The 57,443-nt window shown below is 61.1% G+C and carries 50 protein-coding genes, 1 pseudogene and 1 riboswitch (2 of these 52 running past the window's edge); of the genes and pseudogenes, 19 read left to right on the top strand and 32 right to left on the bottom strand.

The features are described from left to right. The 9 genes and pseudogenes from HDE80_RS19115 to HDE80_RS19080 all read right to left on the bottom strand — a co-directional run. Window positions 1-1,863 carry the 5' portion of a TonB-dependent receptor gene (locus tag HDE80_RS19115; protein WP_184673525.1) on the bottom strand. The gene continues 1,380 nt to the left of window position 1, outside the view, so the window shows 1,863 of its 3,243 coding nt (coding positions 1-1,863); the start codon lies at window positions 1,861-1,863; its stop codon lies beyond the left edge, outside the window. 180 nt (window positions 1,864-2,043) lie between these two features. Then, on the bottom strand, window positions 2,044-3,006 hold the full coding sequence (locus HDE80_RS19110) for a FecR domain-containing protein (RefSeq protein WP_184600273.1): 963 nt from the start codon (window positions 3,004-3,006) through the stop codon (window positions 2,044-2,046). Next, a complete protein-coding gene (locus tag HDE80_RS19105; RefSeq protein ID WP_184600274.1) occupies window positions 3,003-3,521 on the bottom strand; it encodes a sigma-70 family RNA polymerase sigma factor in 519 nt (172 codons plus the stop codon). Before HDE80_RS19105 ends, HDE80_RS19110 begins: the two co-directional genes overlap by 4 nt. A gap of 171 nt (window positions 3,522-3,692) precedes the next feature. After that, window positions 3,693-3,801, bottom strand: a pseudogene (locus tag HDE80_RS22280) (IS3 family transposase); the annotation flags it as partial. Between the two features lie 110 nt (window positions 3,802-3,911). Then, window positions 3,912-5,768, bottom strand: a complete 1,857-nt coding sequence (locus HDE80_RS19100; RefSeq protein WP_184673523.1) for an aspartyl protease family protein — start codon at window positions 5,766-5,768, stop codon at window positions 3,912-3,914. A 158-nt stretch (window positions 5,769-5,926) separates the two neighbouring features. Then, window positions 5,927-6,628, bottom strand: a complete 702-nt coding sequence (locus tag HDE80_RS19095; RefSeq protein ID WP_184673521.1) for an AraC family transcriptional regulator — start codon at window positions 6,626-6,628, stop codon at window positions 5,927-5,929. Window positions 6,629-6,841: 213 nt separating this feature from the next. Continuing rightward, complete coding sequence (locus tag HDE80_RS19090) at window positions 6,842-7,459, bottom strand: hypothetical protein (protein ID WP_184673519.1); 618 nt, start codon at window positions 7,457-7,459, stop codon at window positions 6,842-6,844. 138 nt (window positions 7,460-7,597) lie between these two features. After that, entirely contained in the window at window positions 7,598-8,422 is an 825-nt protein-coding gene (gene queF, locus HDE80_RS19085) for an NADPH-dependent 7-cyano-7-deazaguanine reductase QueF (RefSeq protein ID WP_184673517.1), read from the bottom strand. A 68-nt stretch (window positions 8,423-8,490) separates the two neighbouring features. Continuing rightward, window positions 8,491-9,498, bottom strand: a complete 1,008-nt coding sequence (locus HDE80_RS19080; protein WP_184673515.1) for an aldo/keto reductase — start codon at window positions 9,496-9,498, stop codon at window positions 8,491-8,493. A 160-nt stretch (window positions 9,499-9,658) separates the two neighbouring features. Here HDE80_RS19080 and HDE80_RS19075 point away from each other — a divergent pair, with 160 nt between their 5' ends. After that, on the top strand, window positions 9,659-10,555 hold the full coding sequence (locus HDE80_RS19075) for a LysR family transcriptional regulator (protein WP_184673513.1): 897 nt from the start codon (window positions 9,659-9,661) through the stop codon (window positions 10,553-10,555). A gap of 53 nt (window positions 10,556-10,608) precedes the next feature. Here HDE80_RS19075 and HDE80_RS19070 read toward each other — a convergent pair whose 3' ends face one another. Beyond that, complete coding sequence (locus HDE80_RS19070) at window positions 10,609-11,361, bottom strand: glutathione S-transferase family protein (protein WP_184673511.1); 753 nt, start codon at window positions 11,359-11,361, stop codon at window positions 10,609-10,611. Window positions 11,362-11,434: 73 nt separating this feature from the next. Further along, the gene (locus HDE80_RS19065) at window positions 11,435-11,824 is read right to left on the bottom strand and encodes an acyl-CoA thioesterase (RefSeq protein WP_184600282.1); all 390 of its coding nucleotides are present in this window, start codon (window positions 11,822-11,824) and stop codon (window positions 11,435-11,437) included. A gap of 247 nt (window positions 11,825-12,071) precedes the next feature. Here HDE80_RS19065 and HDE80_RS19060 point away from each other — a divergent pair, with 247 nt between their 5' ends. After that, window positions 12,072-14,372, top strand: coding sequence for a S9 family peptidase (locus HDE80_RS19060; protein ID WP_255483977.1), 2,301 nt, complete (start codon window positions 12,072-12,074; stop codon window positions 14,370-14,372). A 201-nt stretch (window positions 14,373-14,573) separates the two neighbouring features. On the opposite strand, the gene HDE80_RS19055 is transcribed toward HDE80_RS19060, so the two are convergent. From HDE80_RS19055 to glnK, 6 genes are all read right to left on the bottom strand, one after another. Beyond that, window positions 14,574-17,819 carry a TonB-dependent receptor gene (locus HDE80_RS19055; RefSeq protein ID WP_184673507.1) on the bottom strand — a complete coding sequence of 1,082 codons (3,246 nt, stop codon included), beginning with the start codon at window positions 17,817-17,819 and terminating at the stop codon, window positions 14,574-14,576. A 437-nt stretch (window positions 17,820-18,256) separates the two neighbouring features. After that, window positions 18,257-20,104, bottom strand: a complete 1,848-nt coding sequence (locus HDE80_RS19050) for a M56 family metallopeptidase (protein ID WP_184673505.1) — start codon at window positions 20,102-20,104, stop codon at window positions 18,257-18,259. Between the two features lies 1 nt (window position 20,105). Beyond that, window positions 20,106-20,492, bottom strand: a complete 387-nt coding sequence (locus HDE80_RS19045; RefSeq protein ID WP_184673503.1) for a BlaI/MecI/CopY family transcriptional regulator — start codon at window positions 20,490-20,492, stop codon at window positions 20,106-20,108. Window positions 20,493-20,606: 114 nt separating this feature from the next. Next, window positions 20,607-21,632, bottom strand: coding sequence for a ribonucleotide-diphosphate reductase subunit beta (locus HDE80_RS19040; RefSeq protein WP_184673501.1), 1,026 nt, complete (start codon window positions 21,630-21,632; stop codon window positions 20,607-20,609). 81 nt (window positions 21,633-21,713) lie between these two features. Then, on the bottom strand, window positions 21,714-24,248 hold the full coding sequence (locus HDE80_RS19035) for a ribonucleoside-diphosphate reductase subunit alpha (RefSeq protein WP_184673499.1): 2,535 nt from the start codon (window positions 24,246-24,248) through the stop codon (window positions 21,714-21,716). Window positions 24,249-24,399: 151 nt separating this feature from the next. Next, window positions 24,400-24,615, bottom strand: a riboswitch (cobalamin riboswitch). Window positions 24,616-24,776: 161 nt separating this feature from the next. Then, window positions 24,777-25,115: a P-II family nitrogen regulator gene (glnK, locus tag HDE80_RS19030; RefSeq protein ID WP_184673497.1), complete on the bottom strand. Its 339-nt coding sequence runs from the start codon at window positions 25,113-25,115 to the stop codon at window positions 24,777-24,779. Window positions 25,116-25,332: 217 nt separating this feature from the next. On the opposite strand from glnK, the gene HDE80_RS19025 reads away from it, so the two are divergent. The 5 genes from HDE80_RS19025 (at window position 25,333) to HDE80_RS19005 (ending at window position 32,879) form a co-directional block, all read left to right on the top strand. Next, the gene (locus HDE80_RS19025; protein ID WP_184601070.1) at window positions 25,333-25,590 is read left to right on the top strand and encodes an accessory factor UbiK family protein; all 258 of its coding nucleotides are present in this window, start codon (window positions 25,333-25,335) and stop codon (window positions 25,588-25,590) included. 162 nt (window positions 25,591-25,752) lie between these two features. Beyond that, the gene (locus tag HDE80_RS19020) at window positions 25,753-27,252 is read left to right on the top strand and encodes a YifB family Mg chelatase-like AAA ATPase (RefSeq protein WP_184673495.1); all 1,500 of its coding nucleotides are present in this window, start codon (window positions 25,753-25,755) and stop codon (window positions 27,250-27,252) included. Window positions 27,253-27,347: 95 nt separating this feature from the next. After that, window positions 27,348-29,147: a sodium:proton antiporter gene (locus HDE80_RS19015; protein ID WP_184673493.1), complete on the top strand. Its 1,800-nt coding sequence runs from the start codon at window positions 27,348-27,350 to the stop codon at window positions 29,145-29,147. A 501-nt stretch (window positions 29,148-29,648) separates the two neighbouring features. Further along, entirely contained in the window at window positions 29,649-31,112 is a 1,464-nt protein-coding gene (locus tag HDE80_RS19010) for a collagen-like triple helix repeat-containing protein (RefSeq protein ID WP_184673491.1), read from the top strand. A 90-nt stretch (window positions 31,113-31,202) separates the two neighbouring features. Next, complete coding sequence (locus HDE80_RS19005; protein WP_184673489.1) at window positions 31,203-32,879, top strand: ShlB/FhaC/HecB family hemolysin secretion/activation protein; 1,677 nt, start codon at window positions 31,203-31,205, stop codon at window positions 32,877-32,879. A gap of 96 nt (window positions 32,880-32,975) precedes the next feature. On the opposite strand, the gene aceA is transcribed toward HDE80_RS19005, so the two are convergent. Further along, a complete protein-coding gene (gene aceA / locus HDE80_RS19000) occupies window positions 32,976-34,265 on the bottom strand; it encodes an isocitrate lyase (protein ID WP_184673487.1) in 1,290 nt (429 codons plus the stop codon). 34 nt (window positions 34,266-34,299) lie between these two features. Continuing rightward, on the bottom strand, window positions 34,300-35,895 hold the full coding sequence (gene aceB, locus HDE80_RS18995) for a malate synthase A (protein WP_184673485.1): 1,596 nt from the start codon (window positions 35,893-35,895) through the stop codon (window positions 34,300-34,302). Between the two features lie 172 nt (window positions 35,896-36,067). Between aceB and HDE80_RS18990 the strand changes: the two genes are divergently transcribed. Further along, complete coding sequence (locus HDE80_RS18990; RefSeq protein WP_255483976.1) at window positions 36,068-37,057, top strand: LysR family transcriptional regulator; 990 nt, start codon at window positions 36,068-36,070, stop codon at window positions 37,055-37,057. An 18-nt stretch (window positions 37,058-37,075) separates the two neighbouring features. On the opposite strand, the gene HDE80_RS18985 is transcribed toward HDE80_RS18990, so the two are convergent. The 7 genes from HDE80_RS18985 to HDE80_RS18955 all read right to left on the bottom strand — a co-directional run bounded on the left by HDE80_RS18985 (window position 37,076) and on the right by HDE80_RS18955 (window position 42,019). Next, entirely contained in the window at window positions 37,076-37,672 is a 597-nt protein-coding gene (locus HDE80_RS18985; RefSeq protein ID WP_184673481.1) for a 1-acyl-sn-glycerol-3-phosphate acyltransferase, read from the bottom strand. Beyond that, the gene (gene arfB, locus HDE80_RS18980) at window positions 37,669-38,091 is read right to left on the bottom strand and encodes an alternative ribosome rescue aminoacyl-tRNA hydrolase ArfB (RefSeq protein WP_184673479.1); all 423 of its coding nucleotides are present in this window, start codon (window positions 38,089-38,091) and stop codon (window positions 37,669-37,671) included. The genes HDE80_RS18985 and arfB overlap by 4 nt, the downstream gene beginning before the upstream one ends. A 9-nt stretch (window positions 38,092-38,100) precedes the next feature. Next, window positions 38,101-38,871: a pseudouridine synthase gene (locus tag HDE80_RS18975; protein ID WP_184673477.1), complete on the bottom strand. Its 771-nt coding sequence runs from the start codon at window positions 38,869-38,871 to the stop codon at window positions 38,101-38,103. A gap of 9 nt (window positions 38,872-38,880) precedes the next feature. Beyond that, window positions 38,881-40,530, bottom strand: a complete 1,650-nt coding sequence (gene ubiB / locus HDE80_RS18970) for a ubiquinone biosynthesis regulatory protein kinase UbiB (protein ID WP_184673475.1) — start codon at window positions 40,528-40,530, stop codon at window positions 38,881-38,883. Continuing rightward, entirely contained in the window at window positions 40,527-41,192 is a 666-nt protein-coding gene (locus HDE80_RS18965) for an SCP2 sterol-binding domain-containing protein (protein ID WP_184673473.1), read from the bottom strand. The genes ubiB and HDE80_RS18965 overlap by 4 nt, the downstream gene beginning before the upstream one ends. Window positions 41,193-41,266: 74 nt before the next feature. After that, the gene (trmL, locus tag HDE80_RS18960) at window positions 41,267-41,737 is read right to left on the bottom strand and encodes a tRNA (uridine(34)/cytosine(34)/5-carboxymethylaminomethyluridine(34)-2'-O)-methyltransferase TrmL (RefSeq protein ID WP_184673471.1); all 471 of its coding nucleotides are present in this window, start codon (window positions 41,735-41,737) and stop codon (window positions 41,267-41,269) included. Between the two features lie 78 nt (window positions 41,738-41,815). Continuing rightward, a complete protein-coding gene (locus HDE80_RS18955; protein ID WP_184600303.1) occupies window positions 41,816-42,019 on the bottom strand; it encodes a hypothetical protein in 204 nt (67 codons plus the stop codon). A 379-nt stretch (window positions 42,020-42,398) separates the two neighbouring features. Between HDE80_RS18955 and HDE80_RS18950 the strand changes: the two genes are divergently transcribed. Further along, the gene (locus HDE80_RS18950; RefSeq protein ID WP_184673469.1) at window positions 42,399-42,812 is read left to right on the top strand and encodes a DUF4156 domain-containing protein; all 414 of its coding nucleotides are present in this window, start codon (window positions 42,399-42,401) and stop codon (window positions 42,810-42,812) included. 96 nt (window positions 42,813-42,908) lie between these two features. Beyond that, a complete protein-coding gene (gene pssA, locus HDE80_RS18945; protein WP_184673467.1) occupies window positions 42,909-44,309 on the top strand; it encodes a CDP-diacylglycerol--serine O-phosphatidyltransferase in 1,401 nt (466 codons plus the stop codon). A 16-nt stretch (window positions 44,310-44,325) separates the two neighbouring features. On the opposite strand, the gene HDE80_RS18940 is transcribed toward pssA, so the two are convergent. Both HDE80_RS18940 and HDE80_RS18935 read right to left on the bottom strand, forming a co-directional pair. Beyond that, a complete protein-coding gene (locus HDE80_RS18940) occupies window positions 44,326-44,934 on the bottom strand; it encodes a GNAT family N-acetyltransferase (RefSeq protein ID WP_184673466.1) in 609 nt (202 codons plus the stop codon). A gap of 63 nt (window positions 44,935-44,997) precedes the next feature. Beyond that, entirely contained in the window at window positions 44,998-45,204 is a 207-nt protein-coding gene (locus HDE80_RS18935) for a DUF465 domain-containing protein (RefSeq protein WP_184600307.1), read from the bottom strand. Window positions 45,205-45,329: 125 nt separating this feature from the next. Between HDE80_RS18935 and ttcA the strand changes: the two genes are divergently transcribed. The 7 genes from ttcA to HDE80_RS18900 all read left to right on the top strand — a co-directional run bounded on the left by ttcA (window position 45,330) and on the right by HDE80_RS18900 (window position 51,821). Next, window positions 45,330-46,190, top strand: coding sequence for a tRNA 2-thiocytidine(32) synthetase TtcA (gene ttcA / locus HDE80_RS18930; RefSeq protein ID WP_184673464.1), 861 nt, complete (start codon window positions 45,330-45,332; stop codon window positions 46,188-46,190). Window positions 46,191-46,262: 72 nt separating this feature from the next. Beyond that, window positions 46,263-47,465, top strand: coding sequence for an amino acid aminotransferase (locus HDE80_RS18925; protein WP_184673462.1), 1,203 nt, complete (start codon window positions 46,263-46,265; stop codon window positions 47,463-47,465). A 94-nt stretch (window positions 47,466-47,559) separates the two neighbouring features. After that, window positions 47,560-48,477: a recombination-associated protein RdgC gene (locus tag HDE80_RS18920; RefSeq protein WP_184673460.1), complete on the top strand. Its 918-nt coding sequence runs from the start codon at window positions 47,560-47,562 to the stop codon at window positions 48,475-48,477. 314 nt (window positions 48,478-48,791) lie between these two features. Continuing rightward, window positions 48,792-49,562 (top strand): SprT family zinc-dependent metalloprotease, encoded by a 771-nt coding sequence (locus HDE80_RS18915; RefSeq protein WP_184600311.1) that lies wholly within the window; start codon window positions 48,792-48,794, stop codon window positions 49,560-49,562. A 113-nt stretch (window positions 49,563-49,675) separates the two neighbouring features. Then, complete coding sequence (locus HDE80_RS18910; protein WP_184600312.1) at window positions 49,676-50,308, top strand: VOC family protein; 633 nt, start codon at window positions 49,676-49,678, stop codon at window positions 50,306-50,308. 117 nt (window positions 50,309-50,425) lie between these two features. Then, entirely contained in the window at window positions 50,426-51,004 is a 579-nt protein-coding gene (locus HDE80_RS18905; protein ID WP_184673458.1) for an isoprenylcysteine carboxylmethyltransferase family protein, read from the top strand. 91 nt (window positions 51,005-51,095) lie between these two features. Next, entirely contained in the window at window positions 51,096-51,821 is a 726-nt protein-coding gene (locus HDE80_RS18900; protein WP_184673456.1) for a hypothetical protein, read from the top strand. Between the two features lie 136 nt (window positions 51,822-51,957). Here the strand turns inward: HDE80_RS18900 and HDE80_RS18895 are convergent, their stop codons facing one another. From HDE80_RS18895 to HDE80_RS18880, 4 genes are all read right to left on the bottom strand, one after another. Further along, window positions 51,958-52,545 carry a sterol desaturase family protein gene (locus HDE80_RS18895; RefSeq protein WP_184673454.1) on the bottom strand — a complete coding sequence of 196 codons (588 nt, stop codon included), beginning with the start codon at window positions 52,543-52,545 and terminating at the stop codon, window positions 51,958-51,960. Window positions 52,546-52,718: 173 nt separating this feature from the next. After that, window positions 52,719-53,714 (bottom strand): alpha/beta hydrolase, encoded by a 996-nt coding sequence (locus tag HDE80_RS18890; RefSeq protein WP_255483960.1) that lies wholly within the window; start codon window positions 53,712-53,714, stop codon window positions 52,719-52,721. A 77-nt stretch (window positions 53,715-53,791) separates the two neighbouring features. Then, window positions 53,792-55,648 (bottom strand): M1 family metallopeptidase, encoded by a 1,857-nt coding sequence (locus HDE80_RS18885; RefSeq protein ID WP_184673452.1) that lies wholly within the window; start codon window positions 55,646-55,648, stop codon window positions 53,792-53,794. Window positions 55,649-55,740: 92 nt separating this feature from the next. Continuing rightward, window positions 55,741-56,343: a glutathione S-transferase family protein gene (locus tag HDE80_RS18880; protein ID WP_184673450.1), complete on the bottom strand. Its 603-nt coding sequence runs from the start codon at window positions 56,341-56,343 to the stop codon at window positions 55,741-55,743. A gap of 321 nt (window positions 56,344-56,664) precedes the next feature. Between HDE80_RS18880 and HDE80_RS18875 the strand changes: the two genes are divergently transcribed. Then, on the top strand, window positions 56,665-57,357 hold the full coding sequence (locus HDE80_RS18875) for a DUF2239 family protein (protein ID WP_184673448.1): 693 nt from the start codon (window positions 56,665-56,667) through the stop codon (window positions 57,355-57,357). Beyond that, on the top strand, window positions 57,354-57,443 hold the 5' portion of the coding sequence (locus HDE80_RS18870; RefSeq protein WP_184673446.1) for a DUF2239 family protein. It continues 318 nt past the right edge of the window; only the first 90 of its 408 coding nucleotides appear in the window; it begins with the start codon at window positions 57,354-57,356; its stop codon lies beyond the right edge, outside the window. The genes HDE80_RS18875 and HDE80_RS18870 overlap by 4 nt, the downstream gene beginning before the upstream one ends.

Genomic DNA, 57,443 nt, shown 5'->3' with positions numbered 1-57,443 from the left:
GCCGACCGCAAAGGTCAGGTCGCCGCCGGGCAGCTTGTAGAGGTCGCCGCTGAGGTCGACCTGCGGACCTTTCTCCTGGCTGCCGTAATGGTCGTCGGTATCAGCCTCGAGATACTTGAACATCGCCGGCGTGATGCCACCGGGGCCGGCCAGCACGTTCAACGGCACGCAGCCGGCAATCACCTTACCCGGCGTGCCGCAGACCACATTGCCGCTGGCATTCATGAACGACGGACCGAGGGCATTCTGCAGGTTTGCCAACCACAGATTGCCTGTAGCGTAGATATTGCCCTCGAATTTGGTGTCGTAGTAGCTGGCGTCCCAGTTGAACAGATGGTCGCCGATAGCGAAGTTGCCTTCCAGTCCAAAACTGTAGCGATAGTTCTTGACCTTGTTGATGGTATAGCGCGGCAACTCGACCAGAGCTCGCTGATAGTCGATGTCCTGGGGCGTCTGTCCGGGAGCGTTATAAGGGTTGTAGTAGCTGTTCTGCGAAAGCGCGTAGTCACCATTGTAGGTCGACAACGGATACCCACCCAGCAAGGCGGTATTGCCCTGTTCGTTGTAGTCCAGGTTGAAGTTGGCGGTGAGGTTGTTGAGCAGGTCGTAATGCCCCTGAAGAAACAGGTTCTTCATATTGGTGGCACTCTGCAGGTTGCTCAGCGATTGCAGGTTGTAGGTGTCGCCCGGATTGGTAACGTTGCCATTGGGGCCTGAGGTCGGCAGCACCTGCGTATGGTAGTCGTTGATGTTCAGTGGATTGCCACCGGCATTGAGGATCAGCGGGGACCCTGATGCCGTGTTGAGGATCTGTCCGTACGGACCAACAGTCGCCCAGCCGCTGAGCGGATGCAGATTGGTCAACGGATAGGCACTGAACGGGCGACTGTCACCGTTGAGGGCGTCTTGATTCTGGTATTGCGCGGAGAACAGGATCGAGCCGCGCTCGCTGGTCTTGCCGAAGGTCATGCCGTATTGCTCTTGGTCACCGTCGTGGTGGGGCATGTACTGGCCGTCGTAACTGTCGAACTGGATGCCGTCGAAATTTTTCTTGGTGATGATATTGACCACGCCCGCGATGGCGTCCGAACCGTAGATCGCTGAAGCGCCGTCGGCCAGCACATCGATATGGTCGATGATCGAGCTCGGAATGGTATCCAGATTGGTAAAACCGTCGTAGGACGTACCCCAGCGCTTGCCATCCACCAGGATCAGCGTGCGCACCGCGCTCAAGCCGCGCAGATTGATGAAGGTGCCGCCGGCATCCACGCCGGCATCCAAAGGATCGGATTTGCTGATGTCAGGTACATTGGCCGCCGTGAGGTTCTGCAGGAACTGGCCGACTGTGGCGAAACCCTGGCGCTGGATGTCCTGTGCCGTGATGGTGACCACCGGTTGTGCCATTTCCACATCCACGCTGCGGATCAACGAGCCGGTGACTTGCACGGCCTGCAGGTTCTTGGTTTGCAGCGGGCTGTTTTGGGTCGAAGCCTGTGGCGCGGCGGCGGCCGTGCCAGCCGGAATGGCTGCGGGCTGAACGCTCAGCGTTCCATTGCTTTTTATCGAGGGCTCAAGCCCAGTGCCCACGAGCGCTTCATGCAACGCCTGCTCGCGCGTAAAGACGCCCTGTACCCCGCGCGAACTCTTGTTGGCGACAAGCTGGGGATCAAAGACGATCGCAGCACCGGATGCTTGCGCGAGCTTCACCAGCACATCGGCCAGCGGCCCCGCAGCCACGTTGTAGCTTTGTTGGACTTGAGCCGTCGAGTCCGATTGTGCATACACGGACATCGCCGGCAGCATGGCCCCCATGATCGCGAGTACCAGTAACGGTCTCGCCGCCGGAAAAGGTTTTCCCTTCATAGCCCCACCCCTTAGCGTTTTCTGGAAATCGACCGCTGGCCCACCAGCAATGGGTCGATTCATTTGATTGCAGATACACCCCCAAAGGGCACGCAATGCACCCTTCTATTGGCTATGTGCAACGAGAACGGAAAAATGACGGCCGCTGCGAAAAAAATCGCCCGAGCTTGGCAGTGGCAGCTACCGTGCGGAAACGATGACCCAGTAAGGGGTATACCGCTGGATTTCAATCGGCATGATGGATGCCAGAGAGTTGAGCGCCCGATCGGTATCGTCGAGAGGAAGCGCGGCGCTGACGCGCATGGAGGCTACTGCCGGGTCCACTCGGATAATGCCGCGACGATAGGGGCGCAGCGCATCGATGACATGGGTCAGTGGTTCGTCAAGCGCGACGTAGTAACCATTGACCCAGGCCATTGCACCATCCTGGGTTTTGCTCGGCGTCTCGATGGAGTGCGAAGTGAACATCGCCCGCTCACCCGCATGCACCTGACAGGTAGCTCCTGAATGGGTCCGAATCTCCACCTTCGAACTCGCCACCGCGACCTCCGCTCCGTCTGGCAGCAGGCGAACCTGGAACTCGGTACCGAGCGCACGAACGCCGCCATAGAGAGTGTCGATGACAAAGGGCCGTTGTCCGTCATGCGCCACGTCGGCTATCAACATACCGGCCCGCAGCCGCACAAGACGTTCGTGACTATCAAAGGCAATGTCAGCCGCACTGCGTGCATTGAGGGTAATGAGTGACTGATCGGGTAACCGATAAGAATGGCGTTCCCCAGTGGCTGTGCGGAAGTCGGCACTGAGGTTCAGTCCCGAGGCTCCACGATGCACCAACCACCCGGCGCCGGCGGTCATACCGGCGAGCACGGCCATATTGCGAAGCAGCTTGCGTCGACTCGTGGATTTCTCGAGTTTCTGTAGAAGCGTATCGGTCTCGATACCCATTTGCCGTGGCACGTCGAAGTATTTGGCTGCTTGCATCAACTTCGATATCGCCTCGGCATGGCGAGGATCCGCACGTTGCCATGCGTCGTACCGCGCCCGATCACTATGGGTCAAATCGCCTTCTTCCAGTCGCAGCATCCATTCGACGGCTTGATTGAGGATAAAGTCCGATGACGATCGAGTGTGTGCGTTCATGTCGAGACGGCAGCAACACAGTGGCGCAGCCCTTTGGCAACGACGCGCCGTACCTGGCTGGGTGAGAGCCCGATCAGATCGCCGATTTCCTCGTAGCCAAGACGGTCCAGCTTATAAAGAAGAAACACACGTCGTTCTTTACATGACAGCCCGTCAAGAACCTTGTCGATCAACATCACCGCTTCCACGAGAAGGGCCTGCTCTTCCGCCGAATGACAAGTGTCTCGTCCCCGGAGTGCGAGCGCCTCCAGGCAGGCATGCTCAAGATCTCTTCTTCGCCAGATGCCGAACAGCACCCGCCGCGAAATCGTGGTGAGCAACGCGCGAGGTTCAATGATCGTCTCAGGATGGGGTAGTGCAACCACCTGGGCAAACGTCTCGGCGGTTACATCCTCGGCACCAAAGGCATCGCCCATGCGACGCTGCAGCGTACGGCGAAGCCACTGATAGTGCGCCAGGAAAATACGTTCGAGGATCTGGCTTCGCGTATCAAGAACAGTTGCGTTGTTGGTCATGTTTCTGCAGATCCGGGAGCAATTTCGAGCCAAATATCATTGACGACTGCTATCGGTGTGTATTCCACCGTCCCCACGATACAACCGGAAACACTCAGCAACTAGCCCCTAAATACCGAATAAACCTTTGATATGCGTGGTATCCATTCCGCTTTACATCATCATCAATGTTCCGTGGCGGCGCTGCCGATGCGCCGGGGCCAGGATGCGTTTGCGCAGTGAGGCGCTGTGTTCAGTCGCCGGGGTATAGCGAAGTGCGTTGGCACTCATGTCCGACGGCGACTTCATGTGACCTTTGGTCATGGATGCAGCGAGTTCATGCATCGCCGGTTGTCATGGAGACCAAAGCCTGCTCCAACGACGCAGAACCAGCGGTGTGCCATCGCGACATCATCGAATCAGGTCGCGCAGTGTAAGTCGGGTGTCGTGTGCAGCCCCTTTCCGACTGAAGATCACGTCCAGTGTTGTGCCTGATGCACTGTTGCGTAGCGTCTTGCGCAGGTCGTACAGCTTGATGGCGGTGACCGGCTTGCCATCGACCGCGGTGATGATGTCACCGACGCGCAGGCCGGCGACCGCCGCGGGCGTCCCGTTGCCCACGTCGACGATCTCGAAACCCTGCGCGACCTGATTGATCCACATGCCGGAGCGATCGAACGTGTCCAGATCGTCGATCTTGCCTTCAATCGGTTTCAGATACATCAGCTGGTGGTCGTAGTCGAAAGTCACCACGAAGCGCTTGAGCACGCCGCCACCCACGTTATTGGGGAACGCATCGACACCGCCCGCGCCACCCTTGTCCAGGCTGAATTCGGTCAACGGAGAAGCAATCGTCAGACCATCGAGCTTCAGGTTGTTGCCATGGAACACGAAGCCACGTGTAGGGCCGCCGACACCCCAGCCGGTCAGCGCCTCGACACCGTCCTTCTCGCGTTCGCGCAGATGATTTTTCTCGGCGAACGGACGGGTCAGCGACAGCGCGGTTCGCGCGCCGGTGTCGATACCGAAGCGGCCTGGAATACCGTCGTATGAGCCCAGCACCTCGGGGAACTGATGGTAAAAGCGAAAGCGTACCGGTGTACCGGCATCTTTCGGATCGAAGTGTTGTTTGTCGATAAAGGTGATCTGGTGTTTGCCATAGTCAATGCGCGTGATGAAACGCGCAAAGAATTCATAGCCGATCATGCCTTGCTCATCGATGCCTTCGGCCGCGTTGGAAAACTGCAGAACGGTAACGGTTTGCCGAGTGAGCGTGGCGGCACCGACCGAGATCGACTCGACTCTTGCCAGGCCACTCTGCGCCACCTTGTCGCCGGCGCCGCCAGCGGTCTGGCTGCCTTGCGTTTTCACACCCAGCTTCTTCGCGGTTTCCGGCGTCAGGATGTCGTGGCCACCGGTGTCGACAATAAAGGTCAGCGGTTTGCTGCCATTGATCGATGCTTGGACATAGATGTGGTTGTTGATCAGTTGAAACGGCACCGTGGTTTCGCTGACATTGCCGGCTAACGAGCTATCGTGCAGCGCCGTCGCTGGTCTGGCGTAGGCGGCAAGGGCACGCGCAGGTTCAAAACGAGCGGACGTCAAGGTCATTGTCTGGCGGTTGGCCGTGCCGCTACCGTCATCGATCACGAGGGTATGTGCGATGGGAACGCCGTCGACATCGGCATAGTTGGTATAGAACGTGGTGATCGTCTGGAGGCTCTGTGACTCCACCGTGCGCGCCAATCGGTGGGTGTCGGCATCGAACCATGCATCGAAGGATTTGCCATCTCGCGGCGTCACGGTGAGCACATCGAACGTTTCATGGTTCGTCGTCGTGCGTCCACCACTGCTGATGTGGGTGCCGCCGCGGTCGCTACGCCACCACAGGTTGCTGTCGCGATAGGCCTCGTTGATCGCCAGTTGCAGCACATCGCCGCCGGCCTGGTCGGTCGATATACCAGAGGGTTCTTTTTCCCAGGCCCGCGTACCGTCAAAGCCGTTGGCACCGCTGCTCGGGCCGATCTGATAGCTGTCGACGAAAGCACCATGCTGAAAGTCGATCAGCGATGACGTTGTGCCGGTGAGGCCCTGACCGACGTAAGCGAAGTGGCTGTCGAGGGTGATTTTCCCGCTCCAGGCATCGCCGCCCATCGCCGCACGGTTGGCGGCAAGAATGGTATTGACGTCACTGGCGGCGCGGGCGGGCGCGATACCCGCGATGCTGATGCCGACACTGAGAATGCTTGCGATGAAAATGTGGCGCATGAGATACCTGCAGCTGGCGAATGGAGGATCTGGTGCGTGCGCTCAGCCACTACCTGGCTGTCGGCGCCTGCTGACCATGCCGAAAGACTAGACGCGTGGTCCCGTCCCGTCTTGAATCCAGTTGACCCAACCCGGTTGAGCGGATGCTCTCCGGCGGCTTATCCGAGCATGGGGTTGGGTAACGGCAACCCCGTCTGACGCCAGTGGCTCGGCGCGAAGCCCGTAAGCGCCGCGACGGCCCGGCTCATATGCGCCTGGTCGGCAAAACCTAGTGATACGGCGATGTCGCAAAGCGGCTGCCGGGACTCGCAGATGCGCTGCACGGCAGCGCGTGTGCGCGAACGGGCGCGGAACGATTTTGGCGAGCTGCCGTACGCGCGCTGGAAGCCACGGCTGACCGATTCAGGCCGCAATCCGGTGTCTTCCGCCCACCGCCGCAACGACAAATGGACATCCTGCCGAAGTTGCTCCGCGAGCAAGTCGGGCCAGTCCTGATGTCGTTGTTCCGACGGCTGCAGGGTTTCGACCAGCAACAGCCATGCATCCTGCGGTGAGCGTCGGGCCAGGCGCAGCAGTCGGTCGGGATCAGCCGCACTTCCAAACAGGGCGATGCTGTCGTTGGTCGCCACCGGCAGGATCAGTACTTCGGCGCCGCGTCGTGAAAAACAGTCGAGATGGGACTCGTAAGCGCGATGGATCAGTACATCACCCGCAACCACCGTGCGGCGCCCCTCATCGCCGGCTTCCGTGTAACCGCCGCTCAGCACCACGGTGGCAAACGCGCCATCGTGGCAATGTCGGTCAAGCCGCTGACAGGCGTCGTGGCACTGATGGCCGATGGGCGCTTTTGCAAATGACATCGAACAGAGAGGCATGCTTCATATTACGTCTTGATCGTGATGACAACGCTTGTCGTATCGAGTTTGCCATTACATCGTTGCCAGAGCGATCGCGTCTGGGCATCGCCTTCGTGCAACTGCGAGTGAGTCGTGATGGCGGCTTGTCCTGCGGAATTTGAGCAAAAAAAAGCGCCCTGATGGGCGCTTTTTCACTCGCGACAGATCGTGGCCCAATCAGCGTTTGCTGATTTGGAAATCCTGGTCGGCGACGGTCTTGCCATCCAGCGAGATCTCGACCTTGTACTTGCCTTCCGGCCACAGGTCCGGGTTCTGTACCTTGAAGGTGGTGATGGCCGGGCCATCAGTGGCGATTGACTGGGTGATGTTACTCACCACGATGCCCTGGCCTTCCAGGTAGCTCCACTTGGCGTTGAGCTTGGCACCGTTGCTGCTGCCTTCGGTGGCGACGCTGGCGTAGATGGTCTTGTCCGTTACCGCAAAACTGGTACTGGCCTTGGTCACTTGGCGCTCGCTATTGACGGCATCGCCCAGCGTCAGCTTGGAAAAGCTCAGCGGCGTGCTGGCCGCTGCCGGAGTGGTGGCGGGTGCAGCCGCAACGGTCGCGGCGTTGGCCGGCGCACTGGCAGCGGTGCTGCTGGTAGCCGGTGTCGCTGCCGGCTTTACGGCGGTGCTGGCGGCAGCAGGAGCCGCCGTAGCTGCCGGCGCGGGTGCTATCGTACTCGCCGCTGCGGGTGCTGGCGCGGGCGCTTCGCTTTTGCCGCAGGCGCTGAGCAGGAGCATGCTGGCGAATGTGGCGCTGAACAGCACGGCGGAACGCGGTGAAAGTGACATGGTGTGGCTCCAGGGTTGATAACGTGGTGGCTAGCGGGCCATGGTGACGGGCTCAGCGTTGCCAGTCCAGATGCTTTGATCCAATTGAAGAGATTAGCGGTGCCGATATGAAGCGCCGATTACCGGAGGGCCTTGGCGCTACTGGCGGGCACTGCGTGAATTGGCTGGGTTCAGCGCCGTGCTGCTGCGAAACGGATTGATGTCCAGGCCGCCGCGCCGTGTGTAGCGGGCGTAAACGCTGAGCTGTTCGGGGCTGCAGCGTGCCATCACGTCGACGTAGATGCGCTCCACGCACTGTTCGTGAAATTCGTTGTGATTGCGGAATGAGACCAGATAGCGCAGCAATCCGGCGTGATCGATCGGTGCGCCGCGGTAGGCAATCTGCACGCTGCCCCAGTCCGGCTGGCCGGTGACCGGGCAGTTGGAGCGCAGCAGGTGTGAGACTACGGCTTCCTCGATCGTGGTGGCGTCAGCATCGATCTGCAAGAAGCCGGCCTCGGGTGGCCCGTAGTGATCGATGTTGATGGACTGGTCATCGAGCAGATGGCCGTCCAGATCGGCGAGCGTGTGCGCCATGGTGCTGACGTCGCTGAGCCGTACTTCGATGCCGGACCCGGCAGCTTCAGATAGGTCACGTTTCAGCGTGGCGGTCAGTGCATCGACGTCGCTGATGCGCTCCTGCGCAAAACCGTTCAAGTACAGCTTGAACGACTTCGACTCGATGATGCTGGGCGAGGTGGCGGGTACGCGGAACTCGGCCATCGCCACTACCGGCTTGCCGCGCGCGTCGAGCCACGACAGTTCGTAGGCATTCCAGATATCGACGCCGTGGAAGGGCAGCGTGTCGCCGACGCCGATCTCTGCGCGCTTGCCGGCGCGCGGTATCGGAAACAGCAGGCTGGGATCGTAGCGGTCGGCGTAGACGGTGCTCTGGCCGAGCGGAGACTGTTCGGGTGTACTCATGCCGCCCAGTTTAACGGCTTTGCCCGCGGCACCTGATGGCGCCGCGGGCAAGGTGATCGATTAGCGATTTATACATTCACCATATGCATCATCGACTCGACGTAGCGACTGCCGACGGCGGCGTCGAGCGGGAATATCGCATCGATAGCCTTGAGCTCATTCGCATCGAGCTGCACGTCCAGCGCGCCGAGGTTCTCGTCCAATCGCTGGCGCTGCTTGGTGCCGGGAATGGCGACGATATCCTCGCCCTGCGCCAGTACCCAGGCCAGTGCGAGCTGTGCTGGCGTGCAGCCCTTCGCCTTGGCCATCTTCTGTACCTGATCGACCAACTGCAGGTTGCGTGCGAAGTTTTCACCCTGAAAGCGCGGGCTGTTGCGCCGATAGTCGTCGGCGGCGAAGTCGTCCGGCGAGGTGAACGCGCCGGTGAGAAAGCCACGGCCTAGCGGTGAGTAGGCCACCAGGCTGACGCCCAGCTTGCGGCACGCATCGAGCATGCCATTGGTTTGCGGGTCGCGCGTCCACAGCGAGAACTCACTTTGCAACGCGGCAATCGGATGCACTGCATGCGCCCGTTCGAGGGTCGTGCCGGAGGCCTCGGACAGGCCGAGGTAACGCACTTTGCCGGCGCTGACCAGTTCGGCCATTGCGCCGACGGTGTCCTCGATCGGCACGCTGGTGTCCACGCGGTGCTGGTAATACAGATCGATGGTTTCCACGCCGAGCCGCTTGAGGCTGTCTTCGCAGGACTGGCGCACGTACTCCGGCCGCCCGCTGATGCCGCGCACGCTCGGGTCGTTCGGATCGCGCAGGAGGCCGAACTTGGTGGCGATGAAAGCGTCTTCGCGACGGCCCTTGATCGCTTTGCCGACCAGCGTCTCGTTGAGATGCGGGCCATACACGTCGGCGGTGTCGAGCAGGGTCAGGCCGCGGTCGAGCGCATGCTGGATGGTGGCGATCGATTCGACATCATCACGACCGCTATAGAAATCGCTCATACCCATGCAGCCGAGGCCGAGGGCGGAAACCTGGGGGGCTAGCTGGCCGCCGATATTTTTGCCAAGCGTACGATTCTGCATGGGGTGTCCTTTATGCGAGGGAAGTGGGTTGATGCGAGCCACGCCAGAGCGGATAGCTGACCGAAATGGCGGCAGAGATGTATTGTCTCTAGTCGAGTATCTTGGATAAAGATGCTTAAATTGGTATGTCTATCCAATAAACATCAATAATGAGGCGCTGATGGATCGATTCGACACCATGCGCGTGTTCACCCGCATTGTGGATTTGCGCAGTTTTTCCCGCGCTGGCGACGCGTTGGGAATTCCTCGCGCGACAGTGAGTCACGCCTTGCGCCAACTGGAGGCGCGACTGGGCACGCAACTGCTGATCCGCACCACGCGCTGCGTGAAGCCCACGCCGGATGGTCAGGCCTACTACGCGCGCTGCGTGCGTCTGCTGGCGGATATGGAGGAAGCCGAGGCGGTGTTCAGTCACGTTGCGACGCAACCGCGCGGCTCGTTGCGGATTGATTTGCCCGGACGGCTCGGCAGTGCGGTGATTGTGCCGGCGCTGGCAGATTTTCGCGCGCGCTACCCGCAGCTCGAGCTCGACATCGGTGCCAGCGATCGTTATGTCGATCTGGTGCACGAAGGCGTCGACTGCGTGGTGCGTGGCGGCGAGCCGGCGGATTCGGGCTTGATCGCTCGGCGTCTTGCGGTGCTCTCGCAAGTGACATGCGTCAGTGCGGGTTACGCCGCAGAGCATGGTCTGCCACAAAGCATTGACGATCTGGCGGCGCATCGGGCCGTGGTCTGGCGCTCACCGACCAACGGACGCACGCAATCGCTGGATTTCATGGTCGATGGCGAGCTGCAAATTATTGACGTGTCCGGCGTGATCACCGTGAACTCCGGTGACATTTATGCGGCCAGTTGCCGTGCCGGGTTCGGCATGATTCAGATGCCACGCCACAACATAGCAGCGGATCTTGCTGCCGGCCTTTTGTTGGAAGTACTGCCGCAGTATCCGCCACCGCCGATGCCGATTTCGGTGATGTATCCGGCGCAGCGACAGCTGTCGCCGCGCGTGCGTGTGTTCGTGGACTGGCTGGTCGAGCTGATGGCCGATCTGCATTGAAGGGTGCGCGGGATCTATCTAGTGCATCCTTCAACACCACGCAGACAAGGCGTTCAATCGATGGCGATCACGCCGCGCCGCGGTGGCGCGCCACCGCAGGTGGTGGCAGTGAGCGGTGCATGCATATCTGCCAGCACGGCGCGCTGCTCCGGCACCGGCGTGCGTAGTGCACGGTCCTCGAACGTCGCCAGCTTGGCAAACACCGGCAGGGCCAGCGTGCGTGCGACCAGGCCGGCGCAACGAGGCCACCGTTCGGCGTCGATGACGTAGCGCACGAAGCCGGCCACGCGGAAAAAGCTGGCAATGCTGATGTCGGCAATCGACAACTCGCCGAACGCGAAACCTTCCGCCGGCAGCTGCTTTTCAAGGTAGTCGAGCGCCGCGGGAATATCGATCTCGCGCGCCTGTTGCACCAGCACCTCATCGGTTTTCTCGCCGAAGATGTGCGGCTTCACGCCGAGCTGGAAAAAGAGCTTGGTCGTGATGGCTTCGCCCAACGCCACGTCGGCATACTCCTCCAGCCAGCGCGCCTGTGCGCGGGCAGTGATGTCCGCCGGATACAGCGGTATCTGCGGATAGCGGTCTTCCAGGTACTGACAGATCACGCTGGAATCGTTGAGCAGCAGATCGCCGTCGCTTAGCACGGGGATACGGCGCAGCGGGCTGAGCTGCGAGAACGCGTCATTGCCGACAAAGGGTGGGATCGGATCGATACGGTAGTCGATGCCCTTCAGCTCCAGAAACACCAGCACCTTGCGGACGTAGGGCGAGATATAGCTGCCGATGAGGGTCAGTGGCTCGGACATGGCGGCACTTCGCAGAGAAAAGAAGGAGCGACAGCGTGGGCGGCGAATACTGGCGGCGTCAAGCGTGCGCTATTCACCCGGCCGTTGGCAGCGGTGGGATGGCCGTCGGCGAGCCGTTGGAATCCAGCGCAATCATCACGAACCGGCCAGTGGTACAGACCCGGCGGTCGCCACTGAGCGGGTCCTCGGCGGTCATCTCCACTTCCACCGTCATCGAGCTGCGGCCGACCTTGACCACCTTGGAAATCAGTTCGACCAGCTGGCCGCTGCGCACCGGCACGCGAAAGTTCACTTCCTCCGAACGCGCCGTCACCACCGTGCGCCGCGCATAGCGGGAGGCGACGATAAACGCGGCCTTGTCCATCCACGCCAGCGCCTGCCCGCCGAACAGCGTGCCAAGGTGGTTGGTGTGGTCAGGGAAAACCATTTCCATCAGACGGGCTTCGTTCGGAACAGTAGTCATGACATCTCAAGTCTGGATGGGGTGCGGACGGCGCATCGCGAGCCGCATGCGGTGATTGTAGTGGGTCGTAAAAGCAATCACTTGACCGCGGCATGGACCTTTGGCAGGGGAAGTCGCTGCGGTATCGCGCTAGCATCGGACGATTAAACCGTGGGCGGCCGATCAACCGCTGTCATGCCGCAAAATTTTCCGTGGAGGTTGCATGCTGTCGATAGTCCGCAGGTCGTGCCGAGTTGGCGCAGTAATGATGGTGTTTGTATCGGCTGGGGTCACTGCAGAGAACCGAACGCTAACCGCCGCAGACTACGCCCAGGCTGAGCGCTTCATGAGCTACAACACGGTGCCGCTGGTCGATCACGCGGTGCAGAAGGTCAGCTGGTTGGACGACAGCCACTTCTGGTATCGCGACCACGACAGCAACGGCGATCACTTCGTGCAGATGGACACGGTCAGCGGCAAGGTCACGCCGCTGTTCGATCAGGTGAAGCTGGCCGCGGCACTGGGCAAGGTCACCGGCAAGCCGGTCGACGCCAGCAAGCTTCCGGTCAGCGGATACGGCGTTGCGCCGGATGGCCGCCTTGATATCGCTGTCCAGGACACGCACTATTTTTGTGATTTGAAAAATGCCGGCGAATGTGTGGCCGGCAAGGGCGACGTGGCGTCAGGCAGGAATACGGGTAGCGAACCGGGCGTGCTGTCGCCGGACAAGAAGAGCGAGGCGTTTATTCGCAACTGGAACCTGTGGCTGCGCGACACCGCCAGCGGCAAGGAAACCCAGCTCACCACCGACGGTGTGGAAAACTTCGGCTACGCCACCGACAATGCTGGCTGGAAGCACACCGACAACGCGATCCTCGAGTGGTCACCCGATTCGAAACAGATCGCCACGTTCCAGCAGGACCAGCGCAAGACCGGCGACATGTATCTGGTGACCACCAATGTCGGTCATCCGAAGCTGCTGTCGTGGAAGTACCCGCTGGTCGGCGACGAGAACGTCACCATGATCGAGCGGGTCATCATCGACGTGTCCAGGAAGAAGGTTGTGCGCCTGCAAATGCCGCCGGACCAACATCGTTCCACTCTTTGCGACGATGTCAGTTGCGGCCCGGACGGTGGCTGGGACGACGTGAAGTGGGCGCCAGACGGCAAGACCCTGGCCTTCGTTTCCACCTCGCGCTACCACCAGCACGAATGGTTCCGCATCGCCGATGTGGCCACCGGCAAAGTACGCACGGTGTTCGAGGAAACCGCCAAGACTTACTACGAAAGCGGCATGGGCAAGGCCAACTGGGCGTACTTGCCAGCCACGCACGAAGCAGTGTGGTTCTCAGAGCGCAGCGACTGGGGCCAACTGTACCTGTACGACCTGGACACCGGCAAACTCAAGCACGCCATCACCACGGGCGAAGGCAATGTCACCGAAATGCTCAAGGTCGACCCGGCCACGCGCACCCTCTGGTTCCGCGGTGTGGGCCGCACGCAGGGCGTCGATCCGTATTACGAACAGTTATGGAAAGTCAGCCTCGACGGCGGCCAGCCAATCCTGCTGACGCCGGAAGCGGCCGACCACAAGGTCGACCTGTCGTCTGATAACAAGCTGTTCGTGGACGCCTGGTCCACGTCGACCGAGCCTCCGGTGACGGTACTGCGCAGCGCGGAGGACGGCCATACCGTCGCCAGCATCGCCAAGGCGGATATCTCGCGACTGAAAGCCGCCGGCTGGGTGCCGCCGGTGCCGATCATCGTCAAGGCGCGTGATGGCAAGACCGATCTGTACGGCATGATGTTCAAACCGTCCCACTTCGATCCGTCGAAGAAGTACCCAGTGATCGACTACATCTACCCGGGTCCGCAAACCGGTTCGGTACGTGGGCGCAGCTTCCTTGCCAGTCACGGCGACAACCAGTCGCTGGCGGAGCTGGGCTTCATCGTGGTGGCGATCGACGGTATGGGTACGCCGTGGCGTTCCAAGTCCTTCCACGATACCTGGTTCGCCAACATGGGCGACAACACGCTGCCCGATCAGGTCGCCGGCCTCAAGGATCTGGGCAAGCGCTATCCCTGGATCGACCTGGATCGCGTGGGCATCTGGGGTCATTCCGGCGGCGGCAATGCCTCCACCGACGCCATGTTCCGCTACCCGGATTTCTTCAAGGTCGCCTGGTCCGAAAGCGGCAACCACGACAACCGCAACTACGAGGACGACTGGGCCGAGAAGTACCAGGGCGAGTTGATCGTCGGCAAGGATGGCAAGGGCAATTACGACGATCAGGCCAACGAGAACCACGCCGCCAACCTCAAGGGTCATCTGATGCTGGTGCATGGCACGCTGGACGACAATGTGCCGCCTTACGAAAGCCTGCTGGTGACCGATGCGCTGATCAAGGCGAACAAGGACTTCGACTTGTTGCTGATCCCGAACGTACATCACGGTTACGGTGCCGCCACGCCCTACGCGACCCGTCGGCGTTGGGATTATTTCGTGCGTTACCTGGCCGGTGACGCGCCGCCGAAGGAATACGCCTTGAAGCCGTGGCCATGGATGTGATCGGGTGATATTGGGATTCGCTTCGCTCGTCACCAATCCATGAAACGGCTTCAATCGTGCAACGGTAGGTTGGTGATGAGCACCGCGAATCCCGACACCAGGTATTCGTCAAAAATCAGGTTTGCCCGATAGCCCGAACCATCCATAAAAAACGGCGCCTGCAGGCGCCGTTTTTATTCAACGATCAAGCGGATGGATCGATCAGAACGTGTAACGCAAGGTCACCATCGCCGACCAGCGTGATACCACGCGACTTGGATCGTAGAAGCCGCCGTCGTAATAGCTGAGCTGTTGTGGCTGATAGTTGCCGCTCTTGTCGACGGGCAGGGTATACACGTACTGGCCAGCCGCGTTGACGCCGCCGTAGCTGGCGAGAGTGCGGGTAGGATAAAGGCCGGTGTATTTCACCAGGCCCCAGTTCTTGTCGATCAGGTTGAGGAAGTTATAGACGTCCAAACGGAGCTCTCCCTTGTTGCCGGGGAAGAGACCAGGCACTTCCTGCGAGAAGCTCATATCCAGCTCGCTGACCCACGGCGAATGTGCACCGTTGCGGTTGGCCACCTGGCCGCGGTGATCCTTGAGGTATTTGTCGTTGGCGACAAAATCCTGGAACTGCTGGATCGCCTTGGCGCTGGTGCCGGCGGTATAGGCCACCTTGGGGTCGTTGGCATTCGGGATATAGACCGGATCCCACCCGGCGATGCCATCGCCGTTGGTGTCATTGGCAAAGATCCAGGTGTAGGGATTGCCGGTACGGCCGCTATAAAACATCGACACCTGAGTGCGATAATCGCCGAAGAAATTGTGCTGCCAGGTCAGCGAGGCTTTCAGGCTCTTGGCGACGTTGTAATTGGAGGTGGCGCTTACGTTGTCATTCGGGTTCAGGCGGGCCACACGCTGATAGCCGCTATAGGCAATCGTGTCGGCACCCGGGTCAGCATCGGTGGCGTGATTGAAGGTGATACCGATGTTGCCGAAAACACTATCCGAGAACGGCTTGCTCAGTGATAGCGTGAGGCTGTCGGACTTGCCCTTGTGGGTATTGGTGAGCAGGGTGGATGCGGTGCTGAAAGCGCGATTCTGGTTGGCCAGTGCGTCTGTCGTGTTTGGCGCCTCACCCGGTTTTTTCCAGAACTGCTGACGACCGTCCGGCAGCACGCCGGTGGGTGCGCCGAAGTTCACGACCTGATACAGGATGCCGTCACGCACCTTGATGTGTTCGTATTCAGCCGATGCGACCAGCCCCCACCACGGCAGCTCGCGATCCATCGCCAGGCTCATCTTCCACACTGTCGGCAAACTGAAGTTCTTCGCGACGGTGTCGATCGAGCCGGCACCGCCACCGGCGGGGATGTTCTGGTTGAACGGATCCGGGCTGAACGGTGCGAGGGCAGGATTGAATGTGGTGTACGAACGCAGGGTCACGCCGTTGTTCTGGAACGGGTTGGTCATCCAGACTGTCGGTGGCGCAGTCTGGAACAGGCCGACGCCGCCGCGCAGCTGGGTTTTGTAATCGCTCTCAAACGAATAGTTGAACGACAGGCGCGGCTCGACCACACGATTGCTCGAACCGACGGTGTAGTTGTTCGGATAGCCAAAGGCCTTTTCGAACGACGCGTTGTATTCCGGTCGGCCGCTGGAGTTGGGAATATCCACACGAACGCCATACTGCAGCGACAGCTGCGGGGTGACTTGCCAGGTGTCCTGCAGGAACGGGCTGTACTGGCTATAGGTCCACTTGCCGGCGATGTCATCCAGCGTATAGCCCGGCGCCGGATGATAGAGCACGTACTTGTTGTAGTTGCCGGCCAGGAAGTTGTCGATGCCCCAGAAGTTGTACTGGCCGAACTCGGTCTGGCCGAACAGGTTGTTGATCTTGGTACGTGAAGCGTCGATACCACCCTTGATAGTGTGATCGTCGGCGTAATAGGTGCCGGCCAGGAAAACGGTGAGCTTCTTGGTATCGATGTGGTTGTAGTGGCGGAACTGCTCCTCGCCCAGGTTCACCGATGGGCCCTTGCCATCTGCCGACAGGTTGACGTTGACCGCGGGCTGTTGGAACGGTGCGGTCGTGTCCTGCACAAACTTCTGGTAGCCGACCTTGACCTCGGTGGAGAAGTTGTCGGTCCAGTCGTCGAACACATGGGCGACGTAGTTTTCAGTGCTGATCGCCTTGGTGTAGGTGTAGCTGGTCAGACCTACGCTGTTGCCGCTGTTGCCGCCGACGGCTGGCAGCTGCTCGTCGGTCTTCTGATAGGTGAAGCTGGCGCGGTGATTGTTGCTGATGTTCCAGTCGATCTTTCCGAGGTAGCGCTTGTCGTCGTATGCCAGTCCGGTGCTGCCGCCAAAACTACCTGGCGTGAGGCCGAGTTGCTTGGCTGCGTCGATCACTTTCTGCAGGTCGCCTGGCGATACCTTGTTGCTGGTCGACGCACCGTTGCCCAGCGATTCGTCCAGACCGTTGGCGGAGTCCGCGCCGATGCCAGTGGTTTTTTCGTGCTCGGCCGAGACGAAGAAGAACAGCTTGTCCTTGACGATCGGGCCACCGAGGGTGAAGCCGTAGGTCGAGTCCTTGTCGTAGCCGTTGTAGCCGTAGTTGGAATCATTGCTGGGCAACCAGCCGGCCTTGCCGACCAGTTTGTTGCCATTGCGATAGGCGTCATAGACCGAGCCGTGAAACTGGTTGGTGCCAGTCTTGGTCACCGCGTTGACATCCGCGCCGACAGTGTCGGAGATCACATCGAAGTTGGCAGTGGAGATGTTGTACTCGGCGATCGTTTCCGGCGAGATCGGCGACTTCTGGTAAGGCAGACCGTTGGCATTGAGGCCGAACGGGTCGCCTTGGGTCACGCCGTCCACGGCGATATTGTTGTAGCGATTGTTCTGGCCTGCGGCGGAGATCGCGCCGGTACCCTGATCCGTGACGGTAATGCGCGGATCCAGGCGCGCCACATCGTCGATCGAACGATTGCCCTGCGGCGTGGCCTGCAACTGGCGTTGGGAGATATTCGTCGAAAGGCCCTTGTTGTCGGACGAGAACGTCTGCGCCAACGCCGATGCGTTGACGGTGACGGCCGCCAGGTTACTGGCTGTCTCCGCGCCCGAGCTCATGCCCAGATTGATCGACGAAGGCTGGCCCAGCTGAAGATAGATATTGTTCTGTTCCGCCGTTGCCATGCCAGCCTTGCTGGCGGTGATTTCGAATGGACCGCCCACGCGCAAACCCTGCGCGGTGTAGCGGCCATCGGCGTCGGTGGTCACTTGCTTGGTGGTGCCCGAGGGCTGGTGAACGATGTCGACCGTGGCACCGGCGACGGGCTGGCCCTTGGCGTCCAGCACGCGTCCACTGACGCCCGAGGTGGTGATGTTCTGCGCTGCGACAGGCGCCGTGGCCAGCAAGGCCGAAATGGCGATCGACAGCATGTTTCTGCGAATGGCGAAGGTCATCGAAAATCCTTTCGGTTACGTGGGCGATGGGAAATGTCGCTCGCGCAGGGGCCTGTCCAGGCTTGATGCCTGGGTAAGCTGGCCTTGGAAGACTTTCCCTTATGATCGAAAATCCCTGCCGCGAGAGCGACAAGCATTGAACTATCGCAATATATTACGTAATTTTGATGACATGTTCACGCCGCGATTTCGCGGTTTCGCAAAAACACACGCGTCGTTAATAGCCAGCCGGCTCGATGTCACGCCCGGCCAGACCCGTGGCAATGACGGATACTCCCGATTTTTTCAGGGTCGGATAGTCAGCAAGCGGTAGTCATGGCAACCGCAACCCGCATACATGACGACGGCAGGATCGATAGGCATCGAGTCCTGCCGTCGCTTCGTGCATCTTGGGACAGTGCCCGATCCGGCGTCGCCAGCCGGCGGGCCCTGTCACGTCAACGCGAGCTGATGCTCTGCGCGATGCCCTTGCTGATCGCCTCATCAATCAATGTGCCGATCTGCTGGTTGGCTTTCGCGGCGGCCTGTTCCTGTTGCTTACCTAGTACATCCTGTTTCGCACCGAGCGCATCCTGCTGTTTGCCCAGGGCATCCTGTTGCTTGCCGAGTTGATCCTGCTGGCGGCCGAGTTCGTCCTCGCTGGCTTGCAGCGCATCTTCTTTCGCCTGGAGTGCGGCTACCCGTTGCTCACTGGCCGGCTGACCAGCGAGTGCCGTCTGCTCACTTGCCAATTGCGCCTGCTTGCCGGCTAGCTGCGCTTGTCGTAAACCCAGCGCGCCCTGCCGCGCACCGAGACCTCCCTGCTGACCGCCCAGACGTCCCTGTTCGCCGCCCAGCGCACCTTGCTGCTTGCCAAGCTCGCTGACTGGGGCGTAGACGGCTCTGGCGCGCTGGATGTAGGCACTGTCGCGGACCACATACGAGGTGCCGCCACGACGAAACCAAAGGATCGGTTCGTTACCCTTGCGCAGCCTTTTCAACGTATCGATGTCGCTCTCCGAACCGTTGATGGTGATCGAATCTCCATCCATCAGCGCGAAGCCATACGCTGCATTGGCTGTCGTATCGATGTCGATGTGACGTGCAGTAAATCCATCCGTATTTCGCGGTGGTGGCGGTGGCAGAGGAGGCAGCGGTGCTATTGGTGCTGGAGGAACGGGTGGTGTCGGCGGTACAGGTGGCGTTTGCAGCATCACCGAATCATCGGCAGCGATCGATGCACCAGCGGCATGGTCTGCCGTATTCGCCGTGACTCGATACGGGATCACGCCGGCCAGCGCGATCACTGCGATCAGTAGCCAGCCGCGCACGCGGTGGCGCGACAGGTTTTCGTTTTGCTGCAACATGATCAGTCGCCTCTTCAGATTCTGGAACGATGGGGAGGCCCCAGCCAGGCCGGAGTACATCGGGTGCGCCACACCAAGGCGAAGCAATAGCTGGCCATAGGCCTGTGGCTCCGTACCTGTTTGCTGCACTACCTGTGCATCGCAGGCTGCTTCGCGGCTGAGCGCGTACTCACGGACGGCCCACATCACTAGCGGATGGAAGAAAAACAGCCGCTGCGCGATCGCCGGTATCCAGCACATCCACAAATCACCGCGATGCAAATGCATCAATTCATGGGCGAGCGCGAGAGCGGATTCCTCCGGTGTGAGGCTGTGATCGGCGGGCAGCAACACGATCGGTCGCCAGAGGCCGGTGACCTGCGGCGAGACGATCGCGCGTGAGGTGCGCAAGGCCGGTGGATGTCGCAAGCCCAATGCACGCGCCTGTTCAGCACACAGCGCGTGCAGCACCGGATCGCGCAATGGCGTGGAGTCGCGCAGCATGGCATGGGCTTTTCGCCAGTCACGAGCCATCAGCAAAAGTTGTAACAGCACGCCGGCAAGCCACAGGCAAATCAACGCGAGACGCCAGTTCGCAGGAGTCGATACTTCCGGCGTCGACACAGTGGTATTCACCGACCCCTGATGTTGCATGAAGGTCGCGAAGGGCGTTGAGGACGCCTCGGGTGCGACCACGGGAACAGGCTGACTGGACGAAATATCAGCGACCGTCGTGCGCGGTGCCGCCGGCAGCAAGGGCAGCTCCACTGGCGCCGCTATGGCAAGCCCGAGGATCAGCTGCACGCCCAATAACCACCACAGCATGCTGCGTGTCGTGGACGGCAGTTTTGGAATGAGCTTCCCCACCAGCCACACGGCACCGACCAACAGGACTGCTTGCGCGGAGGTCCAGACAAGACGGCTGAACAAGGTATCGGCGAATGCATGGAAAGTACCCATGTCACGACTCCTTGCGCCGGGATTGCAGCTGATTCACCAGAGCCTTCAGTTCGGCGAGCTCGTCATCGCTGACCTCGCCGCGTTCGGACATCCAGGCCACGAACGGTGATACCGAACCGCTCAGTGTCTTCTCCACGAAACTGCCCACGGCCGTGCGCATCGCTTCGGCCGGTCCGGTCGAGGCGCTGTAGCGGAACATGCCCTGCACCTGCTTGCGACGCAGGTAACCCTTGCTGCGCAGCCGCTCCATCATGGTCAGCACCGTAGAGCGCGCCAGTCCGCGGGGCTCGCCATATCCTGTGGCGACTTCGCCAACAGAGGAATTCTTGCTTTCGGCGAGGTAATGCAGGAGCGAAAGCTCCTGATCGCCGATGGATGGCTTTGACATGGTCGCGGCACCGATTGACTACAGGTGTAGGCAAACTACGCCATGGCGACACGTGTAGTCAATAGGCCGATGGACGGAGTCGCCTCGATCCATTGCTACCGCCGGTGTTCTGGATCAGAACGCCATGTCGAACGACACCTCGCCCTGCACGCCGACCTGATAGGCGGAGACGCGGCGTTCGAAGAAGTTGGTGACTTCCTGCACGTCCTGCAGGTCCATGAAGTCGAACGGGTTCTTGGCGCCGTATTTCTTCGGCATGTCGAGCTGGGCGAAGCGCTGGTCGGCGCAGTATTCGAGGTACTGGCGCATCTCTTTGGCCGAGAGGCCGACCACGCCGCCGGACAGCACATCGTCGGCAAACTGTGTTTCGCAGGCGATGGCGTCCTCCATCATCTCCTCGACTTGCGCGCGCATCGCGTCGTCGAACAGTTCCGGCTCTTCGTCACGGACTGTGCGCACGACGTCGAAGGCGAATGCCATGTGGCCACTTTCATCGCGGAACACCCAGTTGGTACCTGCCGCCAGACCATGCAGCAGACCGCGCGAGCGCAGGTAGTAGACGTAGGCAAAGGCGGCGTAGAAGAACAGGCCTTCGATGCAGGCAGCAAAGCAGATCAGGTTGAGCAGAAACTGCCGGCGGTGTTCGCGTGTCTCCAGCCGCTGCAGGTGCTGGATCGAATCGATCCACTTGAAGCAGAACTCGCCTTTCTGGCGAATCGATGGAATCGTTTCGATCGCCGCGAACGCGGCATTGCGTTCGGCCGGATCGGGGATATAGGTGTCGAGCAGGGTGAGGTAGAACTGCACGTGCAGCGATTCCTCATACAGCTGGCGCGACAGGTACATGCGCGCTTCGGGCGCATTGATGTGCTGGTAGAGGTTCAGCACCAGGTTGTTCGAGACGATGGTGTCGCCGGTCGCGAAAAACGCCACCAGCCGCTGGATCAGATGGCGATCGGCGGGCGACATTTTCGTGCGCAGATCGGAGGTGTCCATCGAGAAATCTACTTCCTCGACCGTCCAGGTGTTCTTGATCGCATTGCGATACATCTCGTAGAACGCCGGATAGCGCATCGGTCGCAGCGTCAGTTCGAAACCGGGATCGAGAATCTGCGCATGGCGGGTGGGCTGAGCTGACATGGACGGCTATTCCTTGGTGCTGATGGGTCACGCTATGTTGAAGCGATCCGGCGCATTCGCGCCGGATCGTTGTTGCACTACTTACTGACAGGCTTCGCAGTACTCGGGATTCTCGAGCGAGCAGAACACAGCCGCATTCGCCTGGTCTTGATCGATGGCTGTTTGATCTGGCGCTGCCGCCCTGTTGGCCGTGACCGTAGTCTTGGTGATCTTGGTCGCCGGCCGTGAGCGCAGGTAGTAAGTGGTTTTGATGCCGGCCTTCCACGCATACATGTACATTGAGCTGAGCTGGCCGATGTTCGGGTTTTCCATGAACAGGTTCAGCGACTGACTTTGGTCGATGAATGCGCCGCGCGCGGCGGCCAGTTCGATCAGGGCTTTTTGCGGCAGTTCCCACACGGTGCGGTAGATCGCGCGCAGGCGTTCCGGAATCGCGGCAATGCCCTGGATCGAGCCTTCGGCCAGCTTGATCGCATCACGCACGTCAGGCGTCCACAAGCCGAGCGTCTTCAGCTCGTCGGCGAGATAGCGATTCACCTGCAGAAAATCGCCCGAAAGCGTCTCGCGTTTGAACAGGTTACTGACCTGCGGCTCGATGCACTCGTAGCAACCAGCGATCGAGGCGATCGTGGCGGTGGGCGCAATGGCGATCAGTAGTGAGTTGCGTAGGCCGTGCTGCTTGATGCGCTCGCGCAGTGCATCCCAGCGTTCGCTGTCGTGCGCTTGCGCCTGCGGCCAGTAATCGAACTGCAGCTCGCCGTTGGCCGCTCGGCTTTCTTCAAAGCCGGGATGCGCGCCAACCTGTGCAGCCACTTCGTTCGACATCGACAGCGCGTGGAAGTAGATCTCCTCGGCGATGCGCGTGGAAAGCGCCAAGGCTTCGCTCGAATCGAATGGCAGGCGCAGCTTGAAGAACACATCCTGCAGGCCCATCACGCCGAGACCAACTGGCCGCCATTTGATGTTGGCGGTACGCGCGGTGTCGATCGGATAGAAATTGAGATCGATCACGCGATCGAGCTGGCGCACGGCGGTACGCACGGTCGAGGCCAGCTGTTCGAAATCGAACGCGTGGCTGCCATCCGCAGCGCGTACCACGTGCCGCGCCAGGTTCACCGAACCGAGATTGCACACCGCCGTCTCGGTGGACGAGCTGACTTCCAGAATCTCGGTGCACAGGTTGGACAGATGGATCACGTTGTCGGCTTTGGCCGTCTGATTGCTGGTGGCGTTGCAGCGATCCTTGAAAGTCATCCAGCCGTTGCCGGTCTGCGCCAGCGTGCGCATCATGCGGGCGTAGAGCTCTCGCGCCTTCACGGTTTTCACCGCAAGACCGTCGGCCTCGGCCTTGGTGTAAGACTGTTCGAACACCGAACCCCAGCTATCGACCAGATGCGGTGTGACCTTGGGATCGAATAGCGACCAGTCGCCATCGGTCTCGACCCGGCGCATGAATTCGTCCGGAATCCAGTTGGCGATGTTGAGGTTGTGCGCACGTCGTGCGTCGTCGCCGGTGTTGTCGCGCAGCTCGAGGAAATCCTCGATATCGGCATGCCACGATTCCAGATATACGCAGGCCGCGCCCTTGCGCTTGCCACCCTGATTCACTGCGGCAACCGACGCATCCAGCGTTTTCAGCCACGGCAACAGGCCGTTGGAATGGCCGTTGGTGCCCTTGATCAGCGAGCCGCGCGAACGCACGCGCGTGTAGGCCAGGCCGATGCCGCCGGCGAACTTGCTGAGCTTGGCGACGTCGGCATACTTGTCGTAGATCGACTCCAGCGAATCGGTTGGTGAGTCGAGCAGATAGCAGGAACTCAGCTGCTCATGGCAGGTGCCGGCGTTGAACAGCGTGGGCGAGCTGGCGATGTATTCGAGTGAGGACAGCAGGCGATACAACTCCAGCGTTTCGCCGATCTCGTTGCCGCCCAGCGCGCAGGCGATACGCATGAAGAAATGCTGCGGCGTTTCGATCACGAAGCGCTTCTGCGGATGGCGCAGCAGGTAGCGGTCGTACACGGTGCGCAGGCCGAAGTATTCAAAGCGGCGCGTCGCCAGCGTATTGATCGCATCGTTGAGCTTGCGCGCGTTCAGCGCCACAAAGTCGCGCAGGCGTTCGTTGAGGATACCCAGTTCGGCACCGCGCACGATCGACTGCGAAAAGCTCTGGATCTCCTGGCCGCTCACTTCCTTATCGATGTAGGCGCCGAGCAGACGTGCGGCGAGCTGGCCGTATTCGGGTTCCTCGGCCGTCAGCGCGGCGGCCGTGCGGATCGACAGCTGGTCGAGCTCCTGCGTGGTGGCGCCGTCATAAAGGCCGCCAATGGTTTTCAGTGCCACGCGCAGCGGATCGACGCCGTGCAGGCCTTCGGCGCTGCGGGTCACTGCGCGCACGATCTTGTTGACGTCGACGATTTCCTGGCCGCCGTTGCGTTTGGTGACGCGCATCTGGCCGGGGTTGTGGGGTGGCGTCAGCGCGAACGCTTCGTCGCCGGTTGCTGGTGCAGCGTGTTCGACGATGACCGGTTCGGCGACCGATGCTTCGGCGACAGGAACGTTAAAGGCATCGACGCGAGCGACGGTGCGCTCGCTGACAGCGTTTTCGAGAGGTTGCATGGCGGTGGCTCCGAGCATGAAAAGTCAAACACCTGCTCCCGCGGGCAGGGCCTGAAGTGGCAGTAACGTGGACGGCTCACAGGGCAGGCGCACACGGCCCCACTCTGCGGACGTTGCCTCCCCACGGAAGCCGTCACTACGCACCGGGGCACGTTCGCCCCGATGTGCCGGCAGGTCTTCGGACTTGCGGACGTGGATCTTGCGATCCGCCTACTTGCCTTCGCTTCCCAGCCGCGGAGGGCCAGTGCATGTGGAGGCGTTCGTTTCCGCTTTACCGCTGCGGGGCAGTTCCGGATTTACACCGGATTCCCTTTTAAGCCCGACCGACGATCACGTCTGGTCGAGCACCGACGGACACAACATATCGGGTGCTGGAGGCAGGGTCAACCCAACAAGTTGTGGATGGTTCTGGGGATAAGTCGCGTGGGGCCAGAGCCGGCGCGGGCTGCCGCGGCGGCTGGATTTATTTGCACGGTGAAGTTTCTTGCGGACGGAGCGCTTTCGTCGGGTCGACTGGACCGCCCTGGTTCAAAGCGCGTCGAGATCCATTTCGCCGGTGCGGATGCGGATAACCTGTTCCAGTGCTGTCACGAAGATCTTGCCGTCACCGACCTTGCCTGTGCTGGCGGAATGCTGGATCGCTTCGAGCACGCGCTCGAGCTGGTCATCGGGAATCGCAAGCTCCATCTTGATCTTCGGCAGGAAGTCGACCACGTACTCGGCACCCCGATAGAGCTCGGTGTGGCCTTTCTGGCGGCCGAAGCCCTTGACTTCCGAAACCGTCACGCCCTGTACGCCGACCTCGGCCAGCGCTTCGCGCACGTCGTCCAGCTTGAACGGCTTGATGATCGCCACGACCAGTTTCATGGTGTTTTCCCGTCAGGTGCAATTAGTGCAAAAACAATCGGCCCAAACCATCGGCGAGGGCTGGATGCGACAATCCATTCTGCCTGCCGCGCCGTGCATTGTCGCGTGGATAACGATGCGTGTAGGACAATCCTTACAGTTTCTGGCGGAGCAACCCGATGGCAGACCCGATTTCCCTTCACCTAAGATTGATCCCGACGAGCTTGAGGCGCTATCCATGATGGATAAGCAGGTTATCGACAAGATTGCCTCGCGACTTGTGTCGTTGGTACCGCCAGGATTGGCTGATGCGCAACAGGATTTGCGGGCTAACTTCCAAGATGTTTTGGCGCAGGGACTGCGCCGCCTCGATCTGGTCACCCGCGAAGAATTCGATGTCCAGAGTCAGGTGCTGGCACGCACCCGCGCAAAGGTCGACGAATTGGAGCGACGTGTGGCCGAGCTTGAGGCTGCCGTTACTGCCCGCGGGAATTAGCCACAGCCAATCTCCCGGGAGCCGCCCCCGATCCGTCACCCTCACCCCGAGAACGATCGGGGGCGGTTAGTTTTTTGTACTGCTGCTGGAGTCGCTCGATGTCGGTAACCATGAGCGGCTCACCACGGTGCCGACGACGCCTCGTCGCATGAGCTTGGTCGCATGAGTCTTGCCGTTACGCTCAGCCGTGCTCAGGAAGGTATTTCTGCGCCGCAGGTGATGGTGGAAGTGCACCTCTCCGGCGGTCTGCCATCCACCAATATCGTTGGCCTGCCTGAAGCGGCGGTGCGCGAAGCGCGTGATCGCGTGCGAGTGGCCATCCAGAACACGGCATTCGACTACCCCAATCGTCGCGTCACAGTAAACCTCGCACCGGCTGAACTGCCCAAGGACGGTGGCCGTTTCGATCTGGCCATTGCGCTGGGCATCCTGGCGGCCAGTGGACAGGTGCCGCGCGAGAAGCTGGATGACTGCGAGTTTCTCGGCGAGCTGGCACTGACCGGTGCATTGCGCAGCGTTTCGGGCGTGCTACCGGCTCTGTTGCGAGCGCGGTCGCGTGGTCGTCGCGTGGTGGTACCGCGAGAGAACGCTCCCGAAGCAGCGCTGGTGCCCGATGTGGATGTGCTGGTTGCCGACACCCTGGCCGAAGTTTGCGGCTGGCTGCGCGGCGCGTTGGAGTTGTCGGCGCCGATCGGCACGCCGAGCGATGGCGGCGCCTACGATGGTCCGGATCTGATTGACGTGCGTGGCCAGCAACAGGCGCGCCGTGCGTTGGAGATCACCGCCGTCGGCGGCCATCATCTTTTACTGATCGGCCCGCCCGGCACAGGCAAAACCATGTTGGCCGAACGCCTGCCGGGCATCCTGCCGCCGTTGTCGGAATCCGAAGCGCTGGAAACCTGCGCGGTGCTGTCCGTGGCCGGGCAGCAGACCGATCTGGTGCAGTGGCGTCGTCGCCCGTTTCGGGCGCCGCATCACACGGCTTCGGCGGTCGCCCTGGTTGGCGGCGGCTCGTATCCGCGGCCGGGCGAAATTTCGCTGGCGCACAACGGCGTGCTGTTTCTCGACGAGCTGCCGGAGTTCAGTCGGCATGTACTGGAGGTACTGCGCGAGCCGATGGAGTCTGGTCATATCGTGATCTCCCGCGCGGCAAGGCAGTCGACGTTTCCCGCGCAGTTCCAGCTGGTTGCGGCGATGAACCCATGCCCCTGCGGTTACATTGGCGATCCGCGTCAGCGCTGTCACTGCACACCCGATCAGATCCTGCGCTACCGCTCGCGCATTTCCGGTCCCCTGCTCGATCGTATCGATATCTGCGTGGAGGTACCGCAAGTTCCCCTGGCCGATCTTGGTGGCCCGCGGAATCCGCAGGACGAGGATTCCGCCACCGTGCGAGAGCGCGTGTTCAAGGCGCGACGGCAGTCATTGATGCGGGCGGGTCGCCCGAACGCGGAAATCACCACGCGTGAGTTGGAGCGCGACTGCGCGCTGGGTCCGGCGGAGCGGCGCTGGTTTGAAGCGGCACTGGAAAAACTCGGTCTGTCGGCACGCGCCTATCACCGCGTACTGCGAGTCGCGCGCACCATCGCCGATCTTGACGGTGGTGTGGCTCTGCTCGAACGCGAACATCTGGCCGAGGCATTGCAGTACCGGCGGTTCTAGTTTCATCGCCTGATGCGGTCTACCGTTGCCGTTCACTGGACGCATCCATCGGTGCATGCTCCGATAGGCCCTTGCTGCCTATTCAAGGACCCTGAATGACTATCGAGCTCGGCCTGATGCTTGCCGGCATGCTGATGATCGGCTTTCTGGCGCAGTGGCTGGCGTGGCGGGTAAAGCTGCCGGCGATCCTGTTTCTCCTGCTGGCCGGCATTCTGCTGGGGCCGGTCACGGGCCTGGTAAATCCGGACAAGCTGTTGGGCAGCCTGCTGTTCCCGGTCGTATCCCTGGCAGTGGCGCTGATCCTGTTCGAGGGCAGCCTGAGCCTGCGCTTCCACGAGCTTCCCGGCATCGGCCATGTGGTGCGCGGACTGGTCAGTTACGGCGCGGTGACCGCATTGCTGCTGCTGGCACTGGCGGCGCATATCGTGGCCGGCCTGAGCTGGTCGATCGCGCTGCTGTTTGGCGCGCTGGCCTGCGTGACCGGGCCGACGGTGATTGCACCGATGTTGCGGACGGTGCGGCCGAACGCACGCATCGGCAACACCTTGCGGTGGGAAGGCATCGTGATCGATCCGCTGGGCGCGTTGTTCGCCGTGTTGATCTACGAGGCGATCGTGTCGCGGCAGGAGGGCCATACCATCGGCATTTTTCTCGCCACGATCGGTTGCGGCATCGTCATCGGCGCGCTGGCCGCGTTCGTGATGGCGTTTTTGCTGCGCAGGCAGATGATCCCCGAATACCTGCAGAACTTTGCCGTGCTGGCATCCGTGCTGCTGGCTTTCAGCCTGTCCAATGTAATCACGCACGAGTCGGGCTTGCTGGCGGTAACCATCATGGGCATCGCGCTGGGCAACGCGCGCGGCGTGCATATCGACGACATTCTCGATTTCAAGGAAAACCTGACGACGGTGCTGGTGTCGGTGCTTTTCATCTTGCTGGCCGCTCGGCTGCACTGGCCGTTGCCGCCGGGCATGCTCGGTGCCGGCCTCGCGCTGTTTGTCATCGCACAGCTGGTTGTGCGACCGATATCGGTCGCCTTGTCGAGCTTAGGTAGCGGACTGAACTGGCGCGAGCGCGCCCTGATAGGCTGGATCGCGCCGCGTGGCATCGTGGCGGCGTCGGTATCGGCGCTGTTTGCGCTGCGTCTGAATGCGCTGGGCGTGGCAGGCGGCGATGCGCTGGTGCCGCTGGTGTTCACTCTGATCATCGGCACCGTGGTGTTGCAAAGTGCCACGGCACGACCGCTGGCGCTGTGGCTGAAAGTCGCCGAGCCGGAGCCGCGCGGTGTGCTGATTTTTGGCTCGGATCACGTGGCGCGAACCATCGGCACGGCGCTGGCCGAAGCCGGCTTTCGCGTGGTGCTGGCCGACGACGACTGGAACCAGATCCGCAAGGCGCGCATGGATGGGCTGACAACCTTCTACGGCAACCCGGCATCGACCCACGCGGAACGCAATCTCGATCTCACCGGTATTGGCCGGTTGCTGGCCATGTCGACCCATCGCGAACGCAACTCGCTGGCCTGCGTGCATTACCGGCAGGAGTTCGGCCGTCAGAAAATCTACCGGCTGCGCAATCTGAGTCCGCAGGAAAACACCGACCGTGCAGCCTTGCCCGGCAGTTTGCTGGCACCGCCATTGTTCGACGAGCAGATGACGCACAGCCGCTTCGCCGAGATGCTCGATCAAGGCTGGCGGGTCAAGTCGACCAAGCTCAGCACCACGTTCGATTGGCCACACTTCATCGAGCAGTACGGCTCACACACCGTGCTCATGTTCGGCGTGGACGAGAGAGGTGCCTTGCAGGTTGCCTCGACCAAACGCGTGCTTGAGCCGAAGGCTGGCTGGACGGTGATCGCCTTGGTCTGCTCGACCCCAGCCGCCGCTATCGCTTAGCCGACGACCGAAACAGGCTCGCTCCGGGCACGGTCTGATGGAATACATCCTCGTCATTGCCACCACCAAATCAATCATGGATGGAAGCGTGTCGGGGACAGAGTTCGCGGTTTGATCCGCTTGCTGAGCCAACCGAATGGCCCTGATCAGAGCCGGTATCCGGCGCATCTCAAAGCTTGCTGCAACAAAATTCCGGCGCCTCAGTCGGGGCAAATTCTGCGCAGTGGATTTTTACGATGGGTTTTTATGCTTAAAACAAGTAAAAACAAGTATTTGCGCTTAAACCAACTGCATTATGTGTAGATTTTGTGATTATTGATTATGTGATCTACGTCACACTTTACGAATTTGTTACTGGAAGAAGATACGGACAAGTTGCGCGAAAAATCGACGAAGTCCGAAGATTTCACTGCAAACCTTACAGTCATTTGAATCAGTGGAATAAATCGGTTGAATCACCACGATTCATGATGGAAGCAGCGTGCTTCCCGGAGGTTGGACATGCGTACGGCGTTGCGTCTCAGTGTATTGCGTTCGAGCATTCTGGTTACCTGCATGGCGGCTGTGGCAGTCTCGTTAAGTGCCTGCAGCGGTTCGGGTTCGACTCATCACTCCAATAGTTCGAGCACAGTCAGCCCGGGTGGTGCCGCTAGCGGGAGTTCGGGAGATGGGAGTGGAACCGGAGGTAGCAGTGGAACCGGAACCGGAGGAAGCGGCAGCGGCAGCAGCGGCGGCGGAACCGGAGGCAGCGGTAGCGGCGGCGATGGAAGCGGAGGTACCAGTGGCGGTGGAACGGGCGGCGGCGGTAGCAGCGGCGGTGGAACCGGAGGTGGCGGTACCGGCGGCGGTGGAACGGGCGGTGACGGCACCGTGGTCCCTGTCAATCTGCTCGGCGCGATCGGCACCGCAGCAGGCAATACGGTCAGTGACGTTGGCAGTGCGGTCGGAACCATCGCTTCGCAATTGCCAAACCAGACGCTACTGGGCGGCGACACTCCGACCACAGCGGATCTCAGCAAGGCGGTGACGGATGTCGGTCAGGCCGTATCGAGCCTGGGCAACGGGGTCACATCAGGTATCGGTCAGACAGGCAATATCGCCAATCCCGTGGGAGTGACGCTCGATAGCGCAGGCAATGTCGTCAATGCGGCTGGTCAGGCGGTGAACGAGCTTGGTCAGACTGTGGGCACGGTAGGCGCATTTCAGGGATCGCCGATCCAGCCAATCACCTCCGCAGTAGGCGATGGTGTCTCGGTCGTTGGTCAAGGCGTCGACAATCTTGGCACTGTGCTCGGTGCGGGGCTGGCCTCCGGGTATGGCAACGCGCTTACCCAGCCGCTGAGCAGTGTACTCACCACGGTAGCCGGCCTGGGTCAGCAATCGGGTGGTCAAATTGGTGGCGGAAACCTCGTTGCCGGTGTATCGACCTTGGCCGGCAATGCCACTGTCGGCGGCGGTGTTCTGGTTGCCGGGATCGGTAATGGGATTTCTTCGCAATCGGTTCCCGGGCTTGGCAATGGCACCACATCCGCGCTCGGAGCTACGGTTACGACGCTCGGGGGTTCGCTCGCGACTATCGGTGGCGGCGTTACGGCTGGCCTGGGGCAGAGCGGCGCCATCGCCAATCCGGTTGGCGTGACGGTCGGTGGCGTGGCAGGAGGTGTGACGGGTCTCGGTGCCACGGTCAACGGTGTTGGCCAAGTGGTTGCCAGTCTGGGTACCGGTCCGTTGTCGTCGGTTACCACACCCGTTGGAGCGATAGTTGGCCAGGTGGGCAGTGGTGTGGCCGCGGTCGGAAGCGGCGTGACCGCTGCGAATAACGGTCCATTGCAGCCACTGACGCAAGGACTTAGCAACGTAGTCAACGGGGTAGCCAATTTGACCAGCGGCAACCTTGGGAATACGACGAGCAGCACTTCGGGTGGATTGCTCGGTACGGGGATTCTCGGTCACAAGTCCGATTGATTGGATTGATTGAATGACCTCACGTTAGAAACATGACGGAGTCCGTAAAAGGGCTCCGTTATTCCCACGTGCCTCGCAAAGGGGTTTGGCTTGAACAAGATCGCGCAGATTGTCGTGCTGATGATGCTGTCGATAAGTGCACAGGCGCAGACGCGGCTGCCATCGGCCAATCCATTGCAGGTCTTGCCGATGACGCCGCCGTTACCGTCTCACGCCAAGGTGAGTTCCAGTTTCTCGACGCATCGGAATCCCGCCCTTGAAGCCCTGCTTGGCGTGAAGCTGACGCCACGCCGGATTGAATTGGCGGACATGCATGCGTTGCCGTTTCGCGTTGTGGCTGACGACTTTCATACGCTGATCGGCCACGAGGTTACGGTGGCCGATGTGCTGGCCAAGGCCGACCGGTGTACAGCGCGTTACCGTAAATCGGGTTATGCGCTTTCGTTTTGCTATATACCTACCCAAAATTTTGCCAATGGTGTGGTGAAAGTGATTGCCGTCGAAGGTTATGTCGCCCGTGTCCAGCTGACAGGCGATGCCGGCAATATGGAGCATCGCTTGCGCGGACTGGCCAAGCATATCCAGGCCGATCGGCCGTTACGCCAGGCAACCTTCGAGCGTTATACGCAGTTGATGGGACAGCTTCCCGGCGTTGTGGTGACAGCCAATGTACCGCCGCCTACGACCACCGATGGTGCGGCAGAGCTGCAGTTGAAAGTGACGCGTCGGCGCGTCGCTGTGACCGGAGGCGTCGACGTCAATCATCCCGGTGTGCGAGGTCTGATCAATGTCACCCTCAACGGGCTGACGCCGCTCGGCGAGCAGGTAACGCTGTCAACGCTTTATCCCAATGGCCAAGGTTCCGAACATTATCTGGCAGGCTCGTGGACGCAGCCGTTAGGCAGTCGTGGCTGGAGCTGGCGGCTGGATGGATCGAATTATCGCGGCAACCCCGACACTGATCAGGAACTGCCAGCGGGACTGGAGCACCGGGTCGATCAGAACCGGGTGGGAGCATCGTTGCGTGATGCCGTGTTGCTGGACAACAGCCAAACCTTGGTGGCCAGCGCAGGTATCTACTCGGCCCGGCAATCCGATCACTATCTCAATCTGGATAACGGCGCGCAGCTTTCATCAGACAGTGATTTGCATGTGGCTACCCTGGGGCTGGACTGGCGCGCGAGCAGCGCGCAGACAGTTCGCACGGTTACCGTCGGCATAGCGCACGGATTCAACGCGTTCGGTGCGTCAGCGAACGTGTCGAGTAATGTGCCGGGCGCATTTCCCGGCGAGCTGCCGGATACCGCTTTCACTCGATTCAATGTCGATGCCACGATGAGTACGCAATGGCCCGATCACTTCGGCTCGGTGCTTTCATTTTCGGGGCAGTACAGTCGCGATCGTCTCGCCTCGGGCGAACAGATTGCCTTTGGTGGCCCACGCTATGGCCTGGCTTACGATCCGGGCATTCTTAGCGGTGATTATGGCTGGGGTGCTGGTTACGAGATCAATCGCCGGTTCGGCGTGACACAGCATTGGCTCACGTCGCTGACGCCGTATCTGTTGGCGCAATACGCGCGTGCGTTTGCCAACGGTGACACCGCATCGGAGGGGCACCTTGGCACGGTGGCGCTCGGGCTGCGGCTTTCCGATGGCAAGCATTACAACATTGATGTTTCAGCGGCGCAGCCAATATCCAGTCAGTTGCCCGGTATCCGTGACAATTCAGTGCGCTTCGATCTCGGATTCAGCTATTCCTTTCTTTAGATCGGCCGGCCCAATAGTCGTTTAGTCGAAGAGAGGGTTGGATGGCCATACGAAAACGCCCGCTTCTCAGCGGGCGTTTTCGCACAGCGCAATCAATCAGGCGGCGTGGTGGAACTGCGACTCCTCGGTCGAGCCGGTCAGTGCCGTAGTCGACGACTGGCCCTGCTGGATCGCCTGGGTCACCTGATCGAAGTAGCCGGTGCCGACTTCGCGCTGATGCTTCACGGCGGTGAAGCCGCGCTCGGCGGCGGCGAATTCCTTCTCCTGCAGCTCGACGAAGGCGCTCATCTGGCGGCGCGCGTAGCCGTGCGCCAGATCGAACATGCCGTAGTTGAGGCTGTGAAAGCCAGCCAGGGTGATGAACTGGAACTTGTAGCCCATCTTGCCTAGTTCCTTCTGGAAATTGGCGATGGTGACGTCATCCAGATTCTTCTTCCAGTTGAAGCTTGGCGAACAGTTATAGGCCAGCATCTTGCCCGGGAATTTGGCGTGGATTGCCTCGGCGAACTTGCGCGCGTCGTCCAGCGTCGGCTTGCTGGTTTCGCACCAGATCAAGTCGGCGTAAGGGGCATAAGCCAGACCGCGGCTGATCGCCTGGTCGAGGCCGGGACGCACGCGGTAGAAACCTTCAACCGTGCGCTCGCCGGTGATGAAGTCCTTGTCGTTGGCATCAACGTCGGAGGTCAGCAAGTCAGCGGCGTCGGCATCGGTACGGGCGACCAGAAGGGTCGGCACGCCGCAGACGTCGGCAGCCAGACGCGCGGCATTGAGCTTGTCGATGGCCTCGCGGGTCGGCACCAGCACCTTGCCGCCCATGTGGCCGCATTTCTTCACCGAGGCCAGCTGGTCTTCGAAGTGCACGCCGGCGGCGCCGGCTTCGATCATCGACTTCATCAGCTCGAACGCATTCAGTACACCGCCGAAGCCGGCTTCGGCATCGGCCACGATCGGTACCAGCCAGTCGGTGTCGTCATTGCCCTCGGCATGGTGCAACTGGTCGGCGCGCAGCAGGGTGTTGTTGATTTTCTTGACCACGAGCGGCACCGAGTTGGCCGGGTACAGCGATTGGTCGGGATACATCTCGCCGGCGACGTTGGCATCGGCAGCGACCTGCCAGCCGCTGAGGTAGATCGCCTTCAGGCCAGCCTTGACCTGCTGCATGGCTTGATTGCCTGTCAGCGCACCGAGCGCGTTGACGAAATCTTCCTTGTGCAGCGATGTCCACAGGCGCTCAGCGCCGCGGAGGGCCAGCGTATGCTCGACGCCGATGGTGCCGCGCAGGCGCACCACGTCGTCAGCGGAATAGTTGCGCTCGATGCCGGCCCAGCGGGGATTGGTTTTCCAGTCCTGCGTGATCTGTTCAGCGGTTGGCAGTTTGTTGCTCATGACATGCTCCAGACAAAAATAAAGACGAAATGGCTCAGGCGAGCTGTTCGTAGGCGGGCAGGGTGAGGAAATCGCCGAGTTGGTCGGCATGCGTCAGGGTGGAAATCAGTGCGGCGGCGGCGGCGGCATGGGAGGCGCCGGGCAAATCGCTTTCGCCGACGCGATGCGTATGGGCAGCAAGGATCTGATCGAAAAGCGCGAAGTCGATCGGCGCGTGGTCGGGAAACTCCAGGCCGCCGTGATGCAGCCATTGCCACAGCTGGGCGCGGGCGATTTCGGCGGTTGCCGCGTCTTCCATCAGATTGTGGATCGGTACGCAGCCGAGGCCATCCATCCAGGCCGCGGTGTAGCGCAGGCAGACTTCGATGTTGTTCTCGAAACCGTCACGGCTGATGGTGCCTAGGCACGGCTCGATCAGCTGATCGCGGACCACGTTGACGTCGCTGCGCAGCACATCGAGCTGGTTTGGCGACGGCATATGCTCATCGAAAATTTCCTGGGCGACAGCCACCAGGGCCGGATGCGCGACCCAGGTGCCGTCGTGGCCAGCTTTCACCTCGCGCAGCTTGTCGGCGCGCACCTTGGTCATCGCGGCCTCGTTGGCGGCATCGTCACCCTTGATCGGAATCTGCGCCGCCATGCCGCCCATCGCGAACGCGCCGCGGCGGTGGCAGGTTTTGATCAGCGACTCCGAATAATTTTTCAGGAACGGCACCGTCATCAACACCTGGCCGCGCTCCGGCAGCAGCCGATCGCGATGGCCACGCAGCGTTTTCAGGTACGAAAAGATGTAATCCCAGCGGCCGCAATTCAGGCCGACGATGCGATCACGCAGCGCGTGCAGGATCTCGTCCATCTGGAACACCGCCGGCAGCGTCTCGATCAGCACGGTGGCTTTCATCGTGCCGGTCGGCAGGTTCAACTCGGCCTCGGCCAGGGCCATCACGTCCTCCCATAGCGCGGCCTCTTCCATGGCTTCGAGCTTGGGCAGGTAGAAATACGGGCCAAGATCGCGCTTGTGCAGCGCGTGGGCGTTATGGAAAACGTACAGGCCGAAATCGACCAATGCGCCGGCCATGATTTCGCCGTCGACCCTGACGTGGCGCTCCGGCAGATGCCAGCCCCGTGGGCGAACAATCAGCACGGCAGGCTTGTCGTTGACCTTGTACTGCTTGCCTTCGGGTGAGGTGAACTCGATCGTGCCGTTGATCGCGTCGCGCAGATTGATCTGGCCGACCAGCTGATTGGCGAAGGTGGGTGACGAGGAATCCTCGAAGTCGGCCATGAACACCTTGGCGCCCGAGTTCAGCGCATTGATGATCATCTTGCGCTCGACCGGACCGGTGATCTCGACGCGGCGATCCTGCAGTGCTGCAGGGATCGGCGCGACGCGCCAGTCGCTGTCGCGGATCGTCTTGGTGTCCTCGCGAAAATTCGGCAGACCACCGGCGTCGTAGCCAGCCTGGCGCTCGCGGCGGGATAGCAGGAGCGCCTGACGGCGGGCGTTGAAGCCACGATGCAGCTGGGTCAGGAACGCCAGCGCGGCGGGGGTCAATACACTTTCGTAACCGGCCCAATTGGCGTGGATCTCGATGCCGCTGGTATCGACTTTTTCTTTGGGTACTGCCATGACCGCACTCCGTTTCGTGAGAAGTTCAAGCTAGGCTAAAGATCAGTGTTTGACAAAGTGAATGTTTCAATCACAAGTATTGATTTTATTAATACATTAGCTAACGTATTGAAAGGGCGTCATGAAAAGGACCGAGAAAGCCATGAATGAAGCAAAAACCGTACGCAAGCGGATGGTTAAAAAAGCCAGTCATGGCGAGTCCATCAAGGAGCAAGGCGCAGAACGCTTCTATTACAAGGGCAACCGTCACAAGCAGCTGAAAGCCTTTGTCGCCATGGTGAAACTGGGTTCGCTGACCCGCGCAGCCGAGTCGCTCTACCTCTCACAGCCAACCATCACGCTTCAATTACAGGCGCTGGAACGTGAACTCGGTGCGAGCCTGGTCGAGCGTCGCCGCCGCCGCATCAACCTCACCGACGCCGGCGAAGCCTTGTATGAGCTGGCGCGACCTTTGGTTGAAGGCTGGGAGACGCTGGATCGCGATTTCCAGGCGCGGGTGAAAGGACTGCAGGGCGGTCGCCTGACCATCGCTGCCGGCACCTCGACCATCCAGTACCTGCTGCCCGAGCTGGTGCGCCGCTATCGTGACCGCTATCCCGCCGTGCATCTGCAGCTGGCCAATGTCACCGGCAAGGACGGTCTGGCGATGCTGCGTGCCGACGACGCCGACTTCGCGGTGGGCTCGATGCTCGACGTGCCCAACGACATCGCATGGGAGCCAGTGCATCACTACGATCCGATGCTGATCATGCCGCTCGATCATCCGCTGGCGGCAAAGGAAAAAATCGTGCTGGAGGATCTGTCTGCTTACGGGCTGATTCTGCCGCCGCAGCGCTTGTCGACTTATCGGCTGGTCGACCTGGTATTCCAGCAGCGCCAGGTGCCGTATCACGTGGCGATCGAAGTGGGTGGCTGGGATGTGATCAAGGAATACGTGGCGATGGGTCTGGGTATTTCCATCGTCACCGGCATCTGCATTACCAAAGCGGATGCCAGCCGGTTGGCTGTGCGCAACATGAAGCAGTATTTCCCGCAGCGCAGCTACGGCGTGGTGATCCGCAAGGGAAAATTTCTCAGCACCGAGGCACGTGCGTTTGTTGATCTGATCCGACCGGGCCTGCTGACCCGTGACTACGACGAGTCGGGACACTCGCAGCGCTGATGCGCCATTGAAGACCGCTCAAACGTTACGGTGTTTGCCTTTGAACGGCACGTAGAACGCGCGTAGGCGGGCAATATCTGCGTCCATGTCGTCGCTGGTCTCAAACAGCGGGCCGATGCCGATGGTCTTGTCGGGATAGTTGAAGTAGGCCGTCACGATCGGTACACCAGCGCCGCGGGCGATATGCCAAAAACCACTCTTCCAGCGTGTCACAGCTTTGCGCGTACCCTCCGGCGCAATGCCCAGCCATAACGCATCACGCTGATGGAACTGATCGATCATCTGCTCGACCACGCCTTTGGCAGCACCGCGATCGATGGGCATGCCGCCAAGCTGGCGCAGCAATCCGCCGAGTGGGCCGTGAAACAATTCCTGCTTGCCCATGAACCGTACGTCGGCACCGATACCTACCTTCAAGAGCAGGCCCCAGACACCATCCCACCACGACGAATGGGGGGCGACGATGAGTACTGCCCTGGGTACATCGGGAAATTCACCAACGAGGCTCCAGCCGCACAGCCGCAGCACGGCACGGCAAGTCTTACGTCGCCATTGGTCGCTCAGATGCGGCATGTGCGGTGGCAACCGCGTTGGTGCCGGAAGGTATCTCTTCATTCGAGATCCGGTTTGCGCGAACGGTTCTGCTTGGTCTTGCCGCGCTGCTGCTTGCCGACCAGGCGACGCTCTTTCGACGCTCTGGTCGGTTTGGTCGCCAGGCGCTTCTTTGGCGGGATCAGTACGCTGCGAATGATCTCGATCAGCCGCTCGCGCACATCATCACGATTGCGTGCCTGATCGCGGAAGCGCCGCGCCTGGATTACCAGGACTCCTTCGCTCGTAAGCCGGCGATCGCGCCGCGCCAGCAGGCGTTCCCGGACCTCGTCGGGCAGCGACGGCGAGTGGATCACGTCGAAGCGCAACTCCACCGCACTCTCGGTGCGATTGACGTGTTGCCCGCCCGGACCGTCGGCGCGCAGAAAGCGCTCGACCAGCTCGGATTCCGGCAACGTGATGGAAGGACTGATGATCAACATGCGCGCAGTTTAGCTGGCGCGCGATTCATCCGTGGCCGGTCCGTCGGTCAACGCGACAGTCATGTCGCTGACCGCATCGTCGAGCATTGGCGTCGACCAGCCGAATCGCGTCAACAGGTTCGTGTACTCGCGATCCAGTGGCGCATCGATCGACATCGGCCGGTTGTCCAGCGGATGCGCAAAACGTAGCCGCTGCGCATGCAGCAACATGCGATGACAGCCGAAGTACTGCTTGTACAAACGGTTGTGATCACCGCGCCCATGCTGGCAGTCGCCGATCACCGGGTGGTGGATGTGCGCCAGGTGCTTGCGGATTTGCCTGAAACGACCCGTTTCCGGTTCGGCCAGCACCAACGCATAACGCTGCTGCGGATAACGGCCCAGCTCGATTGGTACCTCGATGGTGGCCAAGCGCCGATAACGCGTGCTGGCCTCACGACGCGGGCCGGTTTCGCGCGAGCCGGGCAGGGCGTAGTCGATCACGCCTTCCTCCGGCTCGGGCCAGCCGCGCACCACCGCGAGGTATTGCTTGCGCACGGAGCGGCCCATGAATTGCTCGCCCAGCGCGGCGGCGATTTCACTGGAACGAGCGATCAGCAGCACGCCGCTGGTGGCGCGATCCAACCTATGCGCCAGGTAGACGGTGCCGCCAAGCTGTTCGCGCAGCAGATCGATCAGGAATTCCTCGGCATTGCCGACCATCTTCGATCGATGCACGGCCAGACCCGCGGGCTTGTTGACCGCGATCAGGTCATCGTCCTGATGGAGAATCTCGATCATGTGTGTGTATCAGCGTGAGCGCGGCCAGCCGACGGCGAACGCCAGCAGGCCGGCGATGCTTTCGCACAGCGGTGGCAGCGGACCGTGCTGCGGGGCCAGTGTCCACATCAGTGCAGCACTGATCATCAGCGAACTGCCCAGCAGACTGCAGGCGATCAGTCGTTGCTGCTGACGGGCGCTGTCATGCTGCAGTTTCAGCCATTGCGGATCAGGCACGGTGCGCTGCTCGCCGCGGCCGATTTGACGAAGCGCATCGCGCATCAGCTCCGGAAACTGTGGTGCACTGTGCAGCCACTCGGGCAGGCGCTTGCGTACATCACGCAGCGTGCGCAACGGACTATAGCGCTCGCGCAGGATGCGCTTGAGCACCGGATGCGCCACCGCCCAGATATCGATATCCGGATCGAGCATGCGGCCGACGCCCTCGATATTCAGCAGCGTCTTTTGCAACAGGATCAGCTGCGGCTGCAGGGTCAACTCGAAGCGCTGCGCTGTGCGGAACAGTTTCACCACCAGCTCGGCCAGCGAAATTTGCGACAACGGGCGAGTGAAATACGGCTCGCACACCGTGCGTATCGCGGCCTCGAGTTCGTCCAGCCGCATGTTCGCCGGCATCCAGCCGGCGGCCACGTGCAGTTGCGCAATCCGCGCGTAGTCGCGTTCGAACAGCGCGATGAAATTCTGTGCCAGGAAATACTGGTCGGTTTCCGGCAGCGAGCCCATGATGCCGAAATCGAGCGCGATGAAGCGCGGCTCGTCCAGGCGCGAGGGGTCGACCCAGATATTGCCCGGATGCGCGTCGGCGTGGAAAAAATTGTCGCGGAACACCTGTTCGTAGAACACGCGCACGCCTTTGGCAGCCAGTTTCTTGCGATCGAGCCCGGCCGCTGTGATGGCGGCGATGTCGTCGGCGCTGATGCCGTATACGCGCTCGAGCGTCAGCACGCGCTGCGTGGTGAAATCCCAATGCACGGCCGGCACATAGAGATCCTCGCCACTGGCGAAGTTGCGCTTGAGCAGGCTGGCGCTGGCGCCTTCGCGCTGCAGATCGAGCTCGTTCTCCAGCATCTTTTCGACTTCGGCGACGATTTCCAGCGGGCGAATCTTGTCAGCCTTGGGATGCCAGCGTTGGGCCAGCTCGGCCAGCGACTTCAGCAGCCGCACGTCGCGGGCAATCCGTGCATCGATGCCCGGGCGCAATACCTTTACGACGACCTTGCTACCGTCGTGCAGAGCAGCTGCATGAACCTGGGCGATCGAGGCAGAGGCCAGTGGCATTTCATCGAATTGGCCGTATAGAAGGCTAATTGGTGATTTGAGCTCGTGCTCGATGATTGCCCGTGCCTCGCTGCCTGGAAACGGCTCGACCTGATCCTGCAGCAACGACAGCGCGTCGGCGATATCCGCGGGTACCAGGTCGCGTCGTGTCGACAGCACCTGGCCGGCCTTGACGAAGATCGGTCCCAGCTCGGTCATCGCCAGCCGCAGGCGTTCGCCACGAGAAAGCTGACGCACGTCGACGCGTGGTTTCGCCGCCAGCGGGCGAAGGTATTTCATCGGGTTGATGCGGCTGCCATCGCCGATCAGTTCGTCGAGTCGATAAGCCAGCAACACCGAGCCGACCCGCAGCAGGCCCGGCAACACTCGGAGAGGCGTCATGCGGCGTTGCCCTGCAGGCGGCGGGCGAGTCGTTGCATGCGTGACTCCAGTCGTTCGCTGCGTTCGCGCAAAGTATCAACGCCATCGAGGAAGCCCTCGACTTCGCCGGGCGCCAGGGCGATGCGCGATTCCTCACGCAGCCAGTCGGCGCCGTCTTCGGTCAGGTGTGTCGCGGTTTCGCGCGCATGAGTCAGCGCCTTGCGCACGGCTTTGGCCAGGGGGACGCCCAGCACGTCGCCAAAGGTACGAGCGAACGCCTCCTCGAAATCGGGTGCGAACGTACTGGCCAGTTTTTCCAGTCGTCGTGCCAGTTCAGCGTCGCCAGCAATGTCCACTTTGCCGGGTGAAATGCCGTCATCGTCGCGCTTGAACAGCATCGCCAGCAGACTGCCCGGTGTGGCGGCGACACGCAGCTGGCTGCCGGAGGTGGCTGTGTTCTCTTCAGGCGGTCCGACGTTCAGGTGTCCATCGGTCACCGTGATCGCCAGTGCAATTTCCGGCCCGCGCAGGTGCAGTTGCACGCGGCGACCATTCAGCGCGACAAGTCGCTGCTGCGCGTCAGGGTCCAGCGAAAGCGTGTGGTTCAGCGCGGTTTCCAGCGCACGGCCGGCGAGTCGGCGTAGCGGCTGCGGTAACCAGGAGTTGGGGGTAACGTCAGTCATACCGCGATTGTAGCCGGCAAGCTTGCCTCAGAAGCTGCTTAAAAACCGAGCGCAGTAGGTTTTTAAACAGCTTCTCAGACCTGCATGGCGCCCTCGAAGCCAAGCTGGCGCCAGGCTTCGTAGACGGCAATGGCCACTGTGTTGGAAAGGTTGAGGCTGCGGCTGTCCGGGCGCATCGGCAGGCGCAATCGATGCGCGGTTGGAATCGTCTCCAGCACGTCGTTCGGCAGGCCGGCGGTTTCGCAGCCGAACAGCAGGGCATCGCCTGCGGCAAAACGCGCATCTACGTGAGCGACCGTGCCTTTGGTGGTGAAGGCAAACACGCGCGGCCTGCCGATCGCGTCGAGGCAGCTGGCCAGATCGTCGTGCACGTTGAGGCTGGCGTATTCGTGGTAGTCCAGTCCCGCACGGCGTAGGCGCGCGTCGTCCAGTTCGAAGCCCAAGGGTCGGATCAGATGCAGCGCGGCGCCGGTGTTCGCGCACAAGCGAATCACGTTGCCGGTGTTCGGCGGAATCTCGGGACGGAAGAGGATGACCTGCAACATCCGCCCATTATCGCGCAGCCCGGCAGGTATGCGTGGCCGCGATCAATCTTGGATCAATCAAGCAAAGACTTGCCGGGCTCAGCCGTGCAGCGTCGGGCAGACCACGCCATCAGGTCGCATCGCGCAGCTGGTCGGAGCAGTCAGCAGAGCGCTGGCAACCGGATTGGCGATGCCGTGCTGCAGGTTCTGCGGGTTGGTATTCAGCATGGCGCCCATGATCAGTGCGCAGACCGCGAAGCAGGCGACAAACAGGCTGTGCAACATAAAGGTTTCGAATTTCATGACGGTTTCTCCAGTGAGGTAGGAATTACCTCTGCAGTTAGCCAGTTGCAATCGCTGTGCCAAGTCGTTTATTCGATTTAGGTAATTGATATATATGAATTTTTGTAATCGACGAGCTAGCGTCCGAATTGTCCGCGGACGGTCGCCTGCGGCCAACGGACAGGCGGACACTCACAACGACGAGGCACGGCAGACAGTGTCGGCACGGCGGGCATCCGTTTCGCGGGTGCATTCGGCGCGGCCGGCGACGACCGCGATCAGGGCCCACGTAACGTGCGTCAGGGGCCGATTGCGGACGCCGCCGCATCCTCGCGTTAGGATGTCGGAATGCCGGCGCGGAGCCGGTACTTTCTTTCAAGTCACCGCTACGGAGTCGTCCATGCGCAAGACCCTGTTGTTGCTCGTTCCCGTACTGTTGAGTGCTTGCACCTATGGCATCACGCTGGATGATGCGGCCAAGAACGTGCGTACCGCGTGGGGCGGTGATGTGTCGGGTTGCCGCGACATGGGCAAGGTCACGGTGTCCGTGCAGGATCACATCGGTCCGGTCGATCGCAACAACATCACCGTGCGCGATGAACTTGAAGTGCTGGCGCGCAACCAGGCGGCCGAGTTGCACGCCGATACCATCAAGCCATTGGCGGATCCCACCGACGGCTCGCAGCCGTGGGGTGCTTATCAGTGCGGGGCACGACCAGTCGGTCCAGCCGCCCGACCACCGGTTGCGCCGAACAACTCGAACTCGCCAGCGCCGGCGGGTAAGGCGCAGACCTTCCCGGTGCACAGCGGCTGAGGCGTTTCCTGCATCGCGAATGCATTGCCAGATGTTCGCCGCGGAAGCACGTCATCGCGGCTGGCGGCGTAGGCATGCTGAAGGACTCATGCATCCATGAATAATCTGATGAAGGCGCCGCAGCGCCTGGCCAAGCGCATGCTGCCTTTTCAGCAGAAGGGCGTGGCGCAGGCGCTGCTGGATGCGCTACCGTTTTTCGCCATACCGGCCGATGCGATCGAGGTGCTGCCGGACCCCGCGGCATTCCGACAGGCGTTGCTGCAGGCAATTGCTCAGGCGACCCGACGCATCCTGATCGTGGCGCTGTATCTGCAGGACGATGACGGTGGCCGTGAAGTGCTCGATGCCCTGTATGCGGCGCGGACGAAGAATCCCGCGTTGCAGATTTCGGTATTCGTCGACTGGCATCGCGCGCAGCGCGGGCTGATCGGCAAGCAGAAAAGTGAAGGCAACGCCGGCATGTATCGCGAATACGACAAGCGTCTGGGCCCTGGCGTGCTGATCTACGGCGTGCCGGTGCAGAACCGCGAGCTGTTCGGCGTGTTGCATCTCAAGGGCGTGATCATCGACGACACCGTGCTCTACAGCGGCGCCAGCTTCAACGACGTCTACCTGGCCAAGCAGGGGCGTTATCGTCTCGATCGTTACCATCGACTGCAGCATCGCGAACTGGCGGACGCGATGGCCGAGTTCCTGCGGCGTCACTTTGTCGAAGGCGAGGCGGTGCGCCGATTGAATGTGCCCGAAGTACCGACTACGCGCAGCCTGTACCCGGCCATTCGCACGTTTCGACAGGATCTGGATCAGGCGCGCTACGACGTGCCGCATGATGTGCTGGGCGACACCGATGTGGCAGTGACACCGCTGCTGGGGTTCGGTCGCGTCGACAACGTACTCAACGATGTGCTGCTGGCTCTGCTGCGCGGCGCGCGCCGACGAGTGATTTTGCTGACGCCGTACTTCAACCTGCCGCGACCGGTACGCCTCGTGCTCGGCCAGCTGCTGCGGCGCGGCTGCGAGATCCACATCATGGTCGGCGACAAGACCGCCAATGATTTCTACATCCCTCCGCCGCAGCCGTTCCGCACCATCGGCCTGCTGCCGTATCTGTACGAGAACAACCTGCGCCGCTTTGCACGCGCGCACCGAAAACAGATCGCCAGTGGTCAACTCAATGTTTACCTGTGGCGCGATGGCGACAACAGCTACCACCTCAAGGGCTTGTTCGTCGACGACGATGTGGCCGTTATCACGGGCAACAATTTGAATCCACGCGCGTGGGCGCTGGATCTGGAAAACGGCCTGCTGCTGCGTGATCCCGCGCATCGGCTCAAGGCCAAGCACGAAGCGGAATGGACGGCGCTGAAGCAGCACGCCGTGCGGCTATCCAGCGACTTCGCGCTGGAAAGTCCGCGAAGCTATCCGGCGGAGGTGCGCAAAAATTTGAAGCGGCTCAATCGCACGCGGCTCGATCGGCTAGTCAATCGGATCATGTGAGCGATCGTGCTTGCCGTCATCGCGGCCGAGGGATGAGCAGTCGATCCAGCCGCATTCCCAGCCAGCGATCCACGTCCGGCCATTCGTCAGCGAGGATGCTATAGCAGACGGTGTTGCGCAGCGTGCCATCCGGCCTGCGCTTGTGCGCGCGCAGGATGCCATCGCGCTGTGCGCCAAGCCGTTCGATCGCGCGCTGCGAATCGAGGTTGCGATGGTCGGTGTGGAACTCCACTGCAACGCAATCCAGTGACTCGAAGGCATGGCGCAGCAGCAGGCGCTTGCAGGCGGTGTTGAGGTGGCTTTTCTGCCAGCTTTTCGCATACCAGGTATAGCCGATCGCCAACCGCGGCAGCTCCGGCACGATGTCGTAATAACGGCTGGTGCCGACGATGGCGCCGCTGGTTTTCTCACGTATCGCGAAGGGCAGCATCAGGCCGCCAGCGTGCCCCTTGAGGGCTGTTTCGACATAGGCGCCGGCCTGTCCCGGCGCCGGCGCGCTGGTAAACCACAGGTTCCACAGTTCGCCATCCGCCGCTGCCGTTTCGAGTGCGGCCACGTGATCAAGGCTCAAGGGTTCGAGGGCGACGTGCTCGTCCTGCAGCGTAACGGGTGCGAGTGGTGGCATCGGTATTCCGGTAAGAGTTGATGGTGCTCGTGCAGTGCGGACGCACGATCGATTCCCTAACGATCAAGCGTCCAGATCGGGGATCAGCTTGCTTTCGAGGCGGGCGATGCTGTCTTTCAGCAGCAGCTTGCGTTTCTTCAGTCGGGTCAGCTGCAGCTCGTCCCGGCTGAGTCCGGCGGCCAGTTGGTGAATCGCCAGATCGAGATCGCGATGTTCCACCCGCAGTTCGGCCAGCAAGTGAACGAGGTTGGCGTGATCCTTGACCTGCATGGCGACTGGCATCGGCTGGGGAGGAAGCCTCCTAGTCTAGCGCCGATCTTTGTGCTGTTTGGTAAGGACGAAAGCCGATCGGCCAGCCCGCTACAATGAGGTTAATCTTTGTGTTCCTGGCTGCCATGTCCGCTCAACCCCATATCCACCGCCCGCCCGCTGCCGAGGCCGACAAACTGGCGAGGCGCCTGCGCCATCAGGTCGGGCAGGCGATCAGCGATTTCGGCATGATCGAGGACGGCGACAAGGTGATGGTCTGCCTGTCCGGCGGCAAGGATTCGTACACTCTGCTGGAAATGCTGCTGCAGCTGCAGGCCAGGGCACCTGTGCGCTTCGAGCTGATCGCGGTGAATCTGGACCAGAAGCAGCCGGATTTCCCCGAACAGGTGCTGCCGGACTACCTGCGCGCACGCGGTGTGCCGTCCCATGTCATCGAGCAGGACACCTACGGCACGGTGACGCGGGTGATTCCAGCCGGCAAGACCATGTGCAGCCTGTGCTCGCGCCTGCGCCGCGGCGCGCTCTACAGCTGGGCGGCGGCAAACGGCATCAGCAAGATTGCACTGGGCCATCATCGCGATGACATCCTCGCCACGTTTTTCCTGAACATGTTTTATCAGGCGCAGCTGAAGGCGATACCGCCCAAGCTGCGTTCGGACGACGGCCGTCACGTGGTGATCCGACCGCTGGCGTATTGCCGGGAAAGCGATATCGCCGATTACGCTGGGCAGCAACAGTTTCCGATCATTCCGTGCAACCTCTGTGGCTCGCAGGAAAACCTGCAGCGCAAGGCCGTGCAGCGGATGCTGGACGAGTGGGAAACTCTGCAGCCCGGCCGTAGCGAGAATATTTTTCGCGCACTGGCCCATGTGTCACCCTCGCACCTCGCCGATCGCCAGTTGTTCGATTTTTCCGCCGTGGGCATGCATGCTGTGGATTCGTCCGCATGGCAGGTGAACGCGGCGGATGAGACGGCGGTCTCGTAAGCTTGAGTGCTGCCACTTTCCCGATTGACTCCCCATTCCTGATTTCTTCATTTTTCTTACCGAGTACCCACTGTGTCCTTCTTTGCATCCGTTGAAATGGCCCCGGGCGATCCGATCCTGGGTTTGACCGAAACATTTGTCGCCGACACCCGTCCAGGCAAGATCAATCTGGGCGTGGGCATTTACGTCGACGAACAGGGACATGTGCCGCTGTTGCGCTCGGTCTATGAAGTGGAGAAGGCGCTGGCTTCAGCCGCGAAGCCGCGCGGCTATCTGCCGATCGATGGCATGCCGGCCTACAATCAGCTCACCCAGCAGCAGCTGTTCGGCCTGGGATCGTCGGTGCTTGAGGCCGGTCGCGTGGCTACCGCTCAAACGGTTGGCGGCAGTGGTGCGTTGCGCGTGGCGGCCGACCTGCTCAAGCAGGTGCAAGGCAGCAGCGGGAAGGTTGCCATCAGCAGCCCGAGCTGGGGCAATCACCATGTGATTTTCCGTACCGCGGGTTTCGAACTGCTCGACTACCGCTATTACGACGAAGCCAGCCATGGCCTGGATTTCGCCGGCATGCTGGCAGATCTTGGCAAGCTGGAGCCGGGCACGGTCGTGTTGCTGCATGCGTGCTGCCACAACCCGACTGGCGTCGACCTCGATGCGGCGCAGTGGGCGCAGACGATCGAACTGCTGAAGGAGCGCCAGCTGCTGCCGTTCGTCGATCTGGCCTACCAGGGTTTTGATCAGGGTCTGGATGCGGACGCGACCGCGGTGCGCCTGCTGGCGGCCTCCGGTATCGAAGCGTTCGTGGTGGCCAACTCGTATTCCAAGTCGTTCTCGTTGTATGGCGAGCGCGTCGGTGCGCTGTCGATGGTGGCGGCCAATCGTGACGAGGCGGCACGCGTACTGTCGAAGATCAAGCAGACCATTCGTGCCAACTATTCCAGCCCGTCCACGCACGGCGCCGCGCTGGTGGCCGGCGTGCTCGGCAGCACCGAGCTGCGCGCGCAGTGGGAGCAGGAGCTGGGCGAGATGCGCTCACGCATCCACGCGATGCGTGCAGGCATGGTCGAGCGGCTGGCCGCGCACGGTGCCACGCAGTTCGCCTTCATCCAGAGCCAGGCCGGCATGTTCTCGTATTCCGGCCTGAGCAAGGCTCAGGTTCACCGCCTGCGTAACGAATACGCGATCTACGCACTGGACAGCGGCCGCATTTGCGTGGCCGCGCTCAATCGCGACAACCTGGAAACCGTCGCCGCGGCCGTCGCCACCGTCAGCCGCTGAATATCGCAAGTCACCATCCGACGGTGGTCCTCCGGGATCGCCCGGGTGGTGGCACAGCCGTTCCCGCCTTCGGGCGATCATCATTCGGATACTCATGTTTTTTCGCAATCTCACGCTGTTCCGTTTTTCCCCCGCTGTTGCCACCGATCTGAAACGCCTCGATGACGTGCTGGCCGAACATCGCCTGCGTCCCTGTGGCCCGCTGGAAATGTTCACCAAGGGCTTTGTGCCGCCGGTCGGGCGCGGCGAGGAAGCGCCGCTCACTCACGCGGTGAAGCAGTGCACCCTGGTCACCGTCGGCGGTGAAGACAAGCTGTTGCCCGCGCAGGTGGTCAACGAGGAGCTGTCACGCAAGGTGCAGAAGATTGCCGAGGAAGAGGGCCGCAAGGTCGGCGGCCGCGAGCGCAAGCGCATCAAGGAGGATCTGCTGAACGAGCTGCTGCCGCGCGCCTTCGTGCGCACCTCACGCATGTCCGCCTATGTCGACATGAAAAACGGCTGGCTGGTGCTGGATACCTCGAGCCGCAAGTCGGCCGAAAACGCCCTGACCCAGATCCGCGAGGCGCTGGGCAGCTTTCCTGCCGTACCGCTGGCGCCGGAGGAAGGCCCACGCGTGCTGATGACCGACTGGCTGGCCAACGGCAACCTGCCGGCTGGCCTGACCCTGGGCGATGAATGCGAACTGCGCGATCCGGCCACCGCCACCGGTGCGATCGCCAAGTGCCGCCGCCAGGATCTGGATGCCGAGGAAGTGAAGGAGCACCTGCGCAACGGCAAGCAGGTCTTTCTGCTGGGACTGACCTTCGACGATCGCATCAGCTTCGTGCTGGGCGAGGACCTGATCATCCGCAAGCTGAAATTCCTCGACGTGGTGATGGACGAGCTGGGCGACAGCCAACAGGACGCGCACGCCGAAATGGACGCCAGCTTTGCCCTTTTGACGCTGGAACTGGAACGTTTGCTGGGCAAACTCGAGGAGTGGTTTGGCTTGCCGCGCCCGGCTGATGCTTGAGAGCCTGTCCGTAATCTCCCCGTAGCCCGCGTTGAGCCGTGCCAGTCGCCACGGCTCAACCCTTCGGGCCGGGTCGTTTTGCTCCCAGGCCGGCGTCATCACTCGGTCGTGTACCGACGTACACTCCCTCGTTCTTCCTTGTCCTGAGCGCAAACCGCTACCGGCGCGTGTCCGGGGAGATTGCGGATAGGCTCTGACGAAAAATCCGCCCCATTTGGACAGCCAAGGCGGCATACTGCCTGTCCGGTGTTCTCGCACGACTCGCGAAAACATCTCTGCGACGAAAGCACGACGAGGTTCAAACGGGCAGCCGTATGACGCAACATCTCGAAGGCGATTGGCTGGAACTGGCGACGGTCAGCGGCAACAGCATCATGGTGCTGAAGGCCGCCCATCCCCGCGCGCGCAGGCTGCGCCTCACTGTCACGCCCAAGGGCGCGCGGGTGTCCTACCCGCACGGCACGCATCCTGCCCAGGTCAACGCTTTCCTGCGTAGTCACGCGGACTGGCTGGAAAAGAAGCTCGACGAGCTGAACCTGATCGTTGATCCGATCCCGCCGCTGCGGGTCGGTTATGCCACCGAGTTCCCGCTGCGCGGTGAGACGGCTACGCTGGACTGGGCCGAAGGCCCTTATCCGCGCATCGAGCCCAGCATGACCGGCCTGACCCTGGTCATTCCGCGCCCGCATACCCGTGCGCTGCCGATTGCCCGTGGCCTGTTGGCCTCGTATCTGGAAGGGCAGATGCGTCGCGACGTATCGCGCTGGCTGGCCACCTACGTGCCCTTGCTGGGGTTGGCTCCGACCGCGCTCAAAATTCGTCCCATGAAAAGCCTGTGGGGCAGCCTGGACACCCGCGATCGCATCAACCTGGACCTTGCGCTGGCTCTGGCGCCGTCGGCTGCGCTGCGCTATGTGTTGGTCCACGAGCTGTGCCACCTCAAGGTGCGCAATCATTCACCGCGATTCTGGGCACAGGTGGCAAACCTTTACCCCGACTGGCAGGAGCAGCGTGACTGGCTGCGGGTCAATGGCGGCATGCTCAAGGCCGAACTCGACCGCCTTGTGGCCGATGTCGCCGACTGAGCTCGGCGCGATAAGACGGTTTTTGCCATCGAGGCGAGGTTAATGGGTTTCTGCCGGCACGCGGTTGCGGGGTGGGTAGGGAAAATCGTGCTTCGGGGTAATACGATCCGGCCATGGCCAAGAAGCGGCGAAGAGGTCGACCAGCGCACGACGATGTGCTCACTCCTGCCGAGTGGCACATTGCTCATGCAGCTCAACATGGCCTCACCAATCGTGAGATAGCTGAGCGTAAAAGCATTAGCCGTGATGGCGTCAAATTTCACATGGCTAACGTATTGGCCAAGCTTGATCTGCCCAATCGCAAAGCGCTTCAACGATGGTTTCGTCCGCCAGGTGGGAGCGCACTGGATAGCAAAGAGAGGACTGCCGTGGAAACGCCATTGCTTGGGAAAATCGGTCAGATATCGAGGTCTGTCAGCGACATTCAGAAGGCGGCCCACTGGTATGGGGAAGTACTCGGACTGCCGCATCTCTACACTTTCGGCAGTCTTGCGTTCTTCGATTGCGATGGCACGCGCTTGCTCCTGACGCAGGCCCCGGCCGCCGCAGCCGACTCTATCCTCTACTTCCGCGTTGACGACATCGTGGGTGCACACGAACTACTCAAGTCCCGCGATGTCGAGTTTATCAACGCCCCGCACATGATCCATCAACACAGCGACGGAACGGAGGAGTGGATGGCATTCTTCAAAGACCCGGATGGTCGACCCATCGCAATCATGTCTCAGGTCAAGCGGGTTCCTTGATCATCTCAATCGGTGCTCGCAGCGCGTGGGCAAGAGGCTCGCGTTGCCTTCGGCCCCCGTTCCGCGCACCATCCTGATCCTAATGCCGCATGACCGGCATCGCATCAAGGGCTGACCATGCAAATCTCGATCACGACATTGGCCGCGGTGGCTTGGCTGCTGTTTCTTTTCTACTGGTTGTGGAGCGCTCGACGGGTCAAGAGTTCGTCCCGCGGCGAGCCGGCGTGGTCGCGCTTTTTCAAGTACTGGCTGCCGATCATCGTGAACCTAGCACTGATGTGGCCGACGACGCTGTACGAGGGGACTCTGCTTGGCATGCGCTTTGTACCGGATGTGCTCTGGCTGGCCTCGCTCGGTCTGCTGCTGGCCGTGGCCGGCCTGTTATTCGCCTGCTGGGCGCGCGCCATTCTCGGCAGCAACTGGAGCGCGGTGGTGCAGGTGAAGCAGGATCACGAGCTGATCGAGCGTGGGCCGTATCGCTATGTGCGCCATCCGATCTACACCGGCCTGCTGCTGGCACTCGTCGGCACCGCCCTGTTGCTGGGCGAATGGCGCGCCGTGCTGGGCTTCGTGATCATGTTCGTATCGTTCTGGCGCAAGCTGCGGCTGGAGGAAACCTGGCTCAGCGAGTACTTCGGGCCGGCTTACGGCGAGTACATGAAGCGGGTTAAGGCGCTGGTGCCTGGGATACTATGAGCGTTGATACTATCGGGCATGCGTTGCGGCAACTGATGTCTGAGTGCGCGTGCTCCCCGTGCTTACCCTGTCCCATCGCAAGGAAAGTCAGATGCTCCGTCTGCTGATCGTCGCAAGTTTTTTGCTACTACCCATTTCCGTCATGGCCGAAACTATTGATGCGCCCACGGTGAAGTCCGGAGACAACTGGGTTTATCGGGTAACCACTGAACGTGGGCCGCAAGGCTGGGTCCAGAATGATCAAGATATCTCGGTAGAGCATGCCGATGCGACCACGATTTTTCTCTCGGTTAAACAAAGCGGATCACAGCAGGCGCCGATTGAACAGTTGGTTGATTCGGACTGGAGCCGTTCGCGCGACGTCAACGGCAAACAGCAAGTGGTCAATCGCCCGTTTGCTTTCCCGCTTGAGGTAGGCAAGAAATGGGAACTCAAGTACACCGAGACCAATCCCAATCGGCAACATCTGAGCGAGACCTTCCAGAACGGATACACCGTCGTCGGCTGGGAGGACATCGAGGTACCTGCCGGCAAGTTCAAGGCCTTGAAGATCGAGGTCGAGGGTAACTGGACGGCTGTAGTGGCGCCGGCCAACCAGGTTGCGGCGCAGGCGCTGAACACGCCGGGCAGCTCCGCGATGCTGCTGCAGAGCAACCGTGTGACACCGCATACCGTTTCGGGTCGTACCTACGCGGCATTCTGGTACGTACCCAGCGTCAAGCGCTTCGTCAAATCGGTCGAGGAGTACTACAGCTCCAAGGGCATCCGTAGTGAGCGATACACCAACGAGCTGGTGTCGGACAAGGTTTCGACCTGAGAGGCCGAGTCTGGTCAACGGGTAGCCCCTGGGTAGCCCCAGTACCGCCCCTATCCTGATGGCATGCGATTGCTGCATGCACTGGTGCCGGGGTTTCTGATCCACCGAAAAATCCGGTGGTCACCATCAGGTCGATTCAGAGCTTGCGTGTCTGCCGCACGTAGCGTGTGCCCAGCAGTACATCCCACAGTGGCGTGGTGACGCCGAAATTGCTGTCGGGGTGATAGTGATGCACATGGTGCGAGCCTGCCCAGCGGCGCATCAGCGGGTGCTTGAAGCGCACGTGGTGGATGGTGAAGTGGCTGAGCCCGTAGGCGATGTAACCCAGTGTGACCGCGCCCATCAGCAAAAAGGCGAACCCGAGCGGGAGGACAAGCACCAATAGCCCGGTGAGAATGAACAGCACGGCACCGGGCAGGAAAAAGGGCAGTGAGTCGTAGCCCAGCGGCTTTTCGTGATGCATCTGGTGGCCCTGGGCGAACAACGGTATGCGCGTGTGAAACATCCAGCGGTGGAAGAAGTACTCCACGAAACTGAAGGCGAACAGGCCTAGCAGAATCGCCAGCATGCCGGCCATCAGGCCGCCGGCCAAATGCCGCCAGCCCTCGAAAAACAGCAGCAGAGCCAGCGTCGCGTCCACAGCCACTTCGGCCCAATAGTTGGCCCGGGTGGACGACATTCGCATCACCGCGTCCACGAAGGAGCGCCACAGGCTTCGCGTCATCGGTTGCTGCACCATTCCGTTTTCTTGCAAATACACACGCATGCCTCCGATCTATAACTTCATTGTCACATGTTGCTGTGCGCAAATCACAATGATGACTGATTGGCGGCTGACTCAAAGATAACCAGCCCGGCCTGAAGGGCGGTATAAAGGCCTCGGCCGCGACTATTGGCCTAGTGGGACAGCGCAAAACTCGTAAGGATCTGTGCGGTAACCTCGGGTTTTTCCAGCATCGGTATGTGATTGCAGCCGCTGACGGTGCTGCTGCTGATTGCCGCGGAGTGAGTCAGTCCATCACGCAGGCTGTCCAGTGCAGACACATCGATGATCTTGTCGTCACGGCACCACAGGCCAAGCACCGGCATGGTGAGATCACCTAACCGGCTCTGCACGGCGAGATATTGCGAAGGCTCGCTCAGCTCCTTGAAGGTCTGCGCGATGAACGATCGATCGTCTTGATTGCGCTTGATCAGCACATCGACGAAGCGACCGGGCAGGTCCATCGGTTTCTCCAGCGCCAGGGCGGTCATTCGGGCAAAGCCGGCGCGGTCGTCAAAGATAAACGGATCTTTGCCGGCCATCGCGTCGCGGGCAAACGCGTTTTCCTTGTACTTGAGGCCGAACGAATCGATCAGCGCCAGCTCGCTGACGTGTTCAGGATTCTCGGCGGCATAGACGCCGGCAATCGCGCCGCCCATCGAATGCCCTACCAGGATGAAGCGCTGCAGCTGCAACGTTTGTACAAAGGTCTGCAGGCGTGCGGCCTGGGCATCCACGTTGTAGCTGGCATCGGCCACGCGCGTTGACTCGCCCCAGCCAGGCAGATCGGGAATGATCAGGTGGAAATGCGGCGTCAGCAGCTTGGCCGTTTCCAGCCAGACCTCCTTGCTGTCACCCAGGCCGTGCAGGAGCACGATGGTCTGACCTTGACCACCCTCGTAATACACCCACTTGGTATCGCCCGCCTGCACTGAATGCTTGTCCAGATTCGCCGCCATCGCCTGACGCGTGAAATTCGCCTGCATCAGCCACTGCGGCGCGAACAGATAGCTACCGCCCAGAACGATGATCAGAATCGCCGCGATCCACGCGAGAAATTTCAGCCGTCGTAGAAGCAGCCGTTTCCAGAGGGGGCGCGTAGTGGGCGTGGTTGATGCAGGTAGAGCCATGGTCGGATTCTTCGGGGTTGTTTGGATTCGTCAGTCAGTGCCGAGCTGTTTCTTGTGCAGAGCGAAAAGCAGGGCGCTTATTTGTCTGCCGTTTTTGCCGAGGCAAAAATGGACTCCACGGCCTGCTGCGTTAGTGGGTGATAGCCAGCCTTGGCCTTGGCGTAAACCTGCTCGGCATAAGCGAGGCCATCGGGTGTTTTGGCGAAGGCCTTGTAGAGCGGCAGGGTGAGATACAGCCGCCCGATGCGGGTCATGTGTTCGGCTGCAGCCGACCAGACGTCCTTATCGCCGGAGTCGATGGCGTGGGTGTACCAGCGCATGCCGATCTCCGCGTTCGGCGTACCGGTAAGGTGCCAGGCGGCGTCGAGTTCCTTGATCTTGGGCAGCGGTGCAACGTCGGGCAGGCGGTCGAGGAAATACATCCATTCCTGTGTGTTCCAGCCCTTCGCATCGAGCTTGTCGGCAGTGAGCGTGTCGCCCAGAAACGCGCTACGCTCCTTGTCGATCGCATCGAAGTGCGGCGAGTCGGGCAGCGGTGCATCTTTCGGGATGCCGGTGCCGTAGACCCAATCCTGCACCTCGGACCAACTCATCTTGCCGGGGTATTTTTCGATCAGGTTGGGCTTCATGTAGGCGAGCATCTGTTCGGTGGTGATGCTCTGGAATGCGAAGTGATTGAAGTAGCTCTTGAGGTACGTGTCGAACGTGTCGCGGCCGAAGCGCTGCTCCAGCGTGCGCAGAAACCACGAGCCCTTGTCGTAGGCCACGGCGGAGAGCGAATCGTCGGCGCCGACACCGCGCGGATCGGGTGCCAGCTTCTGTGCGTTGGCCGGCATCGCGCCAATGTCTTTTTCCAGCGCACGGGCGGAGAGCAGCGACTCCTCATCGGCCAGACCTTTGCCGTACAGTGCCTCGGTGATGCGGCCCTGCACGTAGGTCGTCACGCCTTCATTCAACCAGATGTCGCGCCAGCTCGCGGCGGTCACCAGGTTGCCCGACCACGAATGCGCCAGCTCGTGCGACACCAGCGACACCAGGCTCTTGTCGCCCACCAGCACAGTCGGTGTGGCGAACGTCATGTTGGGGTTCTCCATGCCGCCGTAGGGGAACGACGGCGGCAGCACCAGTATGTCGTAACGGCCCCAGCGGTAGGGGCCATACAGAGCCTCCGCGGTGGCAATCATCTTTTCGGTGTCCTCGAACTCGTGCGCGGCCTTGCCGACCACCGAGGGTTCGGCGTACACGGCCGAACGCGGTCCGGTTTCCTTCACCGCGAGGTCGCCGGCGGCAATCGCCAGCAGGTAGGACGGAATCGGATGCGGCTGATCGAAGTCGAACTTGCCGTCGAGCGGATGGTGAGCGTCGTTGATCGCGCTCATCGCCACACGTACGTCCTTCGGCGCGGTCACATGCGCAGTGTAGGTAAAGCGGATCGCTGGCGAATCCTGTAGCGGCACCCACGAGCGCGCATGGATCGATTCGGACTGCGAGAACATGAAGGGCAGTTTCTTGTCCGCCGTCTGTGACGGCGTCAGCCACTGCAGGCCCGACGCTTCGGGTACCGTGGTGTAGACGATGCGCACCTGCGACGGGTGTGTCGGCGTGGCGATGGTCAGCTTGCTGCCAAGCTGTTTGTCGCGCGATGCCAGCGCGTATTTCAGCGGCGCGGTCTTGCCATCGGCAGACACCGATTCGATCGAGGCAATTTTCAGGTCGCGTGTGTCCAGCACCAACGAGGGCGCCTTGGGATTCTTCCAGTTCAGCTTCAGCGTCGCCTGGCCATCCAGCTGCTGCTGCGGAAAGTCGATCGTCAGATCAAGATCCAGATGCGTGATCTGCACTTGATCTGGCTGTGCGTACGAGTGTGGTTCGGCGGCGTAAACGGCTATTGGCAGCGTCGACGCGGTAATGGCAAAAAGGGAAAGCAGGCGCATGCAAACTCCGGAACGGCCAAAACGTAAACGCCGAGTATGCCACTGCCGGGTTCAAGGCCGCCTGTGACGGAAGGCCTGTCTAGGCCGCAGACTCATCCGGGCGGGACGAGAAAACCTGGCTGAGCCTCAACGCGTGTGATCCAGGCACGAAAGTGCGGGTAGGGTTCCAGCGGCACGCCGACATCCTCGGCGCAAGTGGCGTAGGCGAACAGGGCCATATCGGCGACGGTGTAATGCGAATTGGCGATGAACGGCCTCGTCGCCAGCTGATGATCCAGAATGGTGAGCGCGCGCTGCGCCACTGTGCGCATGTTTTCGATCAACTCGGGTGAACGTTTCTGCCATTCGCCGGCATGCATCCAGTAGCGCAGCGTGCCAATTCTGGATTCCACCTGTTCCTGCTCGAAGCTCAGCCACTGCAAAACCGTCGCCCGTTCGAACGAATCGTCCGGCAGATAGGGTGTGCCATCGGCGAGATACACCAGAATCGCGTTCGACTCGGCCAATGTGCGCCCATCGTCAAGCTGGATCGCGGGCACCTTGCCGGTGGGGTTGATACGAAGGTATTCGGCACGCTGGCCTTCGCCCTCGAAAATATCCACCGACACCGCTCGGTACGACTGACCCAAGTGCTGGAGCAGCAGGCGAACCTTCCATGCATTGCGGGAGAGTGGATAACTGAACAGGGTTAGCATCGTTGGGACAAATCGTATGGCAATAGCTTTATGAGTCGTTTGTGCGGACAAAGTGCCGGATATTCAAACCTTGCCGCGAGCTAATGTTCGTTCTGTTTGAGCTGGCATCGGTCAGCACGATATAGAGCACCTCTCGCCATACATCGGCAAGATCGCAGGCATTCTTGACCGGGCAGATGATGTCGTCGTGATCGTGGATGAGGGTGAGGACGCGGCCGGTTTTGTCGAAGTCGTGCCGCAGGCGACTTAAATTTATCCGGGTGTTATTTACTTTTAATTATACCCGGATATAATTAGTGTCTTCTAAGCCGGGATATTCCGATGACAAGCGCGCTTTTGCCTTCCTGGACGTGTTTTGACGGGTACGACCGCATAGCATCTGGTCCACTTCAGGCGGTCGCGATGGCGGTGAAACATGCCATCGAAAGGGGCGCTGTTGGTCCGGTACTCGTCTTCGACGACACCTCTGGCCAGCAGATCGATATCGACACGAGGGGGACGGATGAAGAAGTGGCCACCCGGTTTGCAAACACGGGGGCAATGGATGGAGGCGAAGGGACGGCACAGCATGGTCTCTCTGCACTTCCCACGGAACATTCGGCTGGATTGTCGCTTCCGGCCGACCAACGCCGGGGACGGGGGCGACCGAAATTGGGCGTTGTGGCCCGAGAGGTAACGCTGTTACCACGGCATTGGGAATGGCTGGCGGCACAGCCCGGCGGTACGTCCGTGGCTTTGCGCAAACTGGTCGAGGAAGCACGGCGCGTTCATGGTCACAAAGACAAAGCTCGCAAAGCACAAGAGCGCGCCTACAGTTTCATGTCTGCACTGGCGGGAAACCTCGCGGGTTTTGAGGATGCTGCTCGAGCACTGTTTGCGGACGATCGGCCCAGGCTGGATGGACTCATTGCCAGTTGGCCGCAAGACGTGCGTGACCATGTCATCCGGCTTGCCTCCAGCGAGGGTACGCAAGTCTCGCCATCAAAGCCGGATGAAAGGGCAGCCGCCAAATGACGAATCCTTCTCAGAAAACAGCCGTCCAAACCACGGACTCACTCGCGCCAGCCAGACTTCAGCAGGTGAGTCGCAACGTAACGATG

The organism is Rhodanobacter sp. A1T4 (genome assembly GCF_014207185.1).
Taxonomy (GTDB): domain Bacteria; phylum Pseudomonadota; class Gammaproteobacteria; order Xanthomonadales; family Rhodanobacteraceae; genus Rhodanobacter.
The sequence above is the reverse complement of the archived record's forward strand: the minus strand, read 5'-3'. Positions and strand labels throughout refer to the sequence as shown.

Excerpts from the sequence above, each read along its gene's own strand:
- HDE80_RS19045 (WP_184673503.1), bottom strand. The coding sequence starts at position 20,492 with ATGTCAAAGCCATCCATCGGCGATCAGGAGCTTTCGCTCCTGCATTAC.
- HDE80_RS19095 (WP_184673521.1), bottom strand. The coding sequence starts at position 6,628 with ATGTCATTTGCAAAAGCGCCCATCGGCCATCAGTGCCACGACGCCTGT.
- HDE80_RS18890 (WP_255483960.1), bottom strand. The coding sequence starts at position 53,714 with ATGGCTCTACCTGCATCAACCACGCCCACTACGCGCCCCCTCTGGAAA.
- HDE80_RS18940 (WP_184673466.1), bottom strand. The coding sequence starts at position 44,934 with ATGCCACCACTCGCACCCGTTACGCTGCAGGACGAGCACGTCGCCCTC.
- HDE80_RS19080 (WP_184673515.1), bottom strand. The coding sequence starts at position 9,498 with ATGCAGAATCGTACGCTTGGCAAAAATATCGGCGGCCAGCTAGCCCCC.
- HDE80_RS19020 (WP_184673495.1), top strand. The coding sequence starts at position 25,753 with ATGAGTCTTGCCGTTACGCTCAGCCGTGCTCAGGAAGGTATTTCTGCG.
- HDE80_RS19050 (WP_184673505.1), bottom strand. The coding sequence starts at position 20,104 with ATGGGTACTTTCCATGCATTCGCCGATACCTTGTTCAGCCGTCTTGTC.
- HDE80_RS19035 (WP_184673499.1), bottom strand. The coding sequence starts at position 24,248 with ATGCAACCTCTCGAAAACGCTGTCAGCGAGCGCACCGTCGCTCGCGTC.
- HDE80_RS19105 (WP_184600274.1), bottom strand. The coding sequence starts at position 3,521 with ATGACCAACAACGCAACTGTTCTTGATACGCGAAGCCAGATCCTCGAA.
- aceB (WP_184673485.1), bottom strand. The coding sequence starts at position 35,895 with ATGGCAGTACCCAAAGAAAAAGTCGATACCAGCGGCATCGAGATCCAC.
- aceA (WP_184673487.1), bottom strand. The coding sequence starts at position 34,265 with ATGAGCAACAAACTGCCAACCGCTGAACAGATCACGCAGGACTGGAAA.
- HDE80_RS19110 (WP_184600273.1), bottom strand. The coding sequence starts at position 3,006 with ATGAACGCACACACTCGATCGTCATCGGACTTTATCCTCAATCAAGCC.
- HDE80_RS18875 (WP_184673448.1), top strand. The coding sequence starts at position 56,665 with ATGACAAGCGCGCTTTTGCCTTCCTGGACGTGTTTTGACGGGTACGAC.
- HDE80_RS19015 (WP_184673493.1), top strand. The coding sequence starts at position 27,348 with ATGACTATCGAGCTCGGCCTGATGCTTGCCGGCATGCTGATGATCGGC.
- arfB (WP_184673479.1), bottom strand. The coding sequence starts at position 38,091 with ATGTTGATCATCAGTCCTTCCATCACGTTGCCGGAATCCGAGCTGGTC.
- HDE80_RS18920 (WP_184673460.1), top strand. The coding sequence starts at position 47,560 with ATGTTTTTTCGCAATCTCACGCTGTTCCGTTTTTCCCCCGCTGTTGCC.
- HDE80_RS19060 (WP_255483977.1), top strand. The coding sequence starts at position 12,072 with ATGGTGTTTGTATCGGCTGGGGTCACTGCAGAGAACCGAACGCTAACC.
- HDE80_RS18975 (WP_184673477.1), bottom strand. The coding sequence starts at position 38,871 with ATGATCGAGATTCTCCATCAGGACGATGACCTGATCGCGGTCAACAAG.
- HDE80_RS19090 (WP_184673519.1), bottom strand. The coding sequence starts at position 7,459 with ATGTCACTTTCACCGCGTTCCGCCGTGCTGTTCAGCGCCACATTCGCC.
- HDE80_RS19010 (WP_184673491.1), top strand. The coding sequence starts at position 29,649 with ATGCGTACGGCGTTGCGTCTCAGTGTATTGCGTTCGAGCATTCTGGTT.
- HDE80_RS18900 (WP_184673456.1), top strand. The coding sequence starts at position 51,096 with ATGCTCCGTCTGCTGATCGTCGCAAGTTTTTTGCTACTACCCATTTCC.
- HDE80_RS18985 (WP_184673481.1), bottom strand. The coding sequence starts at position 37,672 with ATGAAGAGATACCTTCCGGCACCAACGCGGTTGCCACCGCACATGCCG.
- HDE80_RS19025 (WP_184601070.1), top strand. The coding sequence starts at position 25,333 with ATGATGGATAAGCAGGTTATCGACAAGATTGCCTCGCGACTTGTGTCG.
- HDE80_RS19055 (WP_184673507.1), bottom strand. The coding sequence starts at position 17,819 with ATGACCTTCGCCATTCGCAGAAACATGCTGTCGATCGCCATTTCGGCC.
- HDE80_RS18905 (WP_184673458.1), top strand. The coding sequence starts at position 50,426 with ATGCAAATCTCGATCACGACATTGGCCGCGGTGGCTTGGCTGCTGTTT.
- pssA (WP_184673467.1), top strand. The coding sequence starts at position 42,909 with ATGAATAATCTGATGAAGGCGCCGCAGCGCCTGGCCAAGCGCATGCTG.
- HDE80_RS18990 (WP_255483976.1), top strand. The coding sequence starts at position 36,068 with ATGGTTAAAAAAGCCAGTCATGGCGAGTCCATCAAGGAGCAAGGCGCA.
- queF (WP_184673517.1), bottom strand. The coding sequence starts at position 8,422 with ATGAGTACACCCGAACAGTCTCCGCTCGGCCAGAGCACCGTCTACGCC.
- HDE80_RS18880 (WP_184673450.1), bottom strand. The coding sequence starts at position 56,343 with ATGCTAACCCTGTTCAGTTATCCACTCTCCCGCAATGCATGGAAGGTT.
- ubiB (WP_184673475.1), bottom strand. The coding sequence starts at position 40,530 with ATGACGCCTCTCCGAGTGTTGCCGGGCCTGCTGCGGGTCGGCTCGGTG.
- HDE80_RS18895 (WP_184673454.1), bottom strand. The coding sequence starts at position 52,545 with ATGACGCGAAGCCTGTGGCGCTCCTTCGTGGACGCGGTGATGCGAATG.
- ttcA (WP_184673464.1), top strand. The coding sequence starts at position 45,330 with ATGTCCGCTCAACCCCATATCCACCGCCCGCCCGCTGCCGAGGCCGAC.
- HDE80_RS19065 (WP_184600282.1), bottom strand. The coding sequence starts at position 11,824 with ATGACTACTGTTCCGAACGAAGCCCGTCTGATGGAAATGGTTTTCCCT.
- HDE80_RS19100 (WP_184673523.1), bottom strand. The coding sequence starts at position 5,768 with ATGCGCCACATTTTCATCGCAAGCATTCTCAGTGTCGGCATCAGCATC.
- glnK (WP_184673497.1), bottom strand. The coding sequence starts at position 25,115 with ATGAAACTGGTCGTGGCGATCATCAAGCCGTTCAAGCTGGACGACGTG.
- HDE80_RS19075 (WP_184673513.1), top strand. The coding sequence starts at position 9,659 with ATGGATCGATTCGACACCATGCGCGTGTTCACCCGCATTGTGGATTTG.
- HDE80_RS18910 (WP_184600312.1), top strand. The coding sequence starts at position 49,676 with ATGGCCAAGAAGCGGCGAAGAGGTCGACCAGCGCACGACGATGTGCTC.
- HDE80_RS18885 (WP_184673452.1), bottom strand. The coding sequence starts at position 55,648 with ATGCGCCTGCTTTCCCTTTTTGCCATTACCGCGTCGACGCTGCCAATA.
- HDE80_RS18950 (WP_184673469.1), top strand. The coding sequence starts at position 42,399 with ATGCGCAAGACCCTGTTGTTGCTCGTTCCCGTACTGTTGAGTGCTTGC.
- HDE80_RS18935 (WP_184600307.1), bottom strand. The coding sequence starts at position 45,204 with ATGCAGGTCAAGGATCACGCCAACCTCGTTCACTTGCTGGCCGAACTG.
- HDE80_RS18915 (WP_184600311.1), top strand. The coding sequence starts at position 48,792 with ATGACGCAACATCTCGAAGGCGATTGGCTGGAACTGGCGACGGTCAGC.
- HDE80_RS19040 (WP_184673501.1), bottom strand. The coding sequence starts at position 21,632 with ATGTCAGCTCAGCCCACCCGCCATGCGCAGATTCTCGATCCCGGTTTC.
- HDE80_RS18955 (WP_184600303.1), bottom strand. The coding sequence starts at position 42,019 with ATGAAATTCGAAACCTTTATGTTGCACAGCCTGTTTGTCGCCTGCTTC.
- HDE80_RS19070 (WP_184673511.1), bottom strand. The coding sequence starts at position 11,361 with ATGTCCGAGCCACTGACCCTCATCGGCAGCTATATCTCGCCCTACGTC.
- HDE80_RS18965 (WP_184673473.1), bottom strand. The coding sequence starts at position 41,192 with ATGACTGACGTTACCCCCAACTCCTGGTTACCGCAGCCGCTACGCCGA.
- trmL (WP_184673471.1), bottom strand. The coding sequence starts at position 41,737 with ATGTTGCAGGTCATCCTCTTCCGTCCCGAGATTCCGCCGAACACCGGC.